Origin of the sequence: Rhodococcus sp. WS3, assembly GCF_003797085.1 — a bacterium.
In the GTDB taxonomy this organism is placed as follows: domain Bacteria; phylum Actinomycetota; class Actinomycetes; order Mycobacteriales; family Mycobacteriaceae; genus Rhodococcus_F; species Rhodococcus_F globerula.
This window is the reverse complement of record NZ_RKMA01000003.1, coordinates 630,610-688,280: the sequence shown is the minus strand read 5'-3', so window position 1 is coordinate 688,280 and position 57,671 is coordinate 630,610. Positions and strand designations below refer to the sequence as shown.

At 61.0% G+C, this 57,671-nt stretch carries 46 protein-coding genes and 4 tRNA genes (2 of these 50 only partly in view); 31 read left to right on the top strand and 19 right to left on the bottom strand.

Annotated features, from left to right (window positions below; translation table 11 throughout):
* The 4 genes from EEB13_RS24370 to EEB13_RS24355 form a co-directional block, all read right to left on the bottom strand.
* Nucleotides 1–760, bottom strand: partial view of a PrsW family intramembrane metalloprotease gene (locus EEB13_RS24370; protein WP_410055778.1) — the 5' portion only. Its footprint begins 437 nt before the window's first position; only the first 760 of its 1,197 coding nucleotides appear in the window; its start codon is at nt 758–760; its stop codon lies beyond the left edge, outside the window.
* Complete coding sequence (locus EEB13_RS24365; protein WP_033233990.1) at nt 757–1,428, bottom strand: hypothetical protein; 672 nt, start codon at nt 1,426–1,428, stop codon at nt 757–759. The genes EEB13_RS24370 and EEB13_RS24365 overlap by 4 nt, the downstream gene beginning before the upstream one ends.
* A 235-nt stretch (nt 1,429–1,663) precedes the next feature.
* Nucleotides 1,664–1,739: transfer RNA gene (locus EEB13_RS24360), tRNA-Lys, on the bottom strand.
* 137 nt (nt 1,740–1,876) lie between these two features.
* Nucleotides 1,877–2,323, bottom strand: a complete 447-nt coding sequence (locus tag EEB13_RS24355; protein ID WP_033233991.1) for a MarR family winged helix-turn-helix transcriptional regulator — start codon at nt 2,321–2,323, stop codon at nt 1,877–1,879.
* 432 nt (nt 2,324–2,755) lie between these two features.
* On the opposite strand from EEB13_RS24355, the gene EEB13_RS24350 reads away from it, so the two are divergent.
* The 9 genes from EEB13_RS24350 (at nt 2,756) to EEB13_RS24310 (ending at nt 11,245) form a co-directional block, all read left to right on the top strand.
* Nucleotides 2,756–3,409, top strand: coding sequence for a TetR/AcrR family transcriptional regulator (locus tag EEB13_RS24350; RefSeq protein WP_141486463.1), 654 nt, complete (start codon nt 2,756–2,758; stop codon nt 3,407–3,409).
* Between the two features lie 113 nt (nt 3,410–3,522).
* Nucleotides 3,523–3,595 (top strand) — tRNA-Glu (locus EEB13_RS24345).
* A 135-nt stretch (nt 3,596–3,730) separates the two neighbouring features.
* Nucleotides 3,731–3,804, top strand: a tRNA-Asp gene (locus tag EEB13_RS24340).
* Nucleotides 3,805–3,874: 70 nt separating this feature from the next.
* Nucleotides 3,875–3,951 (top strand) — tRNA-Phe (locus tag EEB13_RS24335).
* A 133-nt stretch (nt 3,952–4,084) separates the two neighbouring features.
* Complete coding sequence (locus EEB13_RS24330; RefSeq protein WP_261984640.1) at nt 4,085–5,839, top strand: ABC transporter substrate-binding protein; 1,755 nt, start codon at nt 4,085–4,087, stop codon at nt 5,837–5,839.
* Nucleotides 5,840–6,160: 321 nt separating this feature from the next.
* Complete coding sequence (locus tag EEB13_RS24325) at nt 6,161–7,525, top strand: 8-oxoguanine deaminase (protein ID WP_045068856.1); 1,365 nt, start codon at nt 6,161–6,163, stop codon at nt 7,523–7,525.
* Between the two features lie 64 nt (nt 7,526–7,589).
* Nucleotides 7,590–8,960, top strand: a complete 1,371-nt coding sequence (locus tag EEB13_RS24320) for a uracil-xanthine permease family protein (RefSeq protein ID WP_080711707.1) — start codon at nt 7,590–7,592, stop codon at nt 8,958–8,960.
* Between the two features lie 158 nt (nt 8,961–9,118).
* Nucleotides 9,119–10,537 carry a putative lipid II flippase FtsW gene (ftsW, locus tag EEB13_RS24315; protein ID WP_033233995.1) on the top strand — a complete coding sequence of 473 codons (1,419 nt, stop codon included), beginning with the start codon at nt 9,119–9,121 and terminating at the stop codon, nt 10,535–10,537.
* Nucleotides 10,538–10,612: 75 nt separating this feature from the next.
* Nucleotides 10,613–11,245, top strand: a complete 633-nt coding sequence (locus EEB13_RS24310; RefSeq protein WP_033233996.1) for a TetR family transcriptional regulator — start codon at nt 10,613–10,615, stop codon at nt 11,243–11,245.
* A gap of 4 nt (nt 11,246–11,249) precedes the next feature.
* Here EEB13_RS24310 and EEB13_RS24305 read toward each other — a convergent pair whose 3' ends face one another.
* Nucleotides 11,250–12,008, bottom strand: coding sequence for an SDR family NAD(P)-dependent oxidoreductase (locus EEB13_RS24305; protein WP_141486462.1), 759 nt, complete (start codon nt 12,006–12,008; stop codon nt 11,250–11,252).
* 123 nt (nt 12,009–12,131) lie between these two features.
* Between EEB13_RS24305 and EEB13_RS24300 the strand changes: the two genes are divergently transcribed.
* Nucleotides 12,132–12,869 carry a VIT family protein gene (locus tag EEB13_RS24300; protein WP_051730461.1) on the top strand — a complete coding sequence of 246 codons (738 nt, stop codon included), beginning with the start codon at nt 12,132–12,134 and terminating at the stop codon, nt 12,867–12,869.
* Nucleotides 12,870–12,917: 48 nt separating this feature from the next.
* Here the strand turns inward: EEB13_RS24300 and EEB13_RS24295 are convergent, their stop codons facing one another.
* From EEB13_RS24295 to EEB13_RS24285, 3 genes are all read right to left on the bottom strand, one after another.
* Nucleotides 12,918–13,808 (bottom strand): universal stress protein, encoded by an 891-nt coding sequence (locus EEB13_RS24295; protein WP_045068863.1) that lies wholly within the window; start codon nt 13,806–13,808, stop codon nt 12,918–12,920.
* A 49-nt stretch (nt 13,809–13,857) separates the two neighbouring features.
* Nucleotides 13,858–15,393, bottom strand: a complete 1,536-nt coding sequence (locus EEB13_RS24290) for a CYTH and CHAD domain-containing protein (protein WP_045068866.1) — start codon at nt 15,391–15,393, stop codon at nt 13,858–13,860.
* Between the two features lie 76 nt (nt 15,394–15,469).
* Entirely contained in the window at nt 15,470–16,369 is a 900-nt protein-coding gene (locus EEB13_RS24285) for a pseudouridine synthase (protein WP_106939840.1), read from the bottom strand.
* Nucleotides 16,370–16,566: 197 nt separating this feature from the next.
* Between EEB13_RS24285 and EEB13_RS24280 the strand changes: the two genes are divergently transcribed.
* The 10 genes from EEB13_RS24280 to EEB13_RS24240 all read left to right on the top strand — a co-directional run bounded on the left by EEB13_RS24280 (nt 16,567) and on the right by EEB13_RS24240 (nt 26,137).
* Nucleotides 16,567–17,811, top strand: coding sequence for a DUF6986 family protein (locus tag EEB13_RS24280; RefSeq protein ID WP_141486461.1), 1,245 nt, complete (start codon nt 16,567–16,569; stop codon nt 17,809–17,811).
* A 4-nt stretch (nt 17,812–17,815) separates the two neighbouring features.
* On the top strand, nt 17,816–18,802 hold the full coding sequence (gene alc, locus EEB13_RS24275) for an allantoicase (protein WP_141486460.1): 987 nt from the start codon (nt 17,816–17,818) through the stop codon (nt 18,800–18,802).
* 16 nt (nt 18,803–18,818) lie between these two features.
* Complete coding sequence (puuE, locus tag EEB13_RS24270; RefSeq protein ID WP_141486459.1) at nt 18,819–19,733, top strand: allantoinase PuuE; 915 nt, start codon at nt 18,819–18,821, stop codon at nt 19,731–19,733.
* A 135-nt stretch (nt 19,734–19,868) separates the two neighbouring features.
* Nucleotides 19,869–20,096 carry a hypothetical protein gene (locus EEB13_RS32110; RefSeq protein WP_261984639.1) on the top strand — a complete coding sequence of 76 codons (228 nt, stop codon included), beginning with the start codon at nt 19,869–19,871 and terminating at the stop codon, nt 20,094–20,096.
* The gene (locus EEB13_RS32105) at nt 20,096–20,395 is read left to right on the top strand and encodes a response regulator transcription factor (protein ID WP_261984638.1); all 300 of its coding nucleotides are present in this window, start codon (nt 20,096–20,098) and stop codon (nt 20,393–20,395) included. The genes EEB13_RS32110 and EEB13_RS32105 overlap by 1 nt, the downstream gene beginning before the upstream one ends.
* A gap of 69 nt (nt 20,396–20,464) precedes the next feature.
* Nucleotides 20,465–22,819 (top strand): ATP-binding protein, encoded by a 2,355-nt coding sequence (locus tag EEB13_RS24260; protein ID WP_141486458.1) that lies wholly within the window; start codon nt 20,465–20,467, stop codon nt 22,817–22,819.
* 168 nt (nt 22,820–22,987) lie between these two features.
* Entirely contained in the window at nt 22,988–23,836 is an 849-nt protein-coding gene (locus EEB13_RS24255; protein ID WP_141486457.1) for an alpha/beta fold hydrolase, read from the top strand.
* A 28-nt stretch (nt 23,837–23,864) separates the two neighbouring features.
* Nucleotides 23,865–24,164: a DUF6412 domain-containing protein gene (locus EEB13_RS24250; protein WP_033234006.1), complete on the top strand. Its 300-nt coding sequence runs from the start codon at nt 23,865–23,867 to the stop codon at nt 24,162–24,164.
* A 115-nt stretch (nt 24,165–24,279) separates the two neighbouring features.
* Nucleotides 24,280–25,212: a membrane protein insertase YidC gene (gene yidC / locus EEB13_RS24245; protein ID WP_141486456.1), complete on the top strand. Its 933-nt coding sequence runs from the start codon at nt 24,280–24,282 to the stop codon at nt 25,210–25,212.
* A gap of 49 nt (nt 25,213–25,261) precedes the next feature.
* Complete coding sequence (locus tag EEB13_RS24240; RefSeq protein WP_045068879.1) at nt 25,262–26,137, top strand: oxidoreductase; 876 nt, start codon at nt 25,262–25,264, stop codon at nt 26,135–26,137.
* Nucleotides 26,138–26,207: 70 nt separating this feature from the next.
* Here the strand turns inward: EEB13_RS24240 and EEB13_RS24235 are convergent, their stop codons facing one another.
* The 3 genes from EEB13_RS24235 to EEB13_RS24225 are packed head-to-tail and all read right to left on the bottom strand — an operon-like array spanning nt 26,208 to nt 28,098.
* Complete coding sequence (locus EEB13_RS24235) at nt 26,208–27,218, bottom strand: NADP-dependent oxidoreductase (RefSeq protein ID WP_045068881.1); 1,011 nt, start codon at nt 27,216–27,218, stop codon at nt 26,208–26,210.
* Nucleotides 27,218–27,643: an organic hydroperoxide resistance protein gene (locus tag EEB13_RS24230; protein ID WP_033234010.1), complete on the bottom strand. Its 426-nt coding sequence runs from the start codon at nt 27,641–27,643 to the stop codon at nt 27,218–27,220. The genes EEB13_RS24235 and EEB13_RS24230 overlap by 1 nt, the downstream gene beginning before the upstream one ends.
* Entirely contained in the window at nt 27,640–28,098 is a 459-nt protein-coding gene (locus EEB13_RS24225; protein WP_033234011.1) for a MarR family winged helix-turn-helix transcriptional regulator, read from the bottom strand. Before EEB13_RS24225 ends, EEB13_RS24230 begins: the two co-directional genes overlap by 4 nt.
* A gap of 134 nt (nt 28,099–28,232) precedes the next feature.
* Here EEB13_RS24225 and sthA point away from each other — a divergent pair, with 134 nt between their 5' ends.
* On the top strand, nt 28,233–29,645 hold the full coding sequence (sthA, locus tag EEB13_RS24220) for a Si-specific NAD(P)(+) transhydrogenase (RefSeq protein WP_045068884.1): 1,413 nt from the start codon (nt 28,233–28,235) through the stop codon (nt 29,643–29,645).
* Here sthA and EEB13_RS24215 read toward each other — a convergent pair.
* Nucleotides 29,629–30,648, bottom strand: coding sequence for a helix-turn-helix domain-containing protein (locus EEB13_RS24215; RefSeq protein WP_141486701.1), 1,020 nt, complete (start codon nt 30,646–30,648; stop codon nt 29,629–29,631). The two genes, sthA and EEB13_RS24215, sit on opposite strands and share 17 nt — an antisense overlap.
* A gap of 242 nt (nt 30,649–30,890) precedes the next feature.
* On the opposite strand from EEB13_RS24215, the gene EEB13_RS24210 reads away from it, so the two are divergent.
* Complete coding sequence (locus EEB13_RS24210; protein WP_261984637.1) at nt 30,891–33,536, top strand: helix-turn-helix transcriptional regulator; 2,646 nt, start codon at nt 30,891–30,893, stop codon at nt 33,534–33,536.
* Here the strand turns inward: EEB13_RS24210 and EEB13_RS24205 are convergent.
* The gene (locus EEB13_RS24205) at nt 33,528–34,283 is read right to left on the bottom strand and encodes a MerR family transcriptional regulator (protein WP_141486455.1); all 756 of its coding nucleotides are present in this window, start codon (nt 34,281–34,283) and stop codon (nt 33,528–33,530) included. The two genes, EEB13_RS24210 and EEB13_RS24205, sit on opposite strands and share 9 nt — an antisense overlap.
* Nucleotides 34,284–34,550: 267 nt before the next feature.
* Between EEB13_RS24205 and EEB13_RS24200 the strand changes: the two genes are divergently transcribed.
* The 3 genes from EEB13_RS24200 (at nt 34,551) to EEB13_RS24190 (ending at nt 39,484) form a co-directional block, all read left to right on the top strand.
* Complete coding sequence (locus tag EEB13_RS24200) at nt 34,551–38,006, top strand: indolepyruvate ferredoxin oxidoreductase family protein (RefSeq protein ID WP_141486454.1); 3,456 nt, start codon at nt 34,551–34,553, stop codon at nt 38,004–38,006.
* 116 nt (nt 38,007–38,122) lie between these two features.
* The gene (locus EEB13_RS24195; protein WP_261984636.1) at nt 38,123–38,851 is read left to right on the top strand and encodes a MerR family transcriptional regulator; all 729 of its coding nucleotides are present in this window, start codon (nt 38,123–38,125) and stop codon (nt 38,849–38,851) included.
* A 60-nt stretch (nt 38,852–38,911) separates the two neighbouring features.
* Nucleotides 38,912–39,484, top strand: coding sequence for a hypothetical protein (locus tag EEB13_RS24190; protein WP_141486453.1), 573 nt, complete (start codon nt 38,912–38,914; stop codon nt 39,482–39,484).
* 14 nt (nt 39,485–39,498) lie between these two features.
* On the opposite strand, the gene EEB13_RS24185 is transcribed toward EEB13_RS24190, so the two are convergent.
* Entirely contained in the window at nt 39,499–41,136 is a 1,638-nt protein-coding gene (locus tag EEB13_RS24185; protein WP_141486452.1) for an amidohydrolase, read from the bottom strand.
* 15 nt (nt 41,137–41,151) lie between these two features.
* On the bottom strand, nt 41,152–42,402 hold the full coding sequence (locus EEB13_RS24180) for an MFS transporter (protein WP_141486451.1): 1,251 nt from the start codon (nt 42,400–42,402) through the stop codon (nt 41,152–41,154).
* A 207-nt stretch (nt 42,403–42,609) separates the two neighbouring features.
* Between EEB13_RS24180 and EEB13_RS24175 the strand changes: the two genes are divergently transcribed.
* A complete protein-coding gene (locus EEB13_RS24175; RefSeq protein WP_141486450.1) occupies nt 42,610–43,221 on the top strand; it encodes a TMEM175 family protein in 612 nt (203 codons plus the stop codon).
* 27 nt (nt 43,222–43,248) lie between these two features.
* Here EEB13_RS24175 and EEB13_RS31655 read toward each other — a convergent pair whose 3' ends face one another.
* A complete protein-coding gene (locus EEB13_RS31655) occupies nt 43,249–43,443 on the bottom strand; it encodes a hypothetical protein (RefSeq protein ID WP_187328619.1) in 195 nt (64 codons plus the stop codon).
* Nucleotides 43,444–43,832: 389 nt separating this feature from the next.
* On the opposite strand from EEB13_RS31655, the gene EEB13_RS24165 reads away from it, so the two are divergent.
* Nucleotides 43,833–46,259, top strand: a complete 2,427-nt coding sequence (locus tag EEB13_RS24165) for an ATP-dependent Clp protease ATP-binding subunit (protein WP_141486449.1) — start codon at nt 43,833–43,835, stop codon at nt 46,257–46,259.
* On the opposite strand, the gene EEB13_RS24160 is transcribed toward EEB13_RS24165, so the two are convergent.
* Both EEB13_RS24160 and EEB13_RS24155 read right to left on the bottom strand, forming a co-directional pair.
* The gene (locus EEB13_RS24160) at nt 46,252–48,201 is read right to left on the bottom strand and encodes an FAD/NAD(P)-binding protein (RefSeq protein WP_261984635.1); all 1,950 of its coding nucleotides are present in this window, start codon (nt 48,199–48,201) and stop codon (nt 46,252–46,254) included. The genes EEB13_RS24165 and EEB13_RS24160 overlap by 8 nt on opposite strands.
* A 180-nt stretch (nt 48,202–48,381) precedes the next feature.
* Nucleotides 48,382–49,803 (bottom strand): short-chain fatty acyl-CoA regulator family protein, encoded by a 1,422-nt coding sequence (locus EEB13_RS24155; RefSeq protein ID WP_141486448.1) that lies wholly within the window; start codon nt 49,801–49,803, stop codon nt 48,382–48,384.
* 167 nt (nt 49,804–49,970) lie between these two features.
* On the opposite strand from EEB13_RS24155, the gene prpD reads away from it, so the two are divergent.
* The 4 genes from prpD (at nt 49,971) to EEB13_RS24135 (ending at nt 57,038) form a co-directional block, all read left to right on the top strand.
* Complete coding sequence (gene prpD / locus EEB13_RS24150; protein WP_141486447.1) at nt 49,971–51,473, top strand: 2-methylcitrate dehydratase PrpD; 1,503 nt, start codon at nt 49,971–49,973, stop codon at nt 51,471–51,473.
* Nucleotides 51,473–52,390, top strand: coding sequence for a methylisocitrate lyase (gene prpB / locus EEB13_RS24145; RefSeq protein WP_141486446.1), 918 nt, complete (start codon nt 51,473–51,475; stop codon nt 52,388–52,390). Before prpD ends, prpB begins: the two co-directional genes overlap by 1 nt.
* Nucleotides 52,387–53,508 (top strand): bifunctional 2-methylcitrate synthase/citrate synthase, encoded by a 1,122-nt coding sequence (locus EEB13_RS24140; RefSeq protein ID WP_141486445.1) that lies wholly within the window; start codon nt 52,387–52,389, stop codon nt 53,506–53,508. The genes prpB and EEB13_RS24140 overlap by 4 nt, the downstream gene beginning before the upstream one ends.
* A 143-nt stretch (nt 53,509–53,651) precedes the next feature.
* Nucleotides 53,652–57,038 carry a pyruvate carboxylase gene (locus tag EEB13_RS24135; RefSeq protein WP_141486444.1) on the top strand — a complete coding sequence of 1,129 codons (3,387 nt, stop codon included), beginning with the start codon at nt 53,652–53,654 and terminating at the stop codon, nt 57,036–57,038.
* 25 nt (nt 57,039–57,063) lie between these two features.
* On the opposite strand, the gene EEB13_RS24130 is transcribed toward EEB13_RS24135, so the two are convergent.
* Nucleotides 57,064–57,671: the 3' portion of a polysaccharide deacetylase family protein gene (locus EEB13_RS24130; protein WP_261984634.1), read on the bottom strand. The gene runs 430 nt beyond the window's last position; only the last 608 of its 1,038 coding nucleotides appear in the window; the start codon falls outside the window, past its right edge; the stop codon is at nt 57,064–57,066.

Genomic DNA, 57,671 nt, shown 5'->3' with positions numbered 1-57,671 from the left:
TGCCTCGGCCGAGTCGCCGCGGCTCGGCAGGTCGGCCGAGAAGGTAGACGAGCCCGGCGCAGAAGATTGCGCTGTACAACGTGTGTGCGGCAACTCCGACAACCATCCGCATCACAATGGTCGTCATCGCGGCGTCGATCTGATTGGCACCGAATTGTGAACCTGCCGAATTCAAGGCGTAGACAACGTCTTCGAAGAGCTGGAAACCGAGTCCGATGAACGCACCGAGAATGAACCCGTCAAACGCGGTGCGCACGAAGCGGGAGGCCAAGGCTATCAACAGGACGAGTCCCAGACCCTTGGCGGTCTCTTCGGTAAACGGCGCCGCCAGGCCTGCTCCCCAGTCGGCCGCCCAGGCTTGCCCGAACATCTTGGCGTACAACGCGAGAATGGCGTCGTTTGCATGCGCGGCCATTCCCCAGGTAGCAGCAAAGCTCCCCCACAGAAAGGCCACGACGATCAGTTTTGCCGGTTGGCGTGCATACCGGTCGATGTGGTGCGTGAACCACCAGAACGCCGCACCGTACGCGCTGAACAGCACGACGGAGAGTCCGATGGCCTCGCCGTAGGCGCCGGCACTGGAGGCCAGCATCGAGAAGAACTGGAAGACTCCGGTGGTCACCAACAGCAGGTACACCCAGAACGCGGCATTGCGCGGTTGGTAGAAGGTGAACGACCGTCCCCATCCGGAGTTTTCGATTGCCGAGACACGGGTGGCGTTCGAATCGCCTGTCGACTGCACAGTGGACATGGTCATCATGAGCCCTCTCCGGGTCGTTGGCTGATGCTGACGATCATGCGAGCAATAGCTTCGGTGGTCGAGGGGTCGATGTTGCTCGGGCCGACGGCAATCGCGCTGACACCCACTCCGTCGATCACAAAGGCAGCGATGACGCCGTCAGCGGTGGAATTCGAGTACCCAGCCATGACCCCGCGATGGCCGCTTTCGGTGATGATCACGGTGGGTTCACCGTTGACTCTGAACGACTCCCCAGACGCAAGCGCATCGGTGGTCGTCTTGATCTGCTCGAGCAGTTCGCGCGCGTCGCCGGTGAACGGTGCTGTTTTGACGGTGAAGGAGACGGCCCCGTTGGTCACCCTCGCGACATCCGGGTAGGTGCCGGTTATCGGGGTATCGGTGTCGCGAACTCCTGCGGTGATGCCCCAGCCGGGGACGGGAACGAAGGTTATTCCACCGTCGAGTTCCATGACATCTCCGGCCACGACTTCGTCGTCGTAGGACACCGAATCGTTGATTGTGGGTAGGACAAACGCCATGACGAGTGCAAACGCGATCACGACTGCGGCGGGAATCAGAGTGGCACGGTCGAGGCCCAACCATCGCCGGTCTACTGGAACCCATCGGTCGTCGGGTTCGTAGTGCGGGGGTTGTGGATCTACCCGATTTCTCGTATCGGTGTCAGACATCTGTGCGCCGGCTCCCTGCGGTGTTTGCGTCGAGTCATTCGCGCACAACAGTTTCCGCTGCGAGGGGCAGGGCTGCGGTGCTTGTCGAGAGCGAATCCGAGGGGTTGGACCTCACGAGGTAAAAGTATCAAACGGGATGTTTCCGAAAATCTCGAGCGAATGTAGTACCGCACTCCGTCGTGCGGGCAAACAAAAAACAGCCCGACATTCTCCGAAGAGGTGCCGGACTGTTGTTTGGTGCCCCCAGTAGGACTCGAACCTACGACCTGCGGATTAAAAGTCCGTAGCTCTACCAACTGAGCTATAGGGGCGCGGCGCAGAGTCTAACCAGACCGCGAAGCAGGTGAAAACACCGCCCCCGTCAAATGGGTGATTCCGGGATCCTGATGACATATTCACAAACGTGTGATTGCCGCGGAGAGCTGCTGTGGCCGAGCCTGTCTGAGCGCTATGGAAGCGTGTCAGGCGGTGCGAGAGGTGAGTTTCCGACGCGTCGCAGGATTCTGCCGGCGATCCAAAGGAGATCACGTTCGGCGTCGGTGCACTCGGCGTGGATCGCTTCGGTAAGCCATCGATTCCTCAGACGTCGATCATCGCGGAGTGCGGACGCGCCGGCGTCGGTCAGATCGATGAGGTGCGCGCGGCCGTCGGATGGATCGGATCGCCGGGTTACCAGGCCCCGAGCTTGGAGCGTTGCAATCGCTTTGGCGACCGATTGAGGCGTGACGCGCTCGAGTTGCGCGAGGGATTTGGCCGTCATGGGTCCGTGGCGGTCGAGATGTCCGAGAGCGTGGACGTGGGTGGCACTGAGGTGGGGCCCAATCCGTTCGCTATGCAGGCGTCGTGCGAAAACTCCGAGGTCCTCCGCTAGAGCGTCGATCTCGTGCTGGGTCATTGCCGCTCCTCGGTCGCCCATGAATATTAGGCAACCTAACTGTGTAGTTTATCGGTCAATGTCCGATTTTCGTCCACATATTGTGAACAAATAGTAACTGTGGTTGTTTAATCTTCTTAGGCTTGACAGCGAAGTCTCGGTGTTATGGGTGCTTAGGCATCGGTTCGAACATGGGCTCGAAACAGAGAAGCTCGGATGCGCACCCCCTGTGCCGCACCCGAGCGGCCAGAACGATACCACCCGGTGTGTTCCGGGGGTGTGCTTGCTTTTTCGGTGTCATCTGATCGAATGACACCACTAGTACTTTTGGTGGGTGTCGCGGTAAGGCTTACGTGGCGAATCCGGAGGGGATATTGTGAGCTTCCGGGGGATTGTGGGTGTCGCAGGCGGCACCTTTGGGATATCGACTCGGCGAGAGGCATAACACCGCATATGGCACGTCAACAAGAGCGTGCGCGGCGTACCCGCGCCGCCCTGGTCGAAGCGGCTGCAATCGAGTTCGCCAAGCGCGGTTACGCCGCAGCGTCGGTGAATACGATCCTTGAAGGCTCCCGTGCCACCAAAGGCGCGATGTACTTCCATTTTCAATCGAAAGAAGAGTTGGCAAGAGCGATCTTGACCGCTGCGATGGAGATGTTCACGGACGTCACCGATCAGTGGTTGAAACGGACGGACCTTGAACCGTTTCAGCTTCTTCATGGCCTCGTGCTCGACATTGCCACGCTGTTTCGAACCAACGTGATCGTGCAGGCGGAGTTCAGGCTGATTATCGAGCCGGAGTTCTATGCCGACGTGAAGTCGGGTGCCGGTCAGGTATGGGGACGCTCGGCATTCGAGTTCGCGACGCGCGCGAAGGCCGAAGGTTTGTTGCGTGAAGGCGTCGAGCCTGAGAAGTTCACGCGTGTCCTGGCCGCAAGCCTTGCCGGTCAGCGCTACATGGCGGATCTGACGTCGCAGAGTGGTGACCTTGCGCTCTGGTTCGAGGAAGCGCTCGAAGTAGTGCTCGAAGGGATGGCCAGCTCGGATTGGATCGAGAATTTTCATCGCGAGGGTTGGGCGACGGTCGAGTCCTACCTGCGGGAATAGGGTCATTTTTACTCGCTGACCTGGCGATTTGAGTTTTTCCCGTGGTGTGTCCTAAGCTATCCAAGCTCCCAACGGAATGCCGGAGGGGGTACTTGCTCGGAGTGATCCGGCGCGCCCCCTTCGTCTAGCGGCCTAGGACGCCGCCCTTTCAAGGCGGTAGCGCGGGTTCGAATCCCGTAGGGGGTACGTTTTGCGAAAGCGAAACGATGCAGTATGGTTTGACCCGCACGACACGCTTTGAGTTGCAGAAATACCCAGCTAGGACAGTGGTTTGGGAGCAGCGAGAAGATGTAGTACGGTTTCACAGCAAGGAAAAAGCAAGGCCCTGTGGCGCAGTTGGTTAGCGCGCCGCCCTGTCACGGCGGAGGTCGCGGGTTCGAGTCCCGTCAGGGTCGCAAAGCATTGTTCTCAGCCAATCGGCTGAGGGCAATGCAGTGCGATAGGCATTCGGTTCGGGTGCCGTCCGGCCAGGTAGCTCAGTTGGTACGAGCGTCCGCCTGAAAAGCGGAAGGTCGCCGGTTCGATCCCGGCCCTGGCCACCACAACTCGATAAATCAAGCTCCAGATTCTCGTTCTCGAAACGACGAAGCTGGAGCTTTTTCTATTGCCCGATTCGATTCTTCAACTGGTCGGTCGGATTAGGTCGAATTTGGTACCGGTCAGCGGGAACGTGCCGTGCGTCACTACTTGTCGAGCATCACTATTAGCCGCAGCGCCCATTCCAGGGCCGCGGGCGGTCCGGCATTCTTCGCGAAGTCCGGACCTCCTTCTCTGCGCAAGAAGGAAGTGATGGTCGACGTGACTCACTCGAGGTCCCGACGCGTCGGGAAATTCAGCCGCACAGCGGTTGCATTGTTCGGAGCCGGCATTCTGCTCGCCGGCTGTGCAAGCAACAACGACGACGGCGGCACTACCGACGGTGACACCGGATCGGCGTCGATCGTCACCGGAATGATCAATGAACAAGGCGATGCGGGCACGCCGGTTGCAGGCGGCACCCTGACGTACGGTGTCCAGGTCCTCGCATCGTCGCTGGACCCGACCAAGGTTGCAGCACGCGGCGGTTCCGGCGGCGAAGCCCTGGCGGCGGTGTACGACGTTCTGGTGAGCTACGACACGGCGACCGGTGAATTCGAACCGAAGTTGGCCAAGTCACTCGAAACCAACGACGACGGCAAGACCTGGACCTTGAAGCTGCGCGACGGCGTGAAGTTCAGTGACGGAACCGCACTCGACGCTAACGCTGTCATCGCGAGCATCGACCGGTACAACGCGGGTAAGGGCAACGGCGCAGAGCTGTGGGTCGCATCGGTCGCTTCGATGGAAGCCTCGGACGCGGCTACCGTTGTATTCAACCTGAACACGCCGTGGATGCGTTTTCCCTCGATGCTGGCACTCGGCCATGGAATGATCGTCGCCCCCAGCTCACAACAGGGTGACAAGTTCACCGCCGTTGGCGCCGGACCGTTCACCGAAGGCGTCTTCAGCCCGAGCATCGAGCGAATCTTCAAGGCCAACCCCGCCTATTACGGCGGTGCTCCCAAGCTCGAGCAGCTTCGCATGGTTGCGCTGAACGGCCCGCAGGCCAATCTCGAATCGTTGAACAGCGGCCAGCTGGACGTGGCTTACATTCGCGGTCTGACGTCGGCGATCAACTCCGCCAAGTCCGCCGGCTACCCCGGTTACATCGATGTCCTCAATGCCGGCAGTGCTGAGATCATCAACAACCGCGAGGGCCGGCCGGGTTCGGATGTTCGCGTCCGCCAGGCTATCGGTTACGCACTGGATCCGGAGCTGATCGATCAGCGCGCGGAGAACGGTGAAGGTCTCCCGGGTTCGGAGCTGTTCGGAACGACGTCGCAGTGGCACGTCGACACCCCGGGTATCGCGTACGACCCCGCCAAGGCCAAGGAACTTCTGAGCCAAGCCAAGGCCGACGGATACAACGGCACGCTCAACTACATCGTGCTCAGCGAGCCGAAGGACCATGCGATCGGTTTGGCTGTGCAGTCTCTGCTTCAGGCCGTCGGGTTCGAGGTGAACCTGATTCTTGCGAACAATGCCGGCGACATCGTTCAGAACGTCTACGTCAAGAACGATTTCGACCTCGCTCACGCCGGTATCGGTCTGTACGAGTCGATTCCCGATCTCGGTCTGTACTCGACTACCAACAGCACGTCGAAGTCCAACACTGCGGGTTACGCCAATCCCGCTATGGATCAGTTGATCGCGGATCTGCAGCAGGCGAAGGACAACGCGTCGGCGCTTGCCGTGATCAGCAAGATTCAGACCCTGTGGAACGAGACGGTTCCGTCGGCACCGGTCGGTGGATTGGCTTCTTTCTGGGCTTGGCAGAAGAACGTGCACGGTGTGGTTCCGACTGCAACCGGCATCATGCTGTTCGATCAGGCATGGATGGGCGCGAAGTAGCGTTCCAGCGCGCACCGAGAGCCCCGTCCGACGTGAGTCGGGCGGGGCTCTTTTTGGGTCGCACCCCAAGTGTCGCATCAGGGTTTTCTGCGTAGGTGAAGGAGTAACGCCGGTTTTACACGAGAGCAATGCCGCCGACCAATTCGATCTGGAAACTGTGTGTAGTCGCAGACGCTGATCTGCGGCCGGCCCGCCCGCTCAGGTTCTGACGCGGTGACGATCCTGTGGTTCGCAGCCGCAGGAACAGGGTGACGCCCCGCGCAACTGTTGCGCGGTTCGTTGCGCCCTGTCTACGTCCCGAGAGAAGAGCGGTGCGAATCGATGTCGCCACACATTCATGTAGATCTTCTGATCACTCACGCGTATCTGTACATTGACCGCAATACCGAACTGGCAGACGGCTGGTTGGCGGTTGTGGATGGACGCGTTCATTCCTTCGGTCCTACTGGATCAGCCGAGCCCAGCGCAGATCGGAAGATAAATGCCGCAGGACGTTTGGTCACTCCAGGCTTGGTCAACGCACACCACCACATGTATCAGAACCTCACGAGGTCCTTCGCGCCTGCGGTGAACGGCACTCTGTTCGAGTGGCTGACAACTCTGTATCCCATCTGGTCGAAACTCGAACCGGAAGCAGTACACGCGTCGACTTATGTGGCGATGGCGGAGCTTCTCCTGGGAGGCTGCACGACGTCGATGGATCACATGTATGTCCATCCGAGACCAGAGTTGATCGACGCACAAATTCAGGCGGCCACCCAACTCGGATTCAGGTTCCTTGCAACGCGAGGTTCGATGACCCGCTCTACTGTGGACGGCGGACTTCCTCCGAAATCTGTTGTTCAGGACAAAGATACGATTCTCGCCGACAGCGTGAGACTGATCGAGAAGTATCACGATCCCAATCCAGGTGCGCTGACTCGTGTAGCTCTAGCTCCCTGCTCACCATTTTCGGTGACAGAAGAACTGATGCGTGAGAGCGCAGAACTGGCCGAGGCGTACGACGTCCGCCTGCACAGTCATCTCGCCGAGGACATGGACGAGCATGCGTATTGCCTTCAGACATACGGGTGTACTCCGGTCGAATATCTCGAACGAACAGGATGGGCCGGATCACGTACGTGGGTAGCGCATTTCATCTATCCGAGTTCATCCGAGCAGCTTCGTCTGGCTGCAGCCGGAGTCAGCGCGGTCCAGTGCCCCAGTTCCAACATGATGATCGGTGGTGGCAGTGCCGATGCGTCGTTGTTGCGCGGCATCGGTATGCCGGTCGGACTCGGATGTGATGGATCGGCGTCCACTGATCACGGGTCGATGTGGCTCGAATCGCGAACTGCGTTGTTGCTCGGTCGGTTCAGGAATGGGCCGGCATCGATGACTGCGCGCGATGTCCTGGACATGGCAACGCGAGGTAGTGCCACCTGCCTGGGGTGGGATGACGAGATCGGCCACTTGCGCGTCGGCGCCTGCGCGGATCTTGTTGTGTGGGAAGCAGAGCCGTTGGCTTTGGCGGGTGCGCTGACAGATCCCGTCGAAGCCTGGCTTCGGTGTGGACCTGCGCGAGCAGGTACGACGGTCGTCGCAGGCAAGGTCCTGGTCGACGGTGGGCAATTGTGCGATTCGGCTGTGGCCGGCGTTTTACGAACGCACGACACTCATGCACGCCGGATGCAGTCGCTTCTCTGAAACGACAGCTTTTCCTTCACTTTTCAGTCCTCCACACGAAACCTGACTCGAATCGAGATCACCCATGTCTTTGTCACATGAAAGTACGGACGGCAACCTGTCAGTCGAGGGTGCCGATCAGAATCTCACGATCGATACCGAACAATCGATTCCCTTGCCGAGGAAGGTCGCTTTAGGCGCGCAGCAGTTGCTCGTCTCGAACGTCTGGCTCGATCCGCTGTTCATCGGTAGTGCAGCAGGTCTCGGAGCTGCTCTGTCCACCAATCTCCTGACGGCGACGCTCCTGGCGGCTGGAGTTGCAACGCTCCTGCAGACCACCAAGCTGGTCAAACTACCTGTGGTGGAGGGGCCGTCGTCGGCTTTCTCTCCGTTGGCGATCGCATATGCGAAGGCGGGTTCCCTCGCCGCCGCGGGTACCGGTTTGTTGATCGGCGCCGCAATTGTTCTGTTGGCTGCTGCTACAGGCGTTCTCGGGAAGATTCGCAGAGTATTGAGTTCCGCTGTCACGGGGACAATCATTCTGCTGGTAGGGCTGTCGTTGGCCGGGTTCACTATCCAGGAATTCTTCGGTATGCCAGGCACCGAGAACTTTGCTACGCCCTCGACGATTCTCATCGCTACCGTGACCACCGCTGTTGTCGTTCTTGGCGGAATGTTCACCGGCAAATTTCGCTCATTCTGCTTTCTGATCGCACTTGTCGTGGGAAACCTCCTCGCGTTCGCGTTGGGGCGTCTCGACTTCTCCGGTGTGTCGGCGGCACCGTGGCTTCGATTCCCGACGCTACTGCCGTACGGATCGTTGACCTTTGATCTCGGCATCACCGTGACCATGTGCATCGTGTTCTTCGTGGCCGTCGTCGAGGCGATAGGGATCTACGAAGCAACAGCGCGTCTGACGCGACTCCCTCTGACGGCCCGACAGATCAACGCGGGTGTGGCGGGCGAGGCAGGAGGCTCGATGTTGTCGGCTCTGTTCGGCGGGTTCGGTACGACCGCGTACGCCCAGAATCTTGGTGTCGTTCGGATTACCGGCATCGGAAGCAGATTTGTGGTCCGTGTTGCCGCGTTGATGATGATCGCACTCGCGATGTTTCCCAAAGTCGCGGCAGTTCTGGTCACGACGCCGGCGCCGGTCATCGGTGGACTCTTCCTACCCGCGGCCGCGACGGTCGTCATTACCGGGGCGCAGGCAGCGTTTCGTGATCGTGGTAACTCGACGCACAATCTGATTGCCCCGCTCGCGCTGATGGCAGGACTCGGAGTGCCGGCGCTCACCGGGTCGCTTGTCGGGGTGTGGCCGGAACTCGTAGTGCAGTTAGCGACTCAGGGCATCGTTGTCGGCGCCGTCGTTGCAATCGTGCTCGAGTGTCTCTTTGTCGTCATTCCGAATGCGCTAGCTCGACGAGGTAACCGGAAAAGTAAGAGCACACTGTGATAACGGTGTGGCCTGTGAGACCAGTGTTACCCACGAGTTAGAAGTCGTGGGACGATACTGGTGTGGTGACCGATCGGAGCGATGGCAAAGGGAAGCGTCGTGGGAGCAGCGAATCAGCTAACTCGCGCAGCTCCTCGGATAAAGCTGGCCGCGAGTCGATGAAGTTCCGCGCCCGCGCCACGACGTGGACCAGTCGGCCGTTGTCCGACTTCCACATGATCGTCGGCTTGGTCGTCCTGATCGTGGCTTTCGGTTTGCTGATGGTGCTGTCGTCGTCGAGCGTCGAATCGTATGTCCTGTCCGGTACGTCGTACGCGCGGTTCTGGCCGCAGTGCATGTTTGCCGCCATCGGTCTGGTCCTGTTTGTGGCCGTCGTGCGAGTTCCGACCGAGCTGATGCGCAAATATTCGCCCTGGCTTCTGATCTTCTGCCTGATACTGCTTGTGCTGGTCCTTATTCCGGGAATCGGTTCGGAACAAATGGGTGCGCGTAGCTGGTTTGTTGTCGCTGGAATTTCATTCCAGCCGTCGGAACTTGCGAAGCTGGCCCTTGCAATTTGGTCGGCAGCGACGGTGGCGTCGTTCCTCAACGCACGTATCGACGTCAACCGGGCTCTGCCGGTCATCGGTGGCACGACGCTTCTCGTCCTGATTCTTGTCGTGTTGGAGAAGGACCTCGGCACCACGATCACCATCGGCATCATCTTCATGTCGGTGCTGTGGTTCGGGCTGTTCCGGTTGCGAACGTTTGTCATGTTGACCGTGGGGTCCGGGGTGGCGTTCCTTGTCCTAGCGCTTACTGCCGGCTACCGCTCGGATCGAATCAAGGCCTATCTCAATCCGGACTTGGATCCGCAGGGACTGAATTTTCAGAGCACTCAGGCAAAATATGCGTTGGCGAACGGCGGTATCTTCGGTCGTGGACTCGGGCAGTCCGACGCGAAGTGGAGTTATCTTCCGCAGGCACACAACGACTTCATCTTCGCGGTTATCGGGGAAGAACTCGGCCTGATCGGTGCGCTCATCGTGGTGGCGCTCTTTGCTGCTGTCCTCGTTGTCGGGCTGAGGATCGCCAAGCGGTCCACAGATCCCTTCCTCAAGGTCATGACGGCAACTGCGACGACGTTGATCGTGATGCAGGCCTTCATCAACATCGCGTACGTGGTCGGGCTCATTCCCGTCACCGGGTTGCAGCTGCCGCTCATTTCGGCCGGCGGTACGTCGATGATCACGACACTGCTGATGTTCGGGCTGATCGCGCACGCTGCGTTCCGTGAGCCGGAGGCGGTCGCGTCGCTCGAAAGCGCAAGCCGTGGCTGGGTGCCCTTCGTGTTCGGCAAACCTCGATTCGGTGAAGCCAAGAAGCCGAAGAAGGCGCCGCAGGGTCGAGTGCGCGAACGCCCGCAGCAGCAACGTCGAGGAGAGCAAGCGCGCCGATCCCCACAGCAAGAACGCAGGCGGCCGGCGCAGCCGGAACCACGCCGGAGCAGTCAACCCGATCGACGACGTTCCGTCCGACGTGACGGTGACGACGACCGTCAGTATCGCGGCGGCACCCGTCCCCGGCGCGCTTCCTGATTACCGTCGGGCGTCGGGATCCCCGGTAGGCGACTACATTGGAATCTGAAATCGGCGTCGGAGAAGGTTGTGGGCATGGCAGGTGGCGATAAGCTGGATCAGTCTGTGGTGGAACGAAGCTCGGTGATCGGGCGTCGTACGACGCCGTCGCAGAGAGCACGTTTCCATCGGATTGTCGACGCTGCAATGGAATCCGCGTCCGAGGGTGGGTATGACGCGGTCCAGATGAGGTCGGTTGCCGAGCGGGCCGGCGTGGCGATCGGGACGGTGTATCGGTACTTCCCGTCGAAGAATCACATGCTGGTCGTGGCGTTGGTATGGATGTTCGAGGGTCTGCGCGACAGGTTCCACGACTACGAAATCCCGGGGGAAACTCCGTCGGATCGAATTCTGTTCGTGTTGAGGAAGAACACGGAAATCCTCGAGACCGATCATCCTCGTTACGAGGCGCTGGTTCGCGCGTACATGTTTGCGGACGCGTCGGCGACCCCGGAACTCAACGCACTGGGTGACGTCGTGACGGAGATGTTCGCGAAGTCGATCGGTGTCGAGGAGATTTCCGAGCAGCAGATGGATGCGGTGAAGGTCATCAACGACGTCTGGATGTCTTCTCTCGTGTCGTGGGTCGCCGGCCGGATGACCAGCGATCAGGTGATGGCGCACTTGGAACTTGCCGTGCGCTTGGTGTTTCGTAAGTTGGGCGGGTAGCCCGTCAGACGGAGTATCCGCCGTCGACGTTGAGTTTCTGGCCGCTGATGAAACCGGCGGCATCGCTCGCTAGGAAATGTACGGCTTCGGCGATGTCGGTCGCGGACCCGAATCGCTTCAGCGGAATTCGACTCATGGTGATGTCGAGAGCGGCTGGATCGAGATCGGCTGACGCGATGAGTCTTTCGGCCATGCCGTCGGTCAGCATGCCGGGGCCGACGGCGTTGAAGCGAACGCCGTATCGCCCTTCTTCGGCGGCAAAGCCGCGGACCAGTTGTTCCACAGCGCCTTTGGTGCCAGCCGAGAGCCCGTCGCGGACCGGGAAGCGGTCGGTTGCTGCTGTGGTGACTGCCACGACGGATCCCGACGATGCGCGCAGCGCCGGTAAGACTGTGTGTACAAGGGTAAAGAATGCTGCGGCTTCTTGATTCAACTGCTCGGCGAACGTGGTGGGGGAGACTCGCGACAGGTGGGTCATCGGAACGTGTGGTCCCGCTGCGTGCACAAGAGTTGTCAATGATCCGAGGTCGTCGATCGCGGACCGCGCCGCCGCGGCAATGGACGATTCGCTATCGAGATCCATCGGGTAGGAAAGTGCGCGGACTCCGAGTGATCGGATTTCTGTGCACAGCTGTTCGGCGGCATCCGCATTGCTGCGATAGGTGAAGGCGACGTCGTGTCCGCGGGCGGCGAGTGTGCGGGCGATTGCAGAGCCGATACCGCCGGTTCCGCCGCTGATCAAAACGGTGCGCACTGCATTCATGGTTGTCTCCCGGGTTCCGCGGTGGATGGTCTTCGCATTCAACCTAGCAAGTGCTTGGTTGGCGCGGGTAGGACAGGCTCAGATTGCTATCGCAGACGGGAGCGGAACCCTAATCTCAGTGTTATGTCCGATAGCGTGCAGGTGGCCGGAGAAGTGCCGAGTGACGGATCCGAACCGCAGATCCCCAGCCTCAACAACCGTTTGAACTGGCTTCGCGCCGGGGTTCTCGGAGCGAACGACGGCATCGTGTCCACTGCGGGATTGGTGATCGGTGTCGCAGCCGCGACAACCGAACGTTCCGCGATCTTCACCGCAGGCTTTGCGGGCTTGGTCGCCGGAGCGGTGTCGATGGCTCTCGGTGAATACGTCTCTGTCAGCGCGCAACGCGATACCGAGCGTGCGCTGCTGAAGAAAGAGAAACGAGAACTGCTGGAAATGCCCGAGCAGGAGTTCGCGGAACTTGTCTCGAACTACGAGGCAAAGGGTTTGAGCACCGAGACCGCCACCAAGGTAGCTGAGGAACTCACCGCACACGACGCATTCGCGGCGCACGTCGAAGTCGAGTTGAAGATTGATCCGAACGATCTGACGAACCCCTGGCACGCAGCAATCTCGTCGGCGGTGTCCTTCACCATTGGTGCAGCCATTCCGTTGATCGCGATTCTCTTGCCGCCAACGGGAACCCGGGTTCCCATAGCGTTTTTCGCGGTGCTTGTCGCGCTGGCGTTGACCGGCACGATCAGCGCGACGCTCGGCGGCGCCCGTAAGACCCGAGCGATCTTGCGGGTGGTTCTCGGCGGCGCCTTGGCGATGGCTGTGACGTACGGCGTCGGCCAGTTGGTGGGTACCGGGCTCGATTGAGCTGTGCGCCTTTGTTAACCGCGGGCGGTTGACAAAGGCGCACAGCAGTCAGGCGCGAGCGACCATCACCGGGCACGGAGCATGGTGCAGCAGGTTCTGGCTGGTCGATCCCATCACTGCGCCGGCCATTGCGCTTCGGCCGTGGCTGCCGACCACCAGAAGTTGGGCGTCGTCGGCGTATTTCAGCATGACCGGGGCGGCCGCGCCGGGTTCGCTGATACGAGTGACCGGCACGTCGGGATACTGCTCGGCCATTCCGGCAAGGTTTTCGGCCAACAACGCGGACTCCTCTTGTTCGACGGCTTCCCAGTCGATGAGGATCCCGGCGCCACCTTCACGGAAGGTCGAGGCACCTTGCCACGTGTGCACCGCAATGAGGGGTGCTTCGAACTCGTCGGCAAACCAGAAGGCATGTTCGACGGCCTTCTTGCTCAACGGACTTCCGTCGATACCGACCACGACGGGTCTCTGATCAGGCCCGGGGTTTTCGACGGTTCCCCGCCAGACGGTGACCGGGGAGGTTGCATGGTTGGCGACCTTGAGGGCGGTCGATCCGAGTAGACGTGAGCGCAGAGCGCCGGCTCCGGTGGAACCCATGACGATCAACCGAGCTGTGCCGGCCGATTCGAGGATATGTGTTGTCGGAGGACCTGGCGCGATGTTGGACTCGATATCCAGCGAAGGGAATTTCTCTGCCACAGCGCTGGACGCCGCCGCGATGATTGCTTCGCCGTCCTCGCGGATCTGATTGAGGAACTGTGACTGCAACATCACGGCGGCGGGGCTGTAGATCGGGCCTTCCTGAGGCAGCGCATGCGCCAGGATCAGCCGTGCATTGACCACCTGAGCAACGGCCGCGGCCCATTTCGCGGCACCGATCGATGCCTCGGAACCGTCGACGCCGACAACGATGTCCTGGTGTCCGGCAAGTGTGTCCATGCTTACTCCCTCAGGTGGCTCGAGATCCGTCAACTGTTCCGATGATGTCTCATCGCCACAGCGTTGCTGATGATTTTGCTGCTTCCTTCCATGTCTTCTCGAGTAGTGCGGCTTGCTCGTCGGCGATGTCGAGTTCGCGTCGGTACACCATTCCCAAGCTGAAACTGGTGAGTGAGGTGTGCTCGTGCTCCGACGCCATTTCCAGCAGATGGTGACCGGCGACAACGGAATCCTGGTGCTCGCCGAGAACATCCTGGAAGTGGTTGAAATGCTTGAGCGCTCGTTTGGCGCGATGCTTGTTCGACGGTTTCATCACTTCGATCGCGTACTTCATCCGCTTGGCGCCCTTGCGCGCTCGATGGATTTTCTCGTCGCGGTCCGCGCGTGACGTCGCTTCGGCGACTTTGTCGACTCGTTTACCGACCTTGTGCGAGAGATGCTGCAGGGTGTTCGCCAGTTCCTTGGAGGAGATCTTCTTGTCGGTGCGTCGACCGATCGCGTCGAATTCCAGATCGACGACGTACGCGTCGAGGTTCTCGAGCAAGGTCAGATAACGTTCGGAATTCAGTGTGTCGAGTGCAATTCCCTGGGCGGTTTCTGCTCGGGCAGAGAAGTATTCGTCGATCCGGGCCCGTACGGCTTCCTGCTCGGGCATGTCGATTTCGCCGAGGCGGTCGACCAGTCGCTGCCACTGCACCTCGACGTCGCGGGCATCACCGAACTTGCCGCCCAACCACCGTAGGTCGTCGACAAGTGCATCGGTCCGCGGTGACTGTCCGGCGTACGACTGCAGTGCGCTGCGAATCCGACGCGCGGCGACGCGAAAGTCGTGAACGGCTTCCTCGCTGCGCCTACGGGTTCCGAGATCCGCGTCGGTGAGTGCGCGGATCTGTTCGATCAGGTAGTTGCGCAGCAGTATCCGAGGGGTGGGTGACTTCGTGGTGGTGGCTTCGGGTGCGGAGTGCGGTGTCACGGAGGTGCCAAGCGCACGTTTCAGCTTGGACGGGCTTTCCGAGCGCTCGAGGCCGGCGCCGAACAGCAGGGTTTCGATGGCATCGGCCAGTGGTTGCCCGCCCGCTCCTTGCTCGACCTCGACTTCTTGCCACGTGGACTCTCCGGATCCGTCTGCTTTGCAGGCAATTACGGTGTCCGAAACAACTTCGGCGAGAAGCGTGCCGTCGGCGTCGTTGAGCCTGGTGCGCTCGCGGTCGGTGATGATCAGGGCGACGGGTACCAGGTCGTTGCCACGAATGATCGCTCGGACCAGCGTTGACAATGCTTCGGGTACGACAGTTCCGTCGTCGGGCGGCAGTTGGATTTCGGTTCGGGCATCACCGGCGCCAGGAAGTTTCATATGCCAGCCGGCGTCGTCGCCACCCTCACGTTTGCGCAGCGTGATCTTCTCGGCGAGCAACCGATAGTCGGCGGTGTCGAAGTACGTTGCGGAGAGTTGGATCGAGTCGTGGACCGGTGCGCCGGCTACCCCGGGCAGGTTGTCCAGTGCCGGAACTTCCTGCTCTGCAGGTGCTTCGTACTTGCGCTCGACTTCCTGGACAGCTCCGGGTACTGCATCGGTCTTGCTCATCTGATCTCCTTGTGCGGTGCGATGTAACTGCGTCCATCCTTGTCGGTAACGATGGCGCAGGGAAGGGCGAGCGCTTTCAGGTTGGCCATGCGAGCGTCAGGCGGCTTTCGAATCGGCGGGTTTCGCCGCTGACGGGGTCGTCGAACTCGAGCACACGGGACAGCAGGCGGAGTGGGTTCGAATAGTCTTCTGCAGCAACATCGTAAAAATCCGGGTAGAAGTTGTCGCCGTGGATGGGTAGTCCCACCGATGTCATGTGCAGACGGAGTTGGTGCGTCTTGCCGGTATGGGGAATCAGTCGATAGCGCGCAAACTCGCCGTGAGTTTCGATCAGTTCGATACGCGATTCGCTGTTGGGATCGCCGTCGATCTCGCGGGCTTTGAGTACTCCGCGTTCCTTCACGATGCGGCTTCGCACGACGGTAGGCGTCGCGACGTCGGCGTCGTAGCGTGCGATTGCTTCGTATTCCTTGGAGACGAGGCGATCGGCGAACATCGTCTGGTAGCCGCGCCTGGCCTGCTGGTGCACGGTGAAGAGGAGCAGCCCGGCAGTTACGCGATCGAGTCGATGCGCCGGACTGAGCTCGGGGAGGTCGAGGTCTCGGCGAAGTCGAACCAACGCGGATTCCGCGATGTAGCGTCCGCGCGGAGTGCTGGCCAGAAAATGAGGCTTGTCGACAACGAGGATGTTGTCGTCGCGGTACAGGATGTCGATCTCGAAAGGAACTCGTGCTTCGATTGGCGGGTCGCGGTACAGATAGACGAAGCGGCGAGGCGCAAACGCGGTTTTTTCGTCGATTCCGACGCCTTTCTCGTCAACAACCTCGCGGGCGGCAACTTTCTCCCGCAGTCGCACAGCGTCCTGCGGGAACCGCTCGAGTAGATAGTCGAGCGTGGTTTCCCACGTTCCCGTGTCGGGTTGACGGATGCGGCTGGGGTTGAGGCCGTCGCGGACGGGGAGCGGAGATCGAGACACATCTTCGACGGTAGCGCTCTGGCCGGGTATTCGAGCCATCCACGACAGATCGGGCGTGGGTAATCGAGAATCAAGCTTGTGACGTCGAACACCGCACAGTGCTGACCTGCGTATTCGGGCGTTGATGTTACGGATAAGCGTGCCGACGTAACCTGAACGAAACTGCGAGCTAACCCACAGTCTGCGACTATTGGTCGATGACCGAGCCTCGCCTTCCCACAGCTGTTCACGACAGATTGGCACAGTTGCTCGACCCCGTCGATTCGAGACTCGCAAGCCAGTACCCCGGCAACCGCGACGAGATTCAACCGGTGCACACCGTGTACGTCAGTGCTGCCGACGCAGGTGTCGATACTCCGCGGTCGTGGGGTGAGCAGGCAATCGAACTGCTTGATGCCCATGTTGATGTTCTTGCCGATCTCGACACCGAGAATGCACTCGACGATGTCCGTGTTCTGTTGGGTCGCACACCCGTCCAGGACTTACGGATCGATTTCGAAGACGGATACGGGCGACGCGAGGACCAGGAAGAGGATGCCGCCGCGCGGAACGCAGGTCGGACCCTGGCAGCGATCAGTGCGGACCCGAACGGTCCGAGTTGGTGCGGCATCAGGTTCAAAGGAATGCCGGCGAGTGAGCGTCGGCGATCCATTCGCACTCTCGAATTGGTTCTGGACGCCGCCGGTGGAGTGCCAGCTGGATTTGTATTCACCGTTCCCAAACTTCGTGCGGTAGAGCAGGTTACCGCGACGGTGCTGTTGTGCGAGGAGTTGGAGAAGGTCCACGGGTTGGCGACGGGATCCCTTCGATTCGAGCTGCAGATCGAAAGTCCCCAGGCTGTGATTGCTGCGGACGGAACCATTGCGGTTGCGCCGGCTATTCACAGCAGTGAGGGTCGACTGACCGGATTGCACTACGGTACTTACGATTACAGTGCCGCGTGCGGAATCGCATCGCGCTTTCAATCGCTCGAGCATCCCGTTGCAGATCATGCCAAGGCGGTGATGCTCGCCGCCGCCGCTCAGACCGGGGTGTGGGTGTGCGACGGTTCCACGCAGATTGCCCCGGTGGGAACGCCGGACATGATTCACGACGCCATCACTCGGCATCATCGGCTTGTCATGCGATCGCTCGAGCGTGGCTACTACCAGGGCTGGGACATGCATCCCGGGCATCTGGTGACGCGATGGCTCGCGACGACAAACTTCTACCGCGGAGCCTTGACCGCCGCAGCGCCGCGAATTCAGGCCTACCTCGATCGTCAGGGTGGGAGTGCGATGGACGAGCCGGCAACAGCGCAGGCATTGGCTGCCGTTGTCCTGCGCGGGCTGGACGCGGGTGCCTTTGCCGAGGCCGGCGTTCTTGCTCTTGCGCCCTCTGCCGATACAGCCTCGCTACGAAGCTTGGTGGGACGAACCACTGTCAACACAGGAGTGAACTGAATCTATGACAACCACTGATTTCACCGCTTATCCGGACTTGGCGTTGCGGACGCTTGGCGGCGCTGTGATCTGGGCGAATGACGAAGCATTTGCCGAGCGTGAAGCGTTGATTCGACCGGGTAAGGCGGGATACCAACCCGCGACATTCGGCCATAAAGGGCAGGTCTACGACGGTTGGGAAACCCGTCGACGTCGCGTCGCCGGCCACGACGAAGCGATTGTTCGACTCGGTGTTCCGGGCGTCGTCCACGGCGTTGTGGTTGATACTGCGTGGTTCAAGGGCAATTACCCGCCCGAGATTTCGGTGGAAGCGATCAGTGTCGACGGGTATCCGGATCCGGCAGAGTTGGCGCTCTCGGCGCAGTGGCAGACGATTGTCGAGCGCGCCGCAGTCTCTGGTGACTCGGAGAATCCGTTCGACGTGAGCTCGGATCAGCGCTGGACCCACGTCAAGCTCACCATCTACCCGGACGGCGGCGTTGCCCGCTTCCGTGTGCACGGTGAAGCACGCCCGGACCCACGGTTCCTCGATGCCGGGCCGCTCGATCTTGCAGCGCTCGAGAACGGTGGACGAGTAACCGACTGTTCCAACATGTTCTACAGCTCGCCGCAGAACATTCTGTTCCCCGGTCGAGCAGCATCGATGGGTGACGGCTGGGAGACTGCGCGTCGCCGCGACGACGGAAACGATTGGGTGCAAGTGCAACTCGCCGGCGAAGGTTCGCTGAGTTTTGTCGAGATCGACACGTCGTACTTCCTCGGCAACGCTCCAGGCGCCGGCGCGCTAACTGGACGCACGCCGAGCGGCGAATGGATCGAATTGTTGCCGCGCACCACGTTCCGGCCGGATACGCGTCATCGCTTCCTGATCGAGAGCGACGTCCCGGTAACCGATGTACGGTTGGATGTCTTCCCGGACGGCGGGCTCGCTCGACTGCGTGTTTTCGGAACTCTGACACCGGCAGCTCGAGCTGTGCTCGACGGACAATGACGGTAAAGTTGTTGCCATGAACAACTATCCGCGTGACATGGTGGGGTACGGCAAGAATCCTCCCCACCCGCATTGGCCCGGCGACGCGCGGATTGCGGTCCAGTTCGTGCTCAACTACGAAGAGGGCGGCGAGCGTAACGTCCTCGACGGTGATGACGTCTCGGAGACGTTTCTGTCGGAAATGACTCCGGCAGAGGCGTTTCCGAACCGCCACATGAGCATGGAATCGCTGTACGAGTACGGATCTCGCGCCGGATTGTGGCGAGTTCTCGGGATCTTCGAGCGACGCAATCTCCCGCTGACAATTTTTGCGGTGGCGCGTGCCATGCAGCGTAACCCTGAGGCGGTCAGCGCTTTTGGTGAACTCGGTCACGAGATCGCGTGCCACGGACTGCGGTGGTTGTCGTATCAGTCGTCAGGCATCGAACGCGAGCGCGCGGATATGGCCGAAGCCGTCGACATCCTTCGGAACCTGACTGGGTCCGCCCCGCTCGGGTGGTACACCGGACGTGATTCACCGAACACCCGTGAGCTGGTTGTAGAGCATGGCGGATTTGTCTACGACTCGGATTCGTACGCCGACGACCTGCCGTATTGGGTCGACGTGCCTCGAGGCGAGGAGTCGGTGAAGCATCTGGTGGTTCCGTACACACTCGACACCAATGACATGCGATTCGCCTCTCCGGCCGGCTTTCCCAGTGGAGATCAGTTTTTCGCGCATCTGCGTGACGCCTTCGACGTGCTCTACGCCGAGGGGACCGCCGGGGCACCGAAAATGCTGTCGGTCGGATTGCACTGCCGCATAGTCGGCCGCCCCGCCCGCGCTGCGGCCCTCGAGCGATTCCTCGACCACGTGCAGTCACATGAGAAGGTGTGGATTTCGCGTCGGATCGACATTGCTGAGCATTGGAAGGCTGTCCATCCCGCCTAGGGAGGGCGTCCTGCGCAGCTAGAGTTCGTACGCCGCCAGGCATTTGGGTTTCTCGGGCTCGTGGCGTGGCTTCGGAATGATTTCGCGCACGCGACTGACTATTCGAGACGTAGTCTACGAACTGACAATTCTTCGATGAACGCCGCTTGGTGTGTTGAATTGTTGGCCTGGACTGCTGCAGCGCAACGTGATTGGAAGCATGCAGCGGTTATGCTTGGCGCCGCGGCGATGTACTGGCAGAAGATCGGACGGCCGCTCACCGGACTCTCCACGTTGTCGCGGTACCGCGACAATGCCAATCAGGATACCCGAAATGATCTGGGGGAGAGTGCTTTCGGTAGGGAGTTCACAGAGGCTTTGTGATGTCCGAAATGGAAGCTGTTGCGTATGCACTCGACGAGCATCGCAGCGCCCCGGCTGCAGCGTCGACCGAAGCAATTCGACTCACTCGTCGGGAGTGGCAGGTCGCAGAACTTGTTGCCAGGGGCCTGACCAACCGCGCGATTGCAGAGAACCTCTTCATTTCGGTGCGCACTGCCCAGGGGCACGTAGAGCACGTGCTGACAAAACTGGGATTCACCTCGAGAGCGCAGATCGCGGCTTGGGTGGTGTCGAATGCGCAGGAGAGCGAGTCGCGATTCTCCGACCACGAGCAGCGGTGAGCGCTTCTCCGGGTGCTGATCGCGGGGGTAGCGTTGGTCTTATTGCAATCGCAGAAAGCGAGACGGTCGATGGCACCCGCTGTGCGCGGCGAAGCCGATCAGCGCGTGATCGGGAATCTGCCCCATGAGCTGACCAGTTTTGTCGGTCGTCGACGTGAGTTGTCCGAGGCCAGAAGGTTGTTCGAGGACTCGCGTCTACTGACCTTGACTGGCGCCGGCGGAGTAGGTAAAACACGACTGGCCATCCGTCTGGCGAGCACGGTGCAGCGAGCGTTCCGCGACGGGGTCTGGTTGGTGGAACTGGGCGAGCAGACTGATCCGAAATTACTCGACGACTACGTCGCAGTGAGGCTCGGTGTGCGGCCGGTCTCGTCGGATCCGCTGCACGCGATCATCGACTACTGCGCGGACCGGAGTCTGCTGTTGGTGCTCGACAACTGTGAACACCTGGTGGATTCTGTTGCGCGGTTTGCCGGTGAGATTCTGCGTCGGTGCGCCGGGGTGAAGATTCTGGCGACGAGTCGAGAATCGCTGGGAATGGGCGGTGAGGTGACGATGCGAGTTCCCTCGCTCACGACGCCACAGCAACAGTCGCGCGAATTCGAGGGCCTTGCCCAGTACGAATCCGTGTCGCTGTTCACCGAGCGCGCGGCGTCCGTTGTTCCGGGCTTTGTGCTGACCGACGAGAACAAGGATGCTGTTGCTCGGATTTGCCAGGATCTGGACGGATTGCCGTTGCCGATCGAGTTGGCGGCCGCCCGTCTGCGGGGTATGTCTGTGGAGCAGATCATGAATCGGCTCTCGGATCGTTACCGTTTCCTCACCTTGGGTGGACGTGGCGCACCGAGTCGTCAGCAGACGCTTCGTTTGTCGATTGATTGGAGCTATGACCTGTGCTCGCCGCTGGAACAACGGTTGTGGGGAAGGCTGAGCGTGTTCTCGGGTGGGTTCGACCTCGATGCTGCCGAAGGTGTGTGCGGGCAGGACATGAGTTCGACGGAAGTGCTCGATATCGTCACCGGCTTGGTCGAGAAGTCCATCCTCATTCGTGAGGAATCCGACGGTGTCGTTCGCTACCGTCTTCTCGATCTTCTCCGGGAGTACGGGAGTGAAAAGTTGGAGGCCACCGGGGAACAGTTCGACGTGCATCGCCGCCATCGCGATTGGTTCGAAGATCTTGCTGTCCGAGCGGATTCCGACTGGATCAGCAGCAGGCAGGCCGAATGGATCGCATGGTTGAGGCGTGAACAGCGCAATGTCGACGACGCGCTGGAGTTTTCGATTTCGACGCCAGGACAGGTGCGGTCTGCGACTCGAATAGTTGCCGCCTTGTACCAACTGTGGGTGGCTGACGGCCTGATCGGCCCGCTGCGGTACTGGGCTGATCGAACCCTTGACGCCACAGCCGCCGAGACGGACATGTATCGCGCGGACGTCTTGTGCGGAGGCGCAGCGGCGCATGCGATGCAGGGCGATTACTTGCGTGCACGCGAATTGGTCGACGAGGGTTGGCGCCTTGCCGAGGTCGTGGGAGACGTGCGTTCGCGAGCCCTGGCAGCGTGGGCGGACGGGTACGTCAATGCATCTGCGGGTGAATTCGACACTGCTACAGTGAAATTGGAATCTGCTCTGGCGATGTCTCGCTTCGACGAAGATCTGCAGTACGTGGTGATCGGTTTGGGCGTCCTCGGTCTCGCATATATTCTTGCCGGTTCTCTGGAGCGCGCGGTGGAGTGTTTCGACGAGTGTCTCGAGATCACCGTGCCCCTGCACGAAGTGACGTATCAGGCCCAGACACTGGGGTTTCTCGGACTCGTTGCGTGGCTTCGGGGTGACTTCGCGCGTGCGAGTGACTATTCGACACGTAGTTTGCGAACTGACAATTCTTCGATGAACGCCGCATGGTGTGTTGAATCGTTGGCGTGGACTGCTGTAGCGCAACGTGATTGGAAGCATGCAGCGATTCTGCTCGGCGCCGCGGAGATGTGCTGGCAGAAGATCGGGCGGCCGCTCACCGGGCTCTCGAGGTTGTCGGGTTTCCGCGACAAGGCGATGAAGAGTGCTCGAAAGGCTCTGGGGGAGAGTGCTTTCGACAGGGAGTTTCACAGAGGCTTTGTGATGTCCGAAATGGAAGCTGTTGCGTATGCACTCGACGAGCGTCGCAGCGCCCCGGCTGCAGCGTCGACCGAAGCAATTCGACTCACACGCCGCGAGCAGCAAGTTGCGGAACTCGTGGCTCAGGGCCTCACGAACCGCGCTATCGCAGAGCGCCTCTTCATCTCGGTGCGCACCGCTCAGGGGCACGTGGAGCATGTGCTGACAAAACTGGGATTCAATTCCCGGGCGCAGATCGCGGCGTGGGCAGTTTCTCACGCACACGAAGAGGAATCGCAAGGCGCTGCGCGATCCGTAGATCGGCCGTGAGGGCTTCTACTGCAAAACACCAGGTCGTCACCGCAGTGCCCGAAATGCAGGTACAAATCCAGGTACCGATCCAGGTAGTTCGGCCGTCGCTCAGACGTCGGATGCACGGCAGTGTCGAGGTCGACCGAGTGCCAACCGCACTTTCCGACCGAGAAACTGGATCCGATCATGCCCGTCAACACCGCCGACCCCAATGCGTCCATCGAATGGGACACAGCCGTGGTCGACTCGCGACGCGTGGACTTCGCGGCAGGCGGGGACGGCGAGTTGGTTGTTTTTCTGCATGGGTGGGGCTTGTCGCCGCGTGCGTATCGTTCGTCGCTTGCATCGCTGGTCAATAGGGGTTTTCGCGTGATCGCGCCCACACTTCCCGGACTCGGCGGCAGCGCAGAACTCGAGCCGAGCGATCGCACTTTTGACGGCTACGCGAAGTGGGTGGGTCGATTTCTCGACGCGATCGGGGTGAACAGTCCGGTAACCGTCGTGGGACATTCGTTCGGTGGTGGAGTGGCGGCAGCGGTGGCACATGATCGCCCGACCCTGGTTTCCCAGCTGGTGTTGGTGAACTCGGTCGGTGGTGGTGCGTGGTCACATTCGTCCGGGCGCGAGTACCCGATCCGTCAGCGACCGCTGTTGAATTGGTGCGGCTCGGCGATAGCTGAAGCGATTGCGACCTTCCCGGCCCGTGGACCTATGCAGTTGCTGTTGGACGAAGTAGTTCCCAATGCGGTCCGCAATGCCGGTTCGTTGTGGCGCACGGCGAACCTGGCCAGGAACGCCGATCTCATCGCACTGTTCGAAACGATGGCAGAACGTGCGATGCCGGTGTCGATGCTGTGGAGCGTCGGCGATCAGGTGATCCCACGCGCAAGCTTCGACGCGATTCGTGCCGCCCTCGTAGATCCTCGAGTTCACGAAGTTCGTGGCAACCACAACTGGCTGATCGACGACGCCGAACTGTTCGGGCAGTTACTGACGCACGTGCTTTCCGATTCGGCCACAGAACTCGTCGGTTGACCGCCAACTACCGTGTATCTTCGAATCCATGAACAGGCAGGGAACGGCGACGCGATCGTTGTTGCTGCTTCTGCTGCCGTTCATCGCTATGCTCGCTACTCCGCCGCTCGGTTCATCGGGCAGTGCCGCGGTTCTGGGAACCGCGATTGCGGTTTTTGTTGTTGCCGCGTTGGCGACGTCGCCCCGCAGCGAACTTCTGCAACTGTTTGCGCGCTCGTCGAGTGGGCCGGCCCGTGACGAGCGTTGTCTGCGTGGGTCTTTCCGCAGGCAGAGCAGCCCGGACGCCCCGGGGCGTCCGCAGCCCCGAGCTCCGGGAATCGGTCTGTAGTCTGACGCTGCGCGGGTGAGAAACCCGTCGTAGGTCGGTCAGCGAAGCTCAGCCCACGACCATTCCCCGCGCTCGCATTCTGCTCGAGCGTGCCTCTTGGTGAGGTTCATTCATCATGCTTGATTTCATCTATTACCCCGTATCCGGAATCTTGTGGTTCTGGCACAAGGTTTTCTCCCTGGTTTCGGGAGCACCCGACAGCGGTGTCGTCTGGGCACTGTCCGTGGTGTTTCTCGTCTTCACGCTCCGAGCGATTCTTTTCAAACCGTTTGTCAAACAGGTCCGCACGCAGTTGGTGATGCAGAAATTACAACCGCAGATCAAGGCATTGCAGAAGAAGTACGCCGGCGACAATCAGAAGCTTGCCGCGGAGATGGCAAAGCTCCAGAAAGAACACAACTACAGCCCGCTGCTCGGATGTTTGCCGATGCTTATTCAGGCTCCGGTCTTCATCGGCCTGTATCACGTTCTGCGGTCGTTCAATCGGACGGGAGCGGCTACCCACGTCCCGTTCCTCAGCCCTACCGAACCCATGTCCATCGCCGACAACGCGAACACTGCGAACTACTTTTTCAGTGCCTCGGATGTGCAGTCGTTTCTCGATGCGAAGCTGTTCGGGGCGCCGCTGTCGGCGATGATTTCGAGTCCGGCCGCGCAATTGGAGGCGTTTGGCGATGTGACCCGGCTGTCCATAGTTCTGGTCGCAGTTCCGCTGATGATCTTTGCCGCGGTGGCGACGCACTTCACGTCGCGGGCATCTATCGCGAGGCAGGTGGACACCGGGACCGTCAACCCGCAAACGGCGATCATGAACAAACTCGCGTTGTGGGTGTTTCCGGTCGGAGTGGTTGCCTTCGGTGCGTTTGTGCCGGTCGCGATCCTGATCTATTTTGTGAGCAACAACTGCTGGACATTCGCGCAACAGCATTTTGTGTACGGCCGGATTGCGGCGGAGCAGCGCGAGGCAGATGTGCAGATCCCGCCAGGCTCCGCGTCCACAGCGCCTCTTCCTGGTGCCAAGCCGACCAAGGCAAAACGGAAATCGTGACGAAAATCAGCACTCCCTACCGGCTGGTAACACACGTACGCTGGATTTCATGACCAAGTGGACTGCAGAAGACGTTGTCGATCAGACCGGCCGCACGTTTGTGGTGACCGGGGCCAACAGTGGGTTGGGGGAGGTAGTTGCACGGGCATTGGGCAAAGCGGGCGCAACCGTAGTACTTGCGTGCCGCGACACATCGAAGGCTGAACCCATTGCGGCGGAGATCGGTTCCAACGCGGTGGTACGGCAACTCGATCTTGCGGATCTCGCGTCGGTGCGGGCATTTGCCGACGCCACCGACGCCGTCGACGTTCTGGTAAACAACGCCGGTGTCATGGCGATACCGTTTCGCCGGACTGTCGACGGTTTCGAAATGCAGATCGGCACAAACCATCTGGGGCATTTTGCGCTCACCGGCTTGCTGAAGGACAAGCTGACGGATCGTGTCGTGACGATGTCGAGCGCACTGCACCAACTGGGAACCGTCGATCTCGATGATCTCAACTTCGAGCATCGCAAGTACAACCGGTGGCTGGCGTACGGGCAGTCCAAACTCGCCAATCTGCTGTTCACGTACGAACTTCAACGCAAACTGGCTGCGTCGGGTTCGCCGCTCAAGGCATTGGCGTCGCATCCGGGGTATGCGTCGACAAACCTGCAGGGCCACACCGAGTCCGTCTTCGACAAGCTCATGGGCATCGGCAACCGGATCATCGCGCAGTCTGCGGAGATGGGCGCATTGCCGGAGCTGTATGCGGCAACCGTTCCTGATGCATTCGGCGGCAGCTATATCGGCCCGGACGGTCCGTTCGAGCAGCGTGGATACCCGAAAGTTGTTGGCTCGAACAAGAAATCGCACGATACCGAGACCGCAGCGGGCCTGTGGACGCTTTCCGAGAAGTTGACCGGAGTGTCGTTCGGACTGTGACGCCGATGGCCGCGAACCCAGTGGGATTCGCGGCCATCGCAGCAGTTCCGCTGTTACAGCAGTTCCGCAGTTACAGCGTGACAACCATCTTGCCGGTGTTCGCGCCGCGCATCAGATCGATGAACGCCTGCGGGGCATTGTCGAGACCTTCGACTATGGTCTCGTCCCACGCAATCTTGTTGTCGGCGAGCCACCCCGCCATGTGGGTGCGGAACTCGGGGCCGAGATGGCGGTATCCGCCAACCAGGAATCCGCGCAATGTGAGCTGCTTGCCGATCGCTGCCGCCAAGTTGCTGGGGGCAGTGGGCTTTTCGGTGGTGTTGTACTGAGCGATGGCTCCGCACATCGCGATTCGGCCGCCAGAATTCATGGCGTCGATAGCCGCCTCGAGATGTTCACCGCCGACGTTGTCGAAGTAGACGTCGATTCCGTCGGGTGCGGCAGCAGCGAGAAGTTCGGTGACCGGTCCGTCGTGATAGTCGAACGCGGCATCGAAGCCGAGTTCGAGGAGACGAGCGACCTTCGCCGGAGAACCCGCGCTGCCGATCACACGCTTGGCACCCAGGAGCTTTGCGATCTGGCCGACCAGTGATCCGACGGCTCCTGCTGCGCCGGAGACGAATACGGTGTCACCTTCTTTGAACTCGGCAACAGCTGTCAGTCCCGCGTACGCGGTGAGGCCCGTCATGCCGAGCGCACCGAGGTAGGCCGTGGCTGGGGCAATGGACGTATCAGCGGGAGTGACGGCTGTCCCGTCGAGAATCGCGTACTCGCGCCACCCGAGGCCGTGGACAACAACGTCTCCGACAGTGCGATCGGCGGACTTCGAGGCGATAACCTCTCCGACTGCGCCCCCGTCGAGAGCTGCGCCGATCTGGAAGGGCGGCAGGTACGACTTCACGTCGTTCATGCGTCCACGCATGTACGGATCGACCGAGATCGCGATGTTGCGCACCAGGATCTGGCCGTCTTCGAGTTCGGGAAGCTCGACCTCGACTGTGGAGAAGTTCTCGGGGGTCGGCCAACCGTTCGGCCGGGATGCAAGGTGGATCTCGCGGCTGATTGTGGGGGTGGAACTCATTAATCGTCCTTACTTACTTCGAGGGTGACCTCGATGTTGCCGCGAGTTGCGTTGGAGTACGGGCACACCTGGTGCGCCTTCTCCGTCAGCTCGACGGCCTGTTCATGGGGCAAATGGGGAAGTGAAACTTCAAGCGTCACAGCAAGTCCGAAACCGCCGGCGTCGTTCGGGCCGATGCCGACGCGAGCGCCTACCGCAGAGTCCGCAACATTGGCTTTCTCCGCTCGGGCGACCATCTGCAGTGCAGAGTGGAAGCACGCCGCATATCCGGCGGCAAAGAGCTGCTCGGGATTGGTGCCGTCGCCGCTGCCGCCCATTTCCTTCGGGATGGCCAGGCCGAGATCGAGGCGTCCGTCGGAGGTGCGGGCGTGGCCGTTGCGACCTTCGCCGGTGGCCAGTGCTTCTGCGGTGTACACGATGTTCATGGCTTCTTCTTTCCGTCGACAGCGTTGGATGTTTGAAGGTGCTTGCCTAGCCGGACCAGGACTTCCCGGAGTTTCACCAGTTCGTCGAGATCAAGTCCCGTTGCCTCGGCGAGCGTGCGGGGTATGTCTTCTGCCTTGCTGCGCAGTGCCAAACCGCTCTCGGTCAGGTGAATCTCGACGCGGCGCTCGTCACTGGTCAGGCGTCGGCGCTCGATGAGCCCTTGGCTTTCCAGTCGCTTGAGGAGCGGCGAGAGAGTGCCGGTGTCGAGATCAAGGGCGTCGCAGATATCCCGAACGCCGCGGCCGTCGCGTTCCCACAGTGTCAGCAGGACCAGATACTGGGGATACGTAATTCCCAGGTCCTCCAGCATGGTTCGGTAGGCGGCCGTGGTTGCTCGCGACGCCGAGTAGAGGGCGAAGCAGAGTTGGTGTTCGAGGGCGAGCGGGTTGGTCACAAAAAACACTGTAGCGCACAGTTTAGTTGTGCACAACCTAGCTGTGCAAAATCTATCTTGGGCGCCTGCGGTCGTTCACGGAGTATTGACACGCCTGCCACCTGTCCGACGCGTGTGGACGGTACTTCTGAACGATGAGCGATTCGACGGAATATGACCTGGTTGTCATCGGCTCCGGCCCGGGCGGGCAGAAGGCGGCAATCGCGGCCGCCAAGCTGGGTAAACGAGTGGCCATGGTCGAGAAGGGGAACATGCTCGGGGGAGTGTGTGTCAATACCGGCACCATTCCGTCGAAGACGTTGCGGGAGGCGGTTCTCTATCTGACCGGCATGAATCAGCGCGAACTGTACGGCGCGAGCTACCGGGTGAAGGGGAACATCACACCGGCGGATCTGTTGGCTCGAACGCAGCATGTCATCACCAAGGAGATCGAGGTGGTGAGATCACAACTCTTGCGTAACCGCGTCGAACTGCTGGTCGGGGTCGGGTCATTTGTCGACGCGCACACCATCCTCGTCGAGGATGCTTCGCGCGGCGACAAGATGACGATTACCGCGAAGTTCGTCGTGATCGCCACGGGCACACTGCCTGCGCGTCCGGCGGGCGTCTCGTTCGACAGCCACCGAGTTCTCGATTCCGACGGAATCCTGAATCTGACGTCCATTCCCGGCACCATGGTCGTGGTCGGCGCGGGGGTTATCGGCATCGAATACGCGTCGATGTTCGCAGCGCTCGGCACCAAGGTCACCGTCGTGGAGAAACGAACCTCGATGCTGGATTTCTGCGACCCTGAGATCATCGAATCGCTTCGGTATCACTTGCGGGATCTGGCGGTGACGTTTCGATTCGGTGAGGAGGTGACTGCCGTCGACGTCGGCGCCAACGGAACTCTCACCACGTTGGGTAGCGGCAAGCAGATTCCAGCCGAAACCGTCATGTATTCGGCTGGGCGTCAAGGTCTTACCGCGCCTCTGGCATTGGAGAATGCCGGACTCGAGGCCGACGACCGCGGCCGAATTTACGTGGACGAGAATTTCCGCACCAAGGTCGAGCACATTTACGCCGTCGGCGATGTCATCGGATTCCCGGCTCTTGCAGCCACTTCCATGGATCAGGGTCGACTGGCGGCGTATCACGCGTTCGAAGAACCTGGCGCGAAGTTGATGGACTTGCAGCCTATCGGCATCTACTCGATTCCCGAGGTGTCATACGTCGGCGCAACCGAGGTCGACTTGACCGAGGAATCGGTGCCGTACGAGGTCGGGGTGTCGCGCTACCGCGAACTTGCCCGCGGTCAGATCGCCGGCGACTCATACGGAATGCTGAAAATTCTGGTATCCACGGACGACCTCAAGTTACTCGGGGTTCACATCTTCGGTTCGGGAGCAACAGATCTCGTCCACATCGGACAGGCGGTCATGGGGTGCGGCGGTACCGTGGAATACCTTGTGGATGCGGTCTTCAACTACCCGACGCTGTCTGAGGCGTACAAGGTTGCTGCCCTCGACGTGATGAACAAGATCAGGGCTCTCAAGCAGTTCCAGTAGACAATGATGTCAGGTGGCGGTGAATGCGGTTGATCGACGGATTCCCGATCGTGCGCCGGCCTTCGAGCCGCACTCTGCTCGGAGTAGTGCCGTAGTAAGCCTCGAAGGCTCGTACGAAGTGCGGTTTTGACGTGAATCCCCAACGGCGAGAGATATCTTCGACGGACGCGTCGGCGGAATCCGGTGTCGTCAGTTCGCGGTACGCATGTTCTAGTCGCTTACGGCGGATCACCTGCGCAATCCCACCGTCGTCGTTGAACGCACGGTAGAGCTGCGCCCGGGAGACTGCCAGTGCAACGCAGATTGTCGTAGGGCTGAGCCAACTCTCGCCGAGATGATCGAGAATGTACACCAGGGCGCGCGCTCGAAGATCCTCCGGAGGTGCTCGAAGTTGTTGCTCGGGTGCAACGTGCCCCACACTGGCTTTCAGCAGCGATTCGACAACGTTTTCGTACTGCGCCGCGCCAGCGAAGTCGAGGTGGGGGAGTGCGTCCGAGATCGACTGCAGGCACTGCGAGAAAACTACCGCGGGCGTGCCCGTCAGGACGGTGCCGTGCAAGGAGCGACCGTGCGACGAGGCCTCGACGAGTGCACGCGGCACAACCAGACTGATCGTGCGGGCAGTGAGCTGCGAGTGTGTCCGGACGCTCGCGCGAAGCGGTTTGCCTAAATCGACAAACGAGACCTCGTTCGTCCGGACGAGGAAGTCGACACCGTCGGCGTCGCCGCCCATCGCGCCGGCTGTCCACGCCTGGACCACGTAGTGATCGTCCAGTTCGCTTTCCGTGATCAGTCGACGGTTTCGTACGTAGTTCTGACTGTTGACGGTGGTCTCGCCGATCAGTGACGTCCCGGTGGCAGTACCCGAGATCGTCCCGTGAAGTGGGACATCTCGGCCGGCGCGTTCGGTGACGTAGAAGGGCCGAGTCGCTGCTCGCCAGTAGTCGTCACGGTCCGCCGCGTCCACAAATCCCGTGGATATGTCAATCCGGGGCTCAATCATGGGCACGCGGGGGATGTTATGTGAAATAGGCCAGGTCAGGGGCGCTTTCCGGAAAATAGCAGAGATAAGTGATCGGCGCCACAATGTGAGACAAAACGGGCATGAAGTGGAGACGCTTCGCATTCACACTGCGGTGGACATGGGCCTATGGTCGATACTGTGCGCGGATCTGTGTGGAATTTCTGCTCGGGCCGGGGGTTTGCCTCCCGGTTTCGGGGCGTGCCCGCAGTAGGGCTCGCGTAGTGCCCGGATCGAAGTCGGATCCGATCGACCGCAAGCCCAGAAGTCGTGTCTCCGTGCGCCGCAGGCTGCTGGGGGCCGCGTCGTCGACGCCCCGTGCTCGACTCGTCAAGCTGATGCAATCGCCGTCGGGATTGACTGTTCTCGACGCTCCCCGCGGGTTTGGTAAAACCGCACTCGCCGGGTTGTGGTTGTCGGCCCCGGCTCCATTGCCGAATCGGCCGGTGGTGTGGGTGCCTGCGCCTGATGCGCCCACAAATCACATCGACTACTGGGACAAGGCGCTGACCGTCATTCAGGATTCCTGCGAGGCAGTTCCGAGGCTCGCGGATAATCACGCGCACCCCGAACGCGAGATGCGCGAGTATCTTGCGGCATCGACGGTGCCGTTCGTGGTGGTGTTCAACCGGGTGGATCTGATCGAGGGGCATGGCCTCGGTGAGCGGCTCACTGCCCTGATCGACGACGTGCCGGGATTGAAAATAATTGTCACACTGCAAGATCGAGCATCCGTGGAGGTCCTGGACAACGTCCGCATCGAGGAGAGCCTGACCGTAGACGATTTGCGATACACACCGGACGAAGCGGTGGCACTGTTTTCCGGAGCCGGTATTGCCGTGCCTGCCGATGTTGTCCACTCGATCTGCGGGCGGTTGGCGGGTGTACCCGCGCTGATGAAGGTGGCTGTGGATGTCGTGAGCGGGCTTCCGGAGCGCTCCCGTAGCCGCGAGATAATTATGCAGCGCATCGATCTGGCGCTCTACGGCTACACAAAGCGCCAGGTGCCTCCGAAGGCTGCGCGTACCGAGTTGTCGAATTTCACGCTTCGAATCGCTGCGGCGCGGACTGTTACCGTGGCAACAGCGCAGTTGTTGGTCCCGGGGGTCGACGTTGTCCCGCTGATGAATCGGCTCGAATCGTCCGCCTTGTTGTTCCGCGACCGGCATCGGGAGAATTGGTATTTTCCTCCTGCCGTTCGTGAAGCGCTGATGAGGATCGACGACGAAACCGGCGGTGCTTCCAGGGAGCGGTTGCTCCTACTGTCGCGGTATTGCCTCGACCACGGTGATATCGCCGATGCGGTCCACTACGCAATCGACGCGCAGGACTGGTCGGAGGTCGCTGCCATTCTCAGCCGGCACTGGGCGGATCTCCTGGTAGCGCATTCCGGGTTGCTCCGAAAAGCTATGTGGTCCATGCCGGAAGAGATCATGTCGGCAAGTCGTTCCATGCAGGTCGGGCGCGACATGCTGGAGTTCCGGTTGCGTACACCCTCCGTGGATCTCGACACCTACAACACGGAATCCTCGGAACTTGCGGACGTCGCTGCGATGACCGACGTGCTCGCCCAACTGAACAGCGGAACGGTTCAAGTTATCGTGTTGCGCGCATCGGGAGAGCACGGGCGATCAGCCGACGTCGCACGCACTCTCGTCGATATCGCGGACTATCTGGATGTCGGCCGGATCGACGAGTTCAGAAGTCAGCTACCAGCTCTGCGTCTGATCTGGGGTGTCGCATTTCAACTTGTCGGCAATGTCGACGACGCAGCCACACAATTGGCGATCGCATACCAGGATGCGCTTCACAGCGGTCCACGTTTTGTTGCGCGACATTCAGCCGGCAATGCGGCGCTCAATGAGGTTCTGCGCGGCAGACTTTCGGAGGCGTCGCAATGGCTTCTCGCGGAAGGGGTAGAACCCGACGTTCCCGGGTGGCTGGGACCGCCGTCCCATATCGGCGGCGCAATCGCCCGGCTCTTGATTGCGTTGGATACGTTGGATCTTTCCGCGGCTGCTGCGGCGATCGAGATTCTCGACGGTATCTCGCCGGCTGGCGACGTGTGGGCCTTCGAAGCGTATGCCAGGACGCGGTGGGCATTGGCTCGGCGCGATCCTTTCGCGGGGCTGGTCACTCTTCAACGCGCCGGCGCCGCAAACGAACCGCCCGTCAACTGTGGCGTCTCGAGCGGTGCTGCAATGCTGAGCGCCGCGCGCATCGATTTGCTCCTGGCCGCCGGTGAAGGCGCCAAGGCAATTGGCGAGGCTGCGGTTCTCGGGAACCGCTTGCCGATAGTGCAGGTCTCGGCGGCACGTGCCTACTTTCTGACGGGGAACCCTGAGCGAGCCCTGCAACTATGCCGGGCAATCGACTGGAGCGCAGATTTCTATCCCAGGGTGCATACCGAGGCGAAACTGGTAGAAACCGCGGCATATCACAGTTTGGGCGAGTGGTCGGATGCCGGCGATTCCTGGTCCAGGGCTTGTGAATTGGTCGAGCGCACCGGTGCTCTTTCCGCGTTCTCGACAATTCCGCGACGAGTGATCGAGGATCTCGAAATGCGCGCACCATCACGTAGCAGCTCTGTTGTCGCTTTTCTCGAATCCGAAGCGGTAGAGATGTATCCCCCGACAATCGAACGCCTGGTCCTCAGCAGGCGTGAGGCAGAAGTGCTCCGCGGATTGTCGGACGGACTGCCCATCGCCGATATCGCCCGGAAGCTCTTTGTCACCCAGAACACGATGAAAAGTCACATTCGGCGGTTGTACCGAAAGCTCGGTGTCCATTCGCGTGACGAGGCGGTTGCCGCGGCACACCGGCTCTCCTTGCTCGGCGCAGAACCGGTGCGCCAACGGTTCTCACCGTAGGTTGGTCTCCGCGTACACGGCCATCGCTTCGCGGATCAGCTCTGCCGTACCCGGACCGTGGACGTCGTAGTTGGCGCGGAATCGTGGATCGTCGACGTACATCTGTCCCAGTCCGATAAATGCGTCGGCGCTGGGAGTCTTTCCCTGCCAACCGGTTTTGACCCAGTTGAACTGGCGGTGGGTGATGGCCTGGACGGTGTCGGATTCGGGTCCGAGCCCGTCTGCTGCGGCTTTGCCGAACGCCGCGGCGATGTCTTTGTGCGCGTTCAGGTGAGACGTCTTCTCCTGCTCGGACATCGAGCGCCACCACTTGTCGCTGCTGGTGTATACGTCGCTACCCCACCGTTCGATTACCTCGTCTTTGTATTGAGCGTGGTCGAAGCCGTCGAACACTTCTTCAGGCATGAGTGGTATTCCTTTCTCGGTCTTTATCAATGTTGTTGTCACCGAATCGATCTGGCGACAAATCCGGGCGCGTTCTTGTTCGAGCAGTTCGAGGTGAGTGTGCAGGGCGGTTGTTGTGTCTCGTTCGCCGCCCAGAATCTCCGCTATGACCGGCAGTCCTAGGCCGAGTTCACGCAGTAGCAGGATTCGCTGAAGCCGAACCAGTGCTGTGTCGTCGTAGAAGCGGTATCCACCTGCTCCCGTTCGATGGGGTTTCAGTAGTCCCAGGTCGCCGTAGTGGCGCAGCGTTCTGCTGGTGGTTCCCGCAGCTTTGGCAAGCTCTTGGATGGACCATTCGGTCACTGTTTTCCACTCCCTTCCTCTATCGGTGCGCTGTATCCATTGTGTAAGTTGACGTAACGTCAAGGTCAAGGGGAATTTTGCACCTGATTTCCGCGGTCGTCACGAACGCGTCTCCAGCTGACCGATTCGATGAACTAACCAGGGTGATCCAGCTCACTTGATGATCGTATTGAATAGTTCGAGCGTCCTCTGTTGACGCTTTCTCATACCTCGATAACGATCACCTGAACAGAACGAAATGTGCTGAAGACAGGAACGGTGGTCACGATGACTGAACTGGTGTCGGGCGTAGCCCAGACCAAGCCCTATGACCTCGACGATCGGTACCGGTCGGGATCGGGTCCGGTGTTGCTGACCGGTGTTCAGGCAATCGCTCGCGGATTCGTCGAACAGCATGTCCGCGACATCCGCGCAGGCAAGCGGATCGCCACCTTTGTCTCCGGGTACCAGGGGAGTCCCCTCGGTGGAGTGGACAAGATGCTCCACGGGATGCCCAAGGTGCTCGCCGAGCACGACATCACCTTCATACCGGGCTTCAACGAGGAACTTGCGGCCACCGCGGTGTGGGGTAGCCAAACAGACCTTCCTGCAGGAACCGCGACCCACGACGGCGTGACCGGCATCTGGTACGGCAAGGGGCCCGGCGTCGACCGCGCTACCGATACCATCCGCCACGCGAACATGTACGGCGTCAACCCCAGGGGCGGCGTCGTCCTTCTGGTGGGCGACGATCCTGCATCCAAATCGTCGACCGTACCCGCAGTGAGTGAGCGCTCCCTCGCAGCAATGGGCGTACCGGTTCTGTTCCCCCGCAACGCCGAAGAAATCATCACGATGGGCATGCACGCGGTGGCGCTTTCACGCGCATCCGGTTGTGTTGTGGCCCTGAAGATCGTTGCCGACGTAGCGGACGGCGCGTGGACGGTTGACGGCAGCATCGCCGACTTCGACATCGTGGTGCCCGAGGTGCAGTTCGAGGGCAAGCCGTTTGTCTACAAGCAGCGTCAGATGGCGGCGCCGCCGGACAGCGTCATCGCAGAAGCCGACTTGTACGGACCCCGGTGGGATCTGGTGCAGGCCTACGGCGCCGCGAACAAGCTTGATGTGATCGAGGTTGACCCGTCAGGTGCCAAGATCGGAATTGCCGCTACCGGAACCACATTCGACTCCGTACGTCAGGCTCTGACAGACCTGGGTGTCGACGATGCGGCCCTGCATCGTGCGGGAATTCGGCTGCTCCGTATCGGTATGCCGTACCCGGTGGTGGGGGAGTCGGTGCGAGAGTTCGCAACCGGACTCGAGCAGATCATCGTGGTCGAGGACAAGACGGCATTCATCGAGGCTCAGATTCGAGAGATCCTCTACGGAATCGATGATGCGCCTCGCATCATCGGTAAGCGCGACGGCCAGGGCCGTCTGCTCATGCCCGCGAGTGGTGAGCTCACCGCAGGCCGGTTGCTCGCCCCGTTGCGCCGCGTACTCAAGCCGCACGTCGAGCTCAAGCGCACCCTCCCGGCTCCGCTGTCGCTGAACGTGCTCTCCGCCAAGCGAACCGCGTACTTCTGCAGTGGGTGCCCCCACAACCGTTCCACCGCAATCCCCGAGGGTTCCATCGGCGGCGGCGGAATCGGTTGCCACACACTCGTCACCATGTCCGGCCGTGAGGACAGCGCTGTCACCGGTTTGACGCAGATGGGCGGCGAGGGCAGCCAGTGGATCGGGCAGGCACCGTTCACCGACGTGCCTCACCTGTTCCAGAACATCGGCGACGGCACCTTCTTCCATTCCGGTCAATTGGCTGTTCAGGCGTGCATCGCTGCAGGCGTGAACATCACCTACAAGTTGCTCTACAACGAGGTAGTGGCGATGACCGGTGCGCAGGACGCAGAAGGTGCCCTCTCCGTTGCTCAACTCAGCCACAAGCTGACCACCGAGGGCGTCAAGCAGATCATCATCTGTGCGGACGATCCGGGCCGGCACAGCAAGCGTGCCCTGGCCAAGGGCACCAAACTCTGGCACCGCGATCGTCTCGACGAGGCGCAGAAGGAACTTCGCGAGATCAAGGGCGTCACGGTCCTGATCTACGACCAGCACTGTGCGGCCGACGCGCGGCGTCAGCGCAAGCGTGGCACGTTGCCCACCCGCAACACCCGCGTCGTCATCAACGAAGCGGTGTGCGAAGGCTGCGGCGACTGCGGCGTGAAGTCGAATTGCCTGTCTGTTCAGCCGGTGGACACCGAGTACGGTCGCAAGACGAAGATCGACCAGACGTCGTGCAACACCGACTACACCTGCATGGACGGCGATTGCCCTTCGTTCGTGACCGTCGAACTGGTTCCCGGAAAGAAGGCTCCCAAGGCCGCTCGTCCGGTCCCGCCAGTGGTCGCAGATCCTGATCTGGGCCCGCTCACCACAACCCAGAATGTTTTCCTCGCGGGTATCGGCGGTACCGGCATCGTCACCGTCAACCAGGTGCTGGCAACAGCAGCGCTGCGCGCCGGCCTCGAGGTCGAGAGCCTTGACCAGATCGGTCTCAGTCAGAAAGCCGGACCCGTTGTCTCCCACTTGCGTTTCAGTTCCGGAGCGCTCGAGCCGTCCAACCGGCTCACCCCGGGTAGTGCGGATTGCATCGTTGCCTTCGACCTGCTGACCGCGACCGACAACAAGAACCTCGATTACGGCAACCACGAGTCGACCATCTCCATCGCCTCGACGTCGCAGACGCCGACCGGAGACATGGTCTACGACAAGGATGTTCGCTACCCGGAGGAGTCCTCCCTCTTGGCTCGCCTGGACAAGGTCTCGCGGACGCTGCGTTCGTTCGATGCACTTGCCGCGGCCCAGGAGTTGTTCGGTAACACGGCAGCAGCCAACTTCCTGCTCATCGGTGCGGCTTACCAAAGCGGGGGACTTCGTCTTCCGGCTGAGGCCATCGAAGAGGCGATCGGCATCAACGGTGTTGCGGTGGAAGCAAATATCGCCGCATTCCGCTGGGGCCGCGCGGCAATTGCCGACACGATTGCGTTCGAGGCCGTCACGACGCCTGCCAAGTCCGTCCGCACACCGGTCGTCGCACCGGCACACATGTTCGCCGGGACAACCTTGGCTGGTGAAACCCTGCGACTGGTGGAACTGCGTGCGGCGCAGCTCATCGAGTTCCAGTCCGTCAAGGTCGCTGCGCGGTACATCGATCAGGTTCAGGCAGTCTGGACCGCAGAGCGGGCCGCCACCGAACGCACCGACTTCAGTGAAGCGGTCGCCCGTGGCCTGTTCAAGTTCACCGCGTACAAGGACGAGTACGAAGTTGCTCGCATGCTGGTCGATCCCGCCTTCATCGACGAGGTCAAGTCCCAGGTGCCTGCAGGGGAGAACCTGACATACAAACTGCACCCGCCGATTCTCAAGGTGATGGGTCGCAAGAAGAAGATCGGGTTCGGGCCGAAGTCGCATGTCGCGCTGAAGGTTCTGGCGAAGGGCAAGAAGCTCCGCGGCACCAAGCTCGATCCGTTCGGCTACATGCACGTTCGCAAGGTCGAGCGTGAACTGCTCGACCAGTACGAGACCATCGTCGCGGATCTGTCCCGCGCCTTGGGCGCCGAAGGTTATGACCGCGCCGTCGACATCGCGGCTCTCCCGGACATGGTTCGTGGTTACGAGGACGTCAAGCTCGGCAACGTCGAACTGTACAAGGCGCGCCTGCGTGAGTTGGGTGTCAACGGCTAACTCGGCACGAGGGATGACTGTGCCCCAGCTACATTGTCGCTGGGGCACAGTTGTGCTCCAGCGATATTGCCAACGAATCTTGACCTTGACGCTACGTCATGGTTGACACTGTTTTCATGCGAATAGGACAGCTAGCGGAGGCTGCTCAGACCACACCGAGGACTGTGCGGCACTACCATCGGCTCGGATTGCTCGCGGAACCCGTCCGGCGGGCAAACGGGTACCGCGAGTACACGATGGACGACGTCGTACGGTTGGTCCGCATTCGCTGGTTGGCCGAGCGGGGTGTTCCGTTGGGTTCGATAGCGGCGTTGTTCGCCGCAGACACCTCGGGAGAAGGGGTGAGCGATACCGTTGCCGATCTCCGAGCGTTGATCGGGGCAGTGGAAGTCGAACAGGCAAAACTGGCGCGCCGGCATGTCGGACTGACGTCGATGCTCGCGGACGCCGAGAGCGGCCGCACTGTGTCTGCCTTGCCTACGGAAGTTGCGTCAGCTCTGACCGAGGCCGTCGATACCGCGTCGTCGCCGGGAGTGCAGCGCGCGCTCGAGCGTGAACGAGATCTTCTCGAGGTGCTGGCAATGACGGGAAGTGCTCCCGAGCAGTTTTTACACTCCTATGCGTCGGTGATCGCGGATGACGAGAAGCGTTCCCGTTACCTCGCGTCGCTGTCGGACTGGTCGAGTATCGAAGGGAAGGAGCCGGTTTCGGTCGAGAGCGCGATTGAGCAGCTCGCCTGCAGCATCCTGGCCCAATTCGACGAGCAGACAATTAGCCCAGTCCGACGTCGGGCTAGGCATGCCCGTCTCGCTCGACGATGTTGTTCCGGACCCGGCGCAACGTGAGGTAGTACTGCGGGTTCAGCGCGCGCTCGTGGCGCGAATAGCCGACGAAGGTGAGGGGCGATGACATTCTCGAACACAAAACTTGGGGCGTTGTGGCTCTGGATTCGTGGCCGTGACGCAGTTGTGGAGCAAGGCGCCGTCGTTGTTCGATCCAGCGGTGGATCATTGGTTCTTCCTGTCGCTTTCGGCGTTGCCACCGTCATCGAAATGGCGGTACTGCACATTCTTGTGCCATGGATGTGGCTCAGTGTGATTCTTGCAGTGGCGTCCGTGTGGTCGTTGGTGGTGCTGTTCGGCTACCTGGCTCTGCATCGGGTTCATCCACATTTCGTGACGGACACACGGTTCGTGGTGCGACAATCCGGAACAGTTGTCGCTTCGATCGACCGAGAGTCTATGGCGTCGGCGGCGTGTGTGCGTCGGTTCGACACAACAACGCCGGAGATAGAAGGCAGTCGGTTGACGTTGCCGAATCTCGACGGAACCAACGTCGATGTGGTTCTGCGACAACCGATCCACGTCGAACTTCCGGCGTTGATCCCGCGATACCGCCGGAGCGGATTTGTCGACAGGATCAGCCTGTACGTCGACGAACCCGCCGATCTGGTGGGAATTTTGTCGAAGGTGCTGTGAATGCAGTTGGGCTACTAGGGGTTTTGCGCGGAATTGGCGTAGCGAACCGACCCGGCAACAACAGTCATGGCGATCTCGGTGGTGAGGAGTGAGTCGACACCTTCTGCGAACGGATCTTGTTTCAATACGACAAAATCGGCAGCTTTGCCCCGAACCAGTTGGCCGGTCACGTTTTCCCACCGGCACGAGTAGGCCGCGTCCCGAGTGGCGTGTGCGAGAGCTTCCGCGAGTGGAAGTGCGTACTGCGGGAGGTTGGGTGGCAGTGACGGGTCGATGGCAGACATGCGAGTGGTGGCGATGAACATGTTAGGCAGCGGTGGGTGAGGCGCAGTCGGCGCGTCCGATCCCAAGGCGAGAACCGCACCGGCCTCGGTGAATTCGGGCCACGGGTAGGCGCGATTGACACGGTAGTCGCCGAGCATTGCACGCCAGTTTTCTTGAATAGCAGGATCCGCATGAACTGGTTGCATCGAGGCGACCACACCGAGTCGGGCAAGGCGCTCGACGTTGTCTCGGGTGATCGACTCCAGATGTTCCATCCGATGCCGCCGGGGAATATCCCCGTTGGTGGCTATCGCGTATTCGAGTGCCGTCAAACCGATCTCGGATGCCTCGTCGCCGATGGCATGCATGGCGATTTGCAGGCCTGCGGCGTCGGCGGCGGTCACGACAGGTATCAATGACTCCAGGTCCCAGATGGGCTCGGCGTTGGTGCCGTCCGAATACGGCTCTTTCATTGCAGCAGTGCAGCTGTCGATCACACCGTCGATGATGATCTTGATGCCCGCGACGGCGAGCCACGGACCTTGGATGCGATCGTGCAACTCGATGACGTCGTGAACTTGCCTGACGTTATCGGCGTCATTGTCCTCACGCGTCATCAGCCAATGTGCAGCGACCCGCAACGGCAGAGTTCCGTTCCCCGCGTCCAATGCTCTTTCCAGACAAGCTAATTCGTCCGGGCCGAGCGCCATGTCCACTGCGCCGGTTACGCCGTCTTCGAGATAACGGCGGAACGCGAGCGCCAGGGCAATGTCCCGGTCCTCGTCGGTTGCGAGTGCAGCCAGCTTCGGCCACACGTAGAGCATCACCGCAGTCTCGTACAGCATTCCGGTTGCTTCTCCGTTGCTCGGGTCTCGATCGATGCGACCACCGATCGGGTCGGGCGTGTCGGCATCGATGCCGAGTTCTCGTAGCGCCGCGCTGTTCACCCAGACAGAATGTAGATCGTTGGCATCGAGGTACACCGGACGGTCGGGCACGACGGCGTCGATCATTTCCCGCGTCGGGTGTTGCCCACCGAGTGCCGAGAACAGCCAACTGCGTCCAAGCAGACGAGGTGCATCGGGGTTCGATTCCGCGAATTGGCGGATGCCGGCCTGAATGTCGGCAACACTGGTGGCGTCGAGTAAATCGAGCTTCTGCAGTGAGAATCCCATCATGATCAAATGGGTATGCGCGTCGACAAAACCGGGAAGTACAACGGCGCCTTGGAGATCGACCACTTCGGCGTCAGGGGCAAGGATTTCCGCGAACTCGGACTCTCCCGAGAAAATGAGCTGCTGATCCTTGACGACCAGCGATTCGGCCCAGCCGCCCTCGGCGGCAGTGAAAATCTTCCCGTTGCGGTAGTGAGTGATGCGCTCATTCATGACTTTTCGTGATCCTTACGCGATGACGGCGGTGGTGATAGCGGCGCTGTGGTGACGATACGCACCCTCGGTGTGCGCGGACAGGCGAGATACCAAGGCGAGCGGGACCAGCAGAATGAAGCTGATTCCCGAGATGATGACACCGAAGGTCGGATAGCCGAGGCTCGCCGTGACCCACGTTCCGAACAACGGCGCAAACGCGGAGCCGATGAGATAGGTGCCCAGCAGCGGTGCCGACCACCGTCCCGCGGCGTCGAGAGCGGCCGAGATTGCTACCAGCACGATGAAGGTGGCTGCGTAGGTCGTGTTCCAGGCGACCACCAGAATGAGGTAGATCGTGGAATCGGTTGCGAGACAAGCAGACAGTTTCAAGACTGCGCCGAGTGCCAGCAGAACTGATATCGACGCTGTACGGTTGACGCGAGAGCCCAACGCGGTCAAGGTAATTGCTGCCACTACGCCGCCGGCCGTGGATGCGCTGAGTGCAAGCCCTAGTTGCTGCTCCGAGAGCCCCGCGTGTTCGGCGCCCATGATCCCGAGCACTGCCCACAGTGAATCCTCGCTGATTGCCCAGACAGCAAGCATTGCAAGAAATGCAGTTCCTGCGACGGTCATCCGCTTCGCACTGACTCCGCTCGGTGAAGCTGTGGCCGACTTTGTGGAGTCCACTTTCACCGGCGACAGTGTCACCGGCGACGGCGGCAACCAGGTCACTGTCGTTGCGGTGGCCAGGGCCAGGACGGCGACGATACCGAAAGCGTTGGTCATATGCGTACCGAGGATGGGAACGAGAGCGAGAACGCCGGTGACGACCACCCGGTTCACCAGCCCACTGATGCTGGATACACGGTCAGGATTCGCGAGCGCGGCCAGCGCTGCGCCTCCGACTGACGCAGCACCGCCAGCTCCCAGGCCTCCGATCACAATCGAGGCGCAGGCGATCACCGTCGTCGGGGCAATGGCCGCGACGCCAAACGCGGCGGCCATCGCGATCAGGCTCACGCGGCCGAGCAGATGACGATGCCGACCCGCCGCGAGACGAGTGGTGGCGAGGCACGTGATGGCGCAGACCAGCAGCGATGCGGTCAGGACAGCCCCGGCAGCCGATTCGGTGACGCCGAGGTCATCGACCATTGCGACGATCATCAGAGGGATGAGGTTGGCGGTGATGAACCCGATGACGCCGATGCTGAAAACAGCAGCGCCGCGGCCGGCGGTGAGCGGAACCCGATCGAACTCCGTGTTCGCGGAAGCGTTGATTGGCACTAGGACAACTCCATGTCCTGAAGAAGGGGCAGCGGAACCGACCCTTTGGCGGCGTGATGCGAGTCACTTAATGAATGCGATTCGTTAAGTATGGGGACGAGTATCGCGTCAGTCAAGAGGTCTAACGAATTTGATTCGTTAAATGTGTGTTCTGCGTGAATTTGGCGTCGCCGGTCTGTTTCTTGTTGTGAGGCATATGCTTCCGCAATGGCTGAGCTTGCCGAACGAACCCGCTACTTCGAGCGCTACGTCACATTTATCGACGCGATCGTCGCCATCGCGATCACGCTGCTCGTTCTACCGTTGGTCGAACTGACCGCCGACCACCATGGCACCACGTCCGAATTACTGCACGAGAACGCTGCACAGTTCTACTCCTTCGCGCTGAGCTTTCTGGTGATCTTCCGGCTGTGGTGGTCGCAGCATCGGCTGCTTCGTTTTGTGATCGACGCAGACAAGGTGGTTGTGCGCGGATTGGGGCTGTGGGTGCTGACCATCGTGTTCTTGCCCTTCCCGACGGCGTTGGTGGCGGCGCCGTCGCAGGATCTGGGAACCAGGGCTCTCTACATCGGGACTATGGCCGCCAGCGCTGCGTGCCTGGCAGTGGTCGCGTGGGGTCTGGTCCGCAAGCCGTCGTTGAGTGAGGAGGGTGCCAAACCGAATTTCACGGCCGAGATTGTCACTTTCCTGATACTGGTGGTGGCACTGCTCGTCAGTGTGCTCGTTCCGGCGACGTCGTATTTCCCGCTGTTCCTTCTCCTGCTCTCGTCGCCGATCGAGAAGCTGTGGGATCGAGTACAAACGAGAAACCCCGCTTAGGCTCGCCCTCGTGGAACCAGACCTTGACTACACGATGCCCGGACCGTAACCGGACTCGACGGGGTGGATGTGCCGTCGCTCGAGCTGCTCGCCGTCGATCCCGTGGACATTTGCCGAGTAGTTCCCTACCTGGTCGTCCAACTCACCGATGCGCAGTCGCTGAATCTGTCCGCGGACAGATTCGACGAAAACCAGATCCGACCGGCAAACGTTCTGTTTCAACGGCTACTCGCATTGGATGCAGCTCCGTTGACCACTGCCCGGGAACCAGGCAAACGGGTCGTCGGAACCTGTCGGTGGACGAGATCGCCCCGAGTCTGCGCTTCCGACGATCCCATCGCCATGCGGGCACTTTACGATCACAAGGATTTGCGGGTACCGGACAGTCTGATTTGTTAACGATCTCGCTCGAGCCGTCCCGCGCGCCGAATGTGCGCCCGCGCGGATGATCGAGCGCGCGTCCGCACAATCGCCCTGCGGCGTCGTCGGTCGAGCGGGAATCTCGAGTTTGCTTCCGATGTTGAAAGAAATCCACGCCTTCGGGAATTGATCGGCCTCCGAGCACGTTACTTGAGTCAAGAACGCTCAACTTACTATTAGGAGGCTTCGGAATGCCAGCATTCTTCGGGCCCGAGGGTCCCGGTCGCATCGACCTTTCCCGGCTCATGAGCAGGGCCACCCAGCAACTCATGGCTGAGGCTGCTCGCGCAGCGTCTGCTCGCGGTGATTCGGATCTCGATGCACTGCACGTTCTCCGCGTCATGGCGGAGCAGGATCCGGTCCGCACGCTCATGCAGCGCGCCGGGGCCGACCCGAAAGCCGTGGTCGAGGCAATCGACCAGCGGCTCCCACAAGGTCGTGAGCAGGGTGGCTTCACTGCGCCCGTGCTCAGTAGCGCCGTAAAGACAGCACTACTCGAGGCACATCAGTTGGCTCGGGCACTGGGATCGACCTACATCGACCCCGAACACCTCTTCATCGCGTTGGCCGGCGACATGGATCACGTTCCCGGTCGTCTGCTCGCTTCCGCCGGTGTGACGCCGGAGAAGTTGCAGAACGCCGTTCGGAATCCCAATGCGCCTGCCGAGGAAAGTGACTCCGACACTCCGATGCTCGACAAGTTCGGGGTGGACCTCACCGATCGCGCCCGAAACGGCGGCGTCGATCCGGTGATCGGCCGCGCCGACGAGATCGAACAGACCATCGAGATTCTCTCGCGTCGCACCAAGAACAACCCTGTTCTGGTGGGCGAAGCCGGTGTCGGTAAGACCGCCATCGTGGAGGGTCTGGCTCAGCGCATCGTCGACGGTGAAGTGCCGGACTCGTTGGTGGGCAAGAGAATTGTCCAGCTCGAACTGTCCAGCATGGTCTCGGGCACTCGGTACCGCGGTGACTTCGAGGAACGCCTCACCAAGGTCATCGACGAGATCACCGCCAACAAGGACGAGCTGATCGTGTTCATCGACGAGATGCACACCATTGCAGGTGCCGGCGGCGGCGCCGAAGGTGCGATGGATGCCGGAAACATCCTCAAGCCCAAGCTCGCTCGCGGTGAATTGCACATCGTCGGTGCCACCACGCTCGACGAATACCGCAAGCACATCGAGAAGGATCCGGCTCTCGAGCGTCGCTTCCAGCCTGTTCAGGTGGGGGAGCCGTCGATCGAGGACGCTATCGCGATCTTGAGTGGCTTGCGTAGTCGCTACGAGGATCACCACAAGGTGCACTACACCGACGAGGCGATCACGGCTGCGGTGGAACTGTCGGCTCGCTACATCGGCGACAGATTCTTGCCGGACAAGGCAATCGACTTGATCGACCAGGCCGGCGCCCGGCTTCGTTTGAAGACGGCCACCGTGGACACCGCCGCTCTGCAGCAACGTCTCGAGCAGCTCGAGAGCGACAAGGAGAAAGCCGTCGCCGACGAATTGTACGAGAAGGCGTCGCAGCTGCGTGACGAGATCAACAATGTCACACAGCGTCTCGAAAGGGCGGGGACCCAGGCTCCCGTTGCGGAGGAAACACCGGACGTGACTGCGGAGCAGATTGCCGAAGTTGTCGCTCGCGCAACGGGTATCCCGGCCAGCCAGATGACTCAGGCAGAGAAGGATCGCCTGCGTCGGCTGGAAGAGGAACTGCACAGTCGGGTGGTCGGTCAGGACGATGCTGTGCGCGCAATCGCACGCGCGGTGCGTCGCAGCCGTACCGGTATGAGCGACCCGAATCGCCCCGTCGGTAGCTTCCTGTTCCTCGGACCCACCGGTGTCGGTAAGACAGAGCTCGCAAAAGCTTTGGCTGCCACACTCTTCGGTGACGAGAACAAGATGCTGCGCTTCGACATGAGTGAGTTCGGCGAGAGGCACACGGTCAGCAGGTTGGTCGGTGCACCTCCCGGATACGTCGGCTACGGCGAGGCCGGACAGCTCACGGAACAGGTGCGTCGTAACCCGTACTCGGTGATCCTGCTCGACGAGATCGAGAAGGCGCACCCGGACGTGTTCAACACCTTGCTCCAAGTGCTCGACGACGGACGTCTGACCGACGGCCAGGGTCGCACGGTGGACTTCAAGAACACCGTCGTGATCATGACCAGCAACCTCGGCTCGGACATCATTTCGAGCAAGTCCGGTGGACTCGGTTTCATCACCGGTGACGCAGAGTCGGCTGAGAAGCCGCTGCGTGATCGTGTGATGGCTCGGCTGCGCGAGTCGATGCGACCTGAGTTCCTCAACCGTATCGACGAGATCGTGATCTTCCGTAAGCTCGACACCGAGCAATTGCACCGGATCACGGACCTGCTGCTCGAGGACAGTCGTAAGCGGTTGCAGTCCAAGGGTATCGAGATCGAGTTCACATCTGACGCGGTGGACTGGATTGCCGAGCACGGTCACCAGCCCGAGTTCGGGGCCCGGCCGCTTCGCCGCTCCATCCAGCGGGTTGTCGACGACAAGATCGCCGACATGCTGCTCGACGATCTTCTCGTAGAGGGCGGCAGCATCACCGTCGCGGTTGACGAGGGTGAGTTGGTGTTCAGCTAGGGCCTTCGCCCCCGTGCGCCTTTCCGGTAGTGGACGCTACCGGAAAGGCGCACAGGCGCGCTGCGCCCAAGATCTCCGCTGCCAGCGCGTCGTTGTGCCGGAAGAACCCTGCATTGGTGCGCGGACGGGGGAAAGCCGCAGACCAGTTGTGGCCGGCAACCCAAGGTCCGACAGCGAATCGACGGGGATGGACTGTGTTGTCGGCGTGGCAGATTCGCGACGTCCCGTCCACGGCCAGCTTTGCTGCGCTGTCAACGGTGGCCCGTAGTTCAACTGCCTCGCCGCGCCGGTGCAGGGAACGCAGCAGTGCGTCGCCGCTTGCACTGATGGAGGCAACGGGCAAGCGCGCTTCGATGAGGGTGCGCGTAGCCACGATGTCGGTATGGGACGCGCTGCGCGCGACAAACAATCCGTCTCCGGTCGACGGATCTATCTCGGTGGAGAAAACGGTGTCGGGGCCCAGGAACTGCACTATGCCTGCTTCATTGAGTGCCAGCAGTTGTTCGAGTCGCTCCGGCGGCGGACCACTGGCGATGAAGCTGAAGAAGGAATGTAGCCAGCCCTCGACGTCCTTGGCGACAGATTCCGCCGGAATTCGGCCACGGCGCAACAGCTCTCCGACGGTCATGTACGAGGACAGCAGTGCCGAGAAGACAGCGGCATCGGCGCTGAAATACGGATCCGATCTGCGCGAGATATCGGCGGCAATGTACTCACCGATCCGTTTCTGAACTGCGTCCAATCCGTCGTAACGCTCGCCGCCGAGTGGACGGTTGAGCTGCTCCAGGTCGATTCGGTCTTCCGCTTTCGGCACGGCGTTCTCGATCAATTCGTCCAGACGCGGCGATCCCCAACTCAGTGAGGTAAATTCGGAGTCGAATTCTTCCCACGTGCCCACAGTCCGTTCCGGATGTGCAGAAAACAGTTCGTAATAGTGCGCGCCCGCCAGTTCCTTCGAGGCCAACGGCCAGATATCTTCGTGGAAGTTCAGTGGGCCATCGCCAGGCACCAGATCCGCGGTGAAGAACCTCGGTAGCGGCGGTCGAGCGTCTTCAATCGAGTACGAGATCTTGGAGTGGTAGGGAACTCCTCGGCGAGATCCTGCATACAGCAGAGGTTCCCGACCTGACGGTGAGTACACGAGGCTGCCGTTGTCGGCTCGTTCGAAGACACCACCGCGACTCTCGGCGAGGAGCACCATCCAGTCGATGAACGCCAGCCCGAGGCCCGCGATCAACACCGGCTCACCTTCGGCAATGACGTCGGCGTCGAGGTCTGCGGTGTATCCGGGACCGACGTAGGTCAAGTGGTGTTCGGAGGAGAAGTCCCGCAGTTGAATCTCCCGCGGAGCAGCCAACGCGTCCGGATGGCCCTGAGCCAACAGGACACCTGTTGCTTCGATCACGTCACCGTTGTCCAGATGGACGATTTGCGCACCGTCCGTGTCCTCGATGTCGACCACTGATCGACGATGAATCCGAACGTCGACGTGCAGCGGTGCCGAGTCCACAGCCGACTGGAATACCCAATGCAAGTAGCGGCTTTGCAAGGATCTCGACGCAAACGACGCGGGTGTGACGGTCGGTACCTCGTCCGCGATTTCGGGAAAAGCGCGGAGGTCGTCTGCGTTCTGGGCGACCCACTCGGCCAGGGTCGGACCTGGCACGATCGGGCCGTCGACGGTTGTCGTGCTGTCGGTGAACATCGTGACATCGGCGGTGGTGGAGTTCATCCACAAGAGGGGGGCTTGGCTGCCACGCCAGATGCGTCCGGCACCTGCTGGATATAGGTCGACCACATGAATCTCGAGCGGCGTCGGGTCTGCGTTCACCGCTTCCTGCGCGAGGATGCGTTCGAGTACTCCGGTGCCTCGAGGACCGCCGCCCACGATCACGATGACTGCGGCATTCCGCACTGACGTGCGGGGGCGGTCGGCGTTCACAAATCCTCCATCGGACCTGGCAGAAAGCACCCACACCTCGAAAAGAGGGGGTTGCTGCGACGTCGGGGAGCCAGGACTCTCGATCGCTCGAAGATGGTTGAGTCCCAGTGTTATCCGTGGAGGGTTGTGTGGCAAGGATTTTCGGACATCGGATCAGCCTGAATCAAACTGTTGTCACGATCACTCCTGCGGATAAGGTAGATGGCTACTGCTGTTTTCGCTCACCGATACCGGTCGGCCCAGCTGAGGAAACGCGCGTTGAGCGCACGACGGTCGGTCGCACACCTTGCATCCTGCCCCGATCGGAACGATGGTAGCGGGGTCATCCGTCTGAATGCCGCGTGAATAGACCATGCGGTCGGCGTAGGCGATGTCGCAGCCGAGCCCGATGGCAAAATTACGCTCAGGGGCAAGATAGCCAAGGCCGCCGCTGTGAGTAGTGCGCGCAATCCACAGATACGTTCGCCCGTCCGGCATCTTCGCGACCTGGGTGAGGATGCGGCCCGGGCCGGCGAATGCTTCGTGCACCACCCACAGAGGGCAGCTTCCGCCCACCCGTGAGAAGTGGAATGCCGTGGCGGACTGACGCTTCGAGATGTTTCCGGCGCGATCGGTTCGCACGAAGAAGAAGGGTATGCCCCGTTGTCCGTGCCGCTGCAGAGTGGAGAGTCGGTGACAGATCGTCTCGAACCCGACCTCGAATTTCAGACTCAGAAGTTCGATGTCGTAGCGCAGTTTCTCGGCAGAGTTCAGGAAGTGCGTGTAAGGAAGCAGTAGCGCACCGGCAAAATAGTGGGCCAGCCCGACGCGGGCCAGCGCAGCCGACTCTGCGGTCAACGATTCATCTTCTGCCACAATCGAATCAATGAGATCTGCCTGGGTGAAGAAGGCCAATTGCATGGCTATCTGGAAGGCGCGTTGCCCGGCGGAGAGCCGGCGGGCCAGGGTGAGAATCGACTTGTCGGCGTCGTAGAACCGTTTGGGCCCCAACTTGTCCGGCTCATCGGTGCGGATTCGGACCGTAACGCCGTGTTGATCGCGCAACAGCCTGGCCAGCTGAAGATCGAGTGCTCCGATCGACAATGCGTTGTCGACAAACAGCCTTTCCGCGGTGTCGTCGAGGGCTGAGATGTGATTGCGGCGATCGTAGAAGAAGTCGCGGACCTCTTCGTACGGCATGGGCATCAGGGCGGTCTCGGGTACTGCATCACCGGACAATTGTGTCGAGAATTGATCGAGTTGCTCCGTAGCGGCATGCAATCGTCTGTGCAGCATCACCAACGTACGTCCGACGGCCGGCATCCGGGCTACCAACTCGTCCACTTCGGCCAGGGATACCTCACCGGATTCCGATGTCTCGGCGAGAGCTTCGTGGACATCGGCAACCAGACGCGCATCGGAGTCCGACGCGAAGAACTGGACATCGAGGTCGAATTCGGAATTGAGTTTCAACAGAACCGGGACGGTCAGCGGACGTTGATCGTTCTCGAGTTGATTGACGTAACTCGGGGAGAGTCCGAGCACCTTCGCGAGCGCGGACTGTGACAGGTTGCGCTCGTCTCGGAGGCGCCGTAGACGGGCGCCCGCGTACATCTTTTTCATCGAATCTCCTCGGTACTGATGAAAGATCACACTACCGAGGCGAAGTTCGCAACGTTCGCAACTTTGCAAGGTCGCTGTTGCACAAATCGGCATATGCAAGCCCTTTTGTGGGGTCCTCCGCGCTGCGTAGCGTGCAAATAGATACCGAAACACGTGGAAAGAGGATCATGAAGACGCATCTCGTACGCACTCGCCGCTCGGCCGAAGAGTTCCCCAAGGATGAGCATCTGGCGTGGAAGATCGCGGAAGTTGCGACAGATTCCGTCGAGGTTGCCGATGCGACTGCCGACATGATCGTCAACAGAATCATCGACAATGCATCCGTCGCCGCGGCCTCCCTGGTGCGCCGTCCGGTCGTCAATGCCCGTGCGCAGGCACAGGCTCATCCCTATATCCCCGGCGCTACGGTCTTCGGTGTCAGTGGCACCTTCTCACCGGAATGGGCAGCGTGGGCCAATGGCGTCGCAGTTCGTGAACTCGACTTCCACGACACCTTCCTCGCCGCTGAGTACTCGCATCCCGGTGACAACATTCCACCGATCCTCGCGGTGGCCCAGCACACGGGGCGCGACGGCAAGGACCTGATCCGCGGACTTGCAACGGGATACGAAATCCAGATCGACCTGGTTAAGGCAATCTGCCTGCACGAGCACAAGATCGACCATGTCGCTCACCTCGGCCCCTCGGCCGCCGCCGGTATCGGAACCCTGCTCGGCCTCGACACCGAGACGGTCTACCAGGCGATCGGTCAGGCACTGCACCTGACGACGGCCACCCGTCAGTCCCGCAAGGGCGAAATTTCCAGCTGGAAGGCATACGCCCCGGCGTTGGCCGGCAAGGTTGCCGTCGAAGCTGTTGACCGTGCGATGCGCGGGGAAGGTGCCCCCTCGCCGATCTGGGAAGGCGAAGACGGCGTCATTGCGTGGATGCTCGGCGGACCCGAGAAGGAATACCACGTTCCGCTGCCCGGTACCGGTGAGTCGAAGCGTGCGATCCTCGATTCCTACACCAAGGAACATTCCGCGGAGTACCAGAGCCAGGCTCCGATCGACCTCGCACGTCGGATGCGTTCCCGTGTAGGCGATCTCGATCAGATCGCGTCGATCGTCCTGCACACCAGTCACCACACGCACGTCGTGATCGGCACGGGTTCCGGTGATCCGCAGAAGTTCGATCCCACTGCTTCGCGTGAGACACTTGACCACTCGGTGATGTACACCTTCGCTGTGGCCTTGCAGGACGGTACATGGCATCACGAGCATTCCTATGCTCCCGAGCGTGCACAGCGCCCGGACACGATCGAGTTGTGGAACAAGATCTCCACGCGTGAAGACCCCGAATGGACCCGCCGCTACCACTCGATCGATCCGGACGAGAAGGCATTTGGTGCCCGCGCCGAGATCACTCTCGAGAGCGGTGAGGTCATCATCGACGAACTCGCCGTGGCCGACGCACATCCGTTGGGCGCGCGTCCGTTCGCTCGCGATCAGTACATCGCAAAGTTCCGCACCCTCGCCGAGGGCGTCATCGAGCCGGGCGAGCAGGACCGCTTCCTCGACGCTGCGCAGCGCACTGCAGAGCTGAAGGCGGGTGAGCTGAACCAGCTCACCTTCGCTGTCTCCGACGACGTACTCGCTCGGGCGCCCAAGGTCACCAAGGGGATCTTCTGATGACGGGTCTCATCGCAGCCTCGACGTCCGCCGCGGACAAGCGCATCGCTTTCCGGGCAGGCTTGACGTCGGGTAAGATTCAGCGACTACCTGGTGCCATCAATCCGTTGACGGCCAAGCTCATTCAGGAAATCGGGTTCGAAGGTGTCTACGTTTCCGGCGGGGCCTATTCTGCCGGGCTGGCGCTTCCCGATATCGGACTGACCACGCTCACCGAGGTGGCCGGCCACAGCAAGCAAATTGCCCGCGTCACCGATCTTCCGACGCTCATCGACGCGGACACCGGATTCGGTGAGCCAATGAGTGCGGCCCGCACGGTCACGATCTTCGAGGACGACGGCATTGCCGGTCTGCATCTCGAAGATCAGATCAACCCCAAGCGTTGCGGGCACCTCGACGGCAAGGCGATTGTGCCTACCGAGGACATGGTGCGACGTATTCGGGCGGCCGTGTCTGCGCGCCGTGATCCGAACTTCGTGATCTGCGCCCGAACCGACGCCGCGGGAATCGACGGTATCGATGCCGCGATCGAGCGTGCCAAGGCCTACGCCGATGCCGGCGCCGATCTGATCTTCACGGAGGCTCTCGCCACCGAGGCCGACTTCGAGAAGTTTCGCGCGGCAGTCGACGTTCCGCTGCTCGCCAACATGACCGAGTTCGGAAAGTCGAATCTCATCTCGGCAAAGACGTTGGAAGAGATCGGCTTCAACGCCGTCATCTACCCCGTGACCACCCTCCGGCTGGCGATGTTCGCCATCGAAAAGGGACTTCGCGAGATTCATGCAGAAGGCACTCAGGAAGGCCTGCTCGGTGAGATGCAGCACCGCAGCCGTCTCTACGAGCTTCTCGAATACGAACGTTACAACGAATTCGACAGTGGCATTTTCAATTTCAGCGTGGAGGGGAGTAGGACATGACCGAACAGATTCCGACGATCTACAAGGGTTTGGCGGGAGTTGTCGTTGACACGACGGCGATCTCCAAGGTGGTGCCCGAGACGAATTCGTTGACGTATCGCGGTTATGCGGTGCAGGATCTTGCCGCCAACTGCAGCTTCGAAGAAGTTGCGTACCTGCTCTGGTATGGCGAACTGCCAACTCCGGAGCAACTCGAATTGCTGTGTCTACGTGAGCGTGCGGCCCGTCGCGCTGATCGGTCATTGCTCTCGTTGCTGACGAAGATGCCGGACAACTGTCATCCGATGGACGTGGTTCGCACTGCCATCAGCTATCTCGGGGCCGAAGATCCAGCGGAGGACGATAATTCGGCGCCAGAGAATCTTGCGAAGGCGCTTCGAATGACGGCAGTTCTGCCGACGATTGTCGCAGCCGACTTCCGTCGTCGTCGTGGCCAGGATCCCACCCCGCCGCAGTCCGAACTGGGTTTTGCCGAGAACTTCCTCAACATGTGCTTCGGCGCGGTACCGGACGAGGCAATCGTCAAAGCATTCGAAGTATCCCTGATTCTCTACGCAGAGCACAGCTTTAACGCCTCGACGTTTGCGGCTCGTGTCGTGACCTCGACGCTGTCCGACATCTACAGCGCTGTCACGGCGGCCATCGGTGCTCTCAAGGGCTCGTTGCATGGCGGTGCAAACGAAGCCGTCATGCACGACATGCTCGAGATCGACGATCCCGATCGTGCGGAGGCATGGATGTCGGCCAAGTTGGCCGCCAAGGACAAAGTGATGGGCTTCGGACACCGTGTCTACAAGAACGGCGACTCGCGGGTTCCCACCATGAAACAGGCCCTCATCGACGTTGCGGAAGTAACCGACGGTGAGAAGTGGGTGCAGATGTACGAGATCCTCGAGAAGACGATGGTCAGTGCCACCGGAATCAAGCCGAATCTCGACTTCCCCACGGGTCCCGCTTATTACCTCATGGGCTTCGACGTCGAGATGTTCACTCCCATCTTCGTGATGAGTCGAATCACCGGGTGGACGGCGCACATTATCGAGCAGGGGCAGTCCAACGCCCTGATCAGGCCGCTGAGCCAGTACTCCGGCGTGCCGCAGCGAACGGTCGTGGCCTGACACCTTCAGACTGCGTCGGTGAGGTTCGGTTCTGGCATCACCGTCTCCTGGCCTCGTCGACGCCCCCTGCATGGCCCGCACGATACGTGCGGGCCATGCGTGTTTCGCCGCACAGAACACCCGACAGCGAAGGTTTTATCTCCATGTTCTCCAAAGTGCTTGTCGCCAACCGAGGCGAAATCGCGATCCGCGCATTCCGGGCCGCCTACGAACTAGGCGCCGGAACGGTGGCCGTGTTCCCGTACGAGGATCGAAACTCGATCCACCGGTCCAAAGCCGACGAGAGTTATCAGATTGGGGAGAAGGGGCACCCTGTCCGCGCCTACCTGTCGGTTCCGGAGGTAATTGCCGCCGCCCGGAAGGCCGGTGCCGACGCGATCTACCCCGGATACGGATTCCTTTCGGAGAACCCCGAACTTGCAGCAGCATGCGCCGAGGCGGGTATCACGTTCGTGGGGCCGTCGGCCGAGGTGTTGGAGTTGACGGGAAACAAGGCACGCGCAATCGCAGCAGCGCGAGCAGCGGGACTGCCGGTTCTCGAGTCTTCCGAACCGTCCACCGACATCGACGCACTGATGAAAGCTGCGGAGTCGATGGAGTTCCCGATCTTCGTGAAGGCCGTAGCTGGTGGCGGCGGGCGGGGGATGCGCCGCGTCGCCGAACGCTCACAGTTGCGCGAATCGATCGAAGCTGCTGCCCGAGAAGCTGAGTCGGCGTTCGGCGACGCCACCGTGTTCCTCGAGCAGGCAGTGGTCGACCCACGCCATATCGAAGTGCAGATCCTCGCTGACGGCGAGGGCAACTTTATCCACCTGTTCGAGCGCGACTGCAGTGTGCAACGACGCCATCAGAAGGTCGTAGAAATTGCGCCTGCTCCAAACCTTCCGGCCGGACTGCGCGAGAAGATCTGTGCCGATGCCGTGGCCTTTGCGAAAGCCATCAACTACTCGTGTGCCGGCACTGTCGAGTTCCTGCTCGACACTCGTGGCAACCACGTGTTCATCGAGATGAACCCGCGAATCCAGGTGGAGCACACTGTCACCGAAGAAGTCACGGACGTCGATCTGGTTCAGGCTCAGCTCCGAATCGCTTCGGGTGAGACCCTCGCCGATCTGGGACTTCGGCAGGAGTCGATCGTTCTGCGCGGCGCCGCACTTCAATTGCGCATCACTACCGAGGACCCGGCAAACGGCTTTCGGCCGGACACCGGGCGCATCACCGCTTACCGCACACCGGGTGGTGCCGGGGTCCGCCTCGACGGCGGCACGACACTCGGTGCGGAAGTCGGCGCTCATTTCGATTCCATGTTGGTGAAGCTGACCTGCCGCGGACGCGATCTCCCCACAGCCATCTCTCGGGCCAGGCGCGCAGTCACCGAATTCCGCATTCGTGGAGTTTCCACCAATATCCCCTTCCTGCAAGCAGTTCTAGACGACGCGGACTTCCGTGCGGGCGAGGTGACAACATCGTTCATCGAGGAACGTCCCCGGCTTCTCACGTCGCGGGTATCGGCAGACCGGGGAACGAAGATCCTCACCTATCTCGCCGACGTGACGGTGAACCAGCCGAACGGAAAGCGGCCGTCGCAGGGCTATCCGCACGACAAACTCCCGAAAATCGACCTGACCACGACACCGAAAGACGGTTCCAAGCAGCGACTTGTGGAGTTGGGTCCGGCCGGTTTTGCTGCTGCCTTGCGTCAGCAGAATGCCGTGGCCGTCACGGATACCACATTCCGTGACGCGCATCAGTCACTTCTCGCGACCAGGGTTCGTACCAGCGGTCTCCTCGCGGTGGCCGGCCATGTGTCTCGGATGACTCCGGAACTGTTGTCCATCGAGGCTTGGGGTGGTGCAACTTATGATGTGGCGCTCCGCTTCTTGAAGGAAGATCCATGGGAGAGGCTCGCGGCGTTGCGTGAAGCAGTTCCGAATATCTGCTTACAGATGTTGCTGCGTGGCCGTAACACCGTCGGGTACACGCCGTATCCGGAAAAGGTGACCACCGCGTTCGTGGAGGAAGCTGCCCGTACCGGCGTCGATATCTTCCGAATCTTCGACGCTCTCAACAACATAGATCAGATGCGACCGGCCATCGACGCAGTCCGCGAGACCGGCACGACAGTCGCGGAGGTGGCGCTCAGTTACACCGGTGACCTGTCGAATCCTGCGGAGAAGCTCTACACGCTCGACTACTACCTCCGCCTCGCGGAGGAGATCGTGGAAGCGGGAGCTCACGTTCTCGCGATCAAGGACATGGCAGGATTGCTTCGGGCACCTGCCGCCGCGACTCTCGTTTCCGCACTGCGGAGCAACTTCGACCTTCCGGTGCACGTCCACACCCACGACACTCCGGGCGGACAGCTCGCGACTTACCTGGCGGCGTGGCAGGCCGGCGCCGACGCGGTGGACGGCGCCTCTGCTCCGATGGCCGGAACCACCAGTCAGCCGGCGTTGTCGGCGATCGTGGCTGCCGCGGCTCACTCCGAGTACGACACTGGAATTGATCTTGCGGCCGTGTGCAACCTGGAACCCTACTGGGAGTCATTGCGAAAGGTGTACTCACCGTTCGAGTCCGGTGTTCCGGCGCCGACCGGCCGGGTCTACACACACGAGATTCCCGGTGGCCAGCTGTCCAATCTACGCACCCAGGCAACGGCATTGGGTCTAGGTGAACGTTTCGAGGATGTCGAGTCGAAGTATGCGGCGGCAGACCGGATGCTGGGGCGTCTCGTCAAGGTGACGCCGTCATCGAAGGTGGTCGGCGACTTGGCTCTTCACCTGGTGGGTGCGGGAGTGAGCGCCGATGAGTTTGCTGCAGATCCTGCGAAGTTCGATATCCCCGAATCGGTGATCGGCTTTCTGCGTGGCGAATTGGGTACTCCGCCGGCAGGTTGGCCGGAGCCGTTCCGTACCAGGGCATTGGAAGGCCGTGGTCCGGCAAAGCCCGAGGTGAAGCTGTCCGTCGAGGATACGAAAGCGCTTGACGGAGAATCCGGGGAAGTCCGGTCGACGTTGAATCGGTTGTTGTTCCCCGGTCCGACACGGGACTACCTGGAACACCTCGAGCATTACGGCGACACCTCGAGGCTTTCCGCAAATCAGTTCTTCTACGGTTTGCGCCGCGGCGAGGAACATCGCGTGAAACTCGAACCTGGCGTGGAACTGATCATCGGACTCGAAGCGATCTCCGAGCCGGACGAGCGCGGGTTCCGGACGGTGATGTGCATCCTCAACGGTCAACTGAGGCCGGTTTCGGTCCGAGACCGGAGCGTCGCCGACACCGTTCCGGCTGCAGAGAAGGCTGACCGGAGCGTTCCTGGGCACGTTCCCGCACCATTTGCCGGAGTGGTGACATTGACTGTCGAACCGGGGCAGAAGGTCTCGGCTGGTGACACGGTTGCCACGATCGAGGCGATGAAGATGGAGGCCTCGATCACCGTGCCATGCGCCGGTACGGTGGCCAGGCTCGCCGTTGCACCGTTGGCACAGGTGGAGGGTGGTGACTTGCTGGTGGTGATCGAGCCGTAAGTACTTCCGGCTGCGGCCGATCGTGTTACTGGAGCAGCTGCCCTCGGATAAGTCCGTAGTCTTCGCGCAGCCATCGGGTGAACTGGTCGCCGTCCATCTCGGTGGCCTGTACCCGCGGTAAGGCGCAGGGGTCGTCACTGCCGATCGCAGGCATAGGCACGCTGGTGCACGCGACGTCGATGCCGAGTTCGCGGACCGCAGCCCGGGCAGTGTCGTCGAAACGCCCGTACGGGTACGAGAATCGAGTGATCGGACGGCCGGACAGCTCCTCGATCTTGCGGTGTCCGGCGCTGATCTGCGTGCGCTGTCGATCGGCCGGAAGGTCTGTCAACGAGACGTGGTCGAGCGTGTGACTGCCGAGGGTGATCAGCGGGTGATCTGCGAGTTGCGCGAACTGTTCCGCGTCGAGGGCCACTCGCGACGTTGGCGTCGTCGCCATTCGACCTCCCCAGGCCAGCACATGATCGATCGCGTCGTCCTGCTCGGTCGGCTCCAGCACGACGATTGCGTCCCAGAGCGCGCGAAACAACGCTTGACGGGAGGTTGTGATCTCGCCGCTGTCGGCACGCCAGCGCGCATTCGTCGCGCTGTCGCCGGGGCGCTCGTTCAGCGTGAAGGTCCGCCGGCCTTTTC

What these genes read in the sequence shown, in the direction of transcription:
- EEB13_RS24365 (WP_033233990.1), bottom strand. Translation starts at nt 1,428, where the DNA reads ATGTCTGACACCGATACGAGAAATCGGGTAGATCCACAACCCCCGCAC.
- EEB13_RS24355 (WP_033233991.1), bottom strand. Translation starts at nt 2,323, where the DNA reads ATGACCCAGCACGAGATCGACGCTCTAGCGGAGGACCTCGGAGTTTTC.
- EEB13_RS24350 (WP_141486463.1), top strand. Translation starts at nt 2,756, where the DNA reads ATGGCACGTCAACAAGAGCGTGCGCGGCGTACCCGCGCCGCCCTGGTC.
- EEB13_RS24325 (WP_045068856.1), top strand. Translation starts at nt 6,161, where the DNA reads ATGTCGCCACACATTCATGTAGATCTTCTGATCACTCACGCGTATCTG.
- EEB13_RS24320 (WP_080711707.1), top strand. Translation starts at nt 7,590, where the DNA reads ATGTCTTTGTCACATGAAAGTACGGACGGCAACCTGTCAGTCGAGGGT.
- ftsW (WP_033233995.1), top strand. Translation starts at nt 9,119, where the DNA reads ATGAAGTTCCGCGCCCGCGCCACGACGTGGACCAGTCGGCCGTTGTCC.
- EEB13_RS24310 (WP_033233996.1), top strand. Translation starts at nt 10,613, where the DNA reads ATGGCAGGTGGCGATAAGCTGGATCAGTCTGTGGTGGAACGAAGCTCG.
- EEB13_RS24305 (WP_141486462.1), bottom strand. Translation starts at nt 12,008, where the DNA reads ATGAATGCAGTGCGCACCGTTTTGATCAGCGGCGGAACCGGCGGTATC.
- EEB13_RS24300 (WP_051730461.1), top strand. Translation starts at nt 12,132, where the DNA reads ATGTCCGATAGCGTGCAGGTGGCCGGAGAAGTGCCGAGTGACGGATCC.
- EEB13_RS24295 (WP_045068863.1), bottom strand. Translation starts at nt 13,808, where the DNA reads ATGGACACACTTGCCGGACACCAGGACATCGTTGTCGGCGTCGACGGT.
- EEB13_RS24290 (WP_045068866.1), bottom strand. Translation starts at nt 15,393, where the DNA reads ATGAGCAAGACCGATGCAGTACCCGGAGCTGTCCAGGAAGTCGAGCGC.
- EEB13_RS24280 (WP_141486461.1), top strand. Translation starts at nt 16,567, where the DNA reads ATGACCGAGCCTCGCCTTCCCACAGCTGTTCACGACAGATTGGCACAG.
- alc (WP_141486460.1), top strand. Translation starts at nt 17,816, where the DNA reads ATGACAACCACTGATTTCACCGCTTATCCGGACTTGGCGTTGCGGACG.
- puuE (WP_141486459.1), top strand. Translation starts at nt 18,819, where the DNA reads ATGAACAACTATCCGCGTGACATGGTGGGGTACGGCAAGAATCCTCCC.
- EEB13_RS32110 (WP_261984639.1), top strand. Translation starts at nt 19,869, where the DNA reads ATGAACGCCGCTTGGTGTGTTGAATTGTTGGCCTGGACTGCTGCAGCG.
- EEB13_RS32105 (WP_261984638.1), top strand. Translation starts at nt 20,096, where the DNA reads ATGTCCGAAATGGAAGCTGTTGCGTATGCACTCGACGAGCATCGCAGC.
- EEB13_RS24260 (WP_141486458.1), top strand. Translation starts at nt 20,465, where the DNA reads ATGGCACCCGCTGTGCGCGGCGAAGCCGATCAGCGCGTGATCGGGAAT.
- EEB13_RS24255 (WP_141486457.1), top strand. Translation starts at nt 22,988, where the DNA reads ATGCCCGTCAACACCGCCGACCCCAATGCGTCCATCGAATGGGACACA.
- EEB13_RS24250 (WP_033234006.1), top strand. Translation starts at nt 23,865, where the DNA reads ATGAACAGGCAGGGAACGGCGACGCGATCGTTGTTGCTGCTTCTGCTG.
- yidC (WP_141486456.1), top strand. Translation starts at nt 24,280, where the DNA reads ATGCTTGATTTCATCTATTACCCCGTATCCGGAATCTTGTGGTTCTGG.
- EEB13_RS24240 (WP_045068879.1), top strand. Translation starts at nt 25,262, where the DNA reads ATGACCAAGTGGACTGCAGAAGACGTTGTCGATCAGACCGGCCGCACG.
- EEB13_RS24235 (WP_045068881.1), bottom strand. Translation starts at nt 27,218, where the DNA reads ATGAGTTCCACCCCCACAATCAGCCGCGAGATCCACCTTGCATCCCGG.
- EEB13_RS24230 (WP_033234010.1), bottom strand. Translation starts at nt 27,643, where the DNA reads ATGAACATCGTGTACACCGCAGAAGCACTGGCCACCGGCGAAGGTCGC.
- sthA (WP_045068884.1), top strand. Translation starts at nt 28,233, where the DNA reads ATGAGCGATTCGACGGAATATGACCTGGTTGTCATCGGCTCCGGCCCG.
- EEB13_RS24215 (WP_141486701.1), bottom strand. Translation starts at nt 30,648, where the DNA reads ATGATTGAGCCCCGGATTGACATATCCACGGGATTTGTGGACGCGGCG.
- EEB13_RS24200 (WP_141486454.1), top strand. Translation starts at nt 34,551, where the DNA reads ATGACTGAACTGGTGTCGGGCGTAGCCCAGACCAAGCCCTATGACCTC.
- EEB13_RS24195 (WP_261984636.1), top strand. Translation starts at nt 38,123, where the DNA reads ATGCGAATAGGACAGCTAGCGGAGGCTGCTCAGACCACACCGAGGACT.
- EEB13_RS24190 (WP_141486453.1), top strand. Translation starts at nt 38,912, where the DNA reads ATGACATTCTCGAACACAAAACTTGGGGCGTTGTGGCTCTGGATTCGT.
- EEB13_RS24185 (WP_141486452.1), bottom strand. Translation starts at nt 41,136, where the DNA reads ATGAATGAGCGCATCACTCACTACCGCAACGGGAAGATTTTCACTGCC.
- EEB13_RS24175 (WP_141486450.1), top strand. Translation starts at nt 42,610, where the DNA reads ATGGCTGAGCTTGCCGAACGAACCCGCTACTTCGAGCGCTACGTCACA.
- EEB13_RS24165 (WP_141486449.1), top strand. Translation starts at nt 43,833, where the DNA reads ATGCCAGCATTCTTCGGGCCCGAGGGTCCCGGTCGCATCGACCTTTCC.
- EEB13_RS24155 (WP_141486448.1), bottom strand. Translation starts at nt 49,803, where the DNA reads ATGAAAAAGATGTACGCGGGCGCCCGTCTACGGCGCCTCCGAGACGAG.
- prpD (WP_141486447.1), top strand. Translation starts at nt 49,971, where the DNA reads ATGAAGACGCATCTCGTACGCACTCGCCGCTCGGCCGAAGAGTTCCCC.
- prpB (WP_141486446.1), top strand. Translation starts at nt 51,473, where the DNA reads ATGACGGGTCTCATCGCAGCCTCGACGTCCGCCGCGGACAAGCGCATC.
- EEB13_RS24140 (WP_141486445.1), top strand. Translation starts at nt 52,387, where the DNA reads ATGACCGAACAGATTCCGACGATCTACAAGGGTTTGGCGGGAGTTGTC.
- EEB13_RS24135 (WP_141486444.1), top strand. Translation starts at nt 53,652, where the DNA reads ATGTTCTCCAAAGTGCTTGTCGCCAACCGAGGCGAAATCGCGATCCGC.